Here is a 47,405-nt window from a genome sequence, read left to right as displayed (position 1 = left end):
GAAGCGGAGTGATCTAGCCATGGGCAGGTTGAAGCGGCTGTAAGAGGTCGTGGAGGACCGAACCCACCAGGGTTGAAAACCTGGGCCGAGGGCGTACGGGCCTGGCTGACGTCGGCCGTCGCCGAGGCGGCCGGGCTCGCCGAGACGGCCGTCGACCCGGAACGGCCGATCGCCGAATTCGGTCTGGGATCACGCCAGTTGGTGACGTTGACCACGGATCTCGCCGAGTGGGCCGGCCGCCCCCTCGACCCGTCACTCGTCTTCAACCACCCCACGATCGCGGAGATCGCCGAGGCGGTCCTCGACGTGCGGCCCGCCGGTGGGGTGGCGGCGGGCCGGGCTCCGGCTCCGGCGGATACGCCGCCCGTACGGGTGGACGACGAGATCGCGATCATCTCCATGGCCTGCCGCTTCCCCGGTGGCGCCGACGATCCCGAGGCGCTGTGGCGGCTGCTGGCCGCGGGCGAGGACGCCATCTCCGAGGTGCCCGCGGGCCGTTGGGACACCCAGGGACTCTACGATCCCGACCCGGAGGCCACCGGCAAGGCGTACACCCTGCGCGGCGGCTTCCTCTCCGGCATCGACCGCTTCGACGCGTCCTTCTTCGGGATCTCGCCGCGCGAGGCCGCGGCCATGGACCCGCAGCAGCGGCTGCTGCTCCAGACCACCTGGGAGGCGATCGAGCGCGCCGGCATCGTCCCGGAGACCCTGAACGGCAGCTCCACAGGCGTCTACATCGGCCTGTACGAGAGCGGATACCTGGCCGCTGCCGGACTGGGCCAGCTGGACGGGCACGTCGGTACGGGTTCGGCGTCCAGCGTGGCCTCCGGGCGCATCGCCTACACCCTGGGACTCCAAGGGCCCGCGGTGACGGTCGACACCGCCTGCTCCTCCTCCCTCGTCTCCCTGCATCTGGCGGCGCGGGCACTGGCGAACGGCGAATGCGACCTGGCACTGGCCGGCGGCGCGACGCTCCTTGTGACGCCGCGCGGGCACGTCGAGTTCAGCAGGCTGGGCGGGCTGTCGCCGTCCGGGCGGTGCAGCCCGTTCTCGGCCGACGCGGACGGCGTGGTGTGGGCCGAGGGCTGCGGTCTGGTGCTGCTCAAACGGCTCGCGGACGCCCGCCGGGACGGTGACCGGGTCCTCGCGGTCATCAAGGGATCGGCGATCAACCAGGACGGCCGCAGCCAGGGACTGAGCGCCCCGAACGGCCCCGCGCAGGAACGGGTACTGCGCGCCGCGCTCGACGCAGCCGGGCTCAGGCCGGACGACCTGGACCATGTGGAGGCGCACGGCACGGGCACGCGGCTCGGCGACCCCATCGAGGGCGGGGCGCTGGCCGCGGTGTTCGGGCCCGGCCGACCGGCGGACCGGCCGCTGGGCGTCGGCTCCCTGAAGTCCAACATCGGTCACACCCAGGCCGCGGCGGGCATCGGCGGCGTCATCAAGACGGTGCTGGCCCTCCGCCACGAACTGCTCCCGGCGTCGCTGCACGCCGAGAACCCGACCCCGAGTATCGACTGGGCGCACGGCGGCCTGTGCGTGCACAGCAGCGCCCAGCCGTGGCCGCGGGGCGGCGAGCGGGCACGGCGGGCCGGGGTGAGCGCGTTCGGGATCAGCGGCACGAACGCGCATGTGGTGCTGGAGGAGGCACCGGAGGACCTGGCACGGCCCGCCACGGAACTCCACGGCAGGGCCCTGCTGCCCGGGAAGACCCTCTTCCCGCTCTCCGCCCGCACCCTCCCCGCCCTCCAGGGCCAGGCGGGTCGGCTCCTCGAAGTACTCGAAGAACAGCCGCGGTTGGCGCTGTCCGATGTGGCCGGAACGCTGACCCATCACCGTACGCACTTCGAGCACCGAGCCGTCGTCCAGACAGGCGACCGCGAGGAACTGCTGACCGCGTTGCGCGGCCTTGCCCAGGGAGAGCCCGACGCAGACCTTGTCGTCGGCCCTCAACAGCCCTTTGCACCTGGCAAGTTGGCTTTCGTCTTCCCCGGGCAGGGCGCCCAGTGGACCGGCATGGCCCGCGATCTGCTGGACCGCTCACCGGTGTTCGCGGACGAACTCGACCGCTGTGACGCCGCCCTGCGCCCGTTCACCACCTGGTCGGTGGCGGCCGTCCTGCGGGGCGACGCGGGTGCACCCTCCCTGGACCGCGTGGACGTCGTCCAGCCGGTGCTCTTCGCCGTGATGGTGTCGCTGGCAGCCGTATGGCGGGCCCGTGGCGTACGGCCGGACGCGGTGATCGGGCACAGTCAGGGCGAGGTCGCCGCTGCCTGTGTGGCCGGGGCGCTCAGTCTCAGCGACGCGGCGGCCGTGGTCGCCCTGCGCAGCCAGGCGCTGACCGAGCTGTCCGGCACCGGCACCATGGCGGTCGTCGCCCTGCCGCACACCGAGGTCGCGGCCCGCCTCGACGGTCTCGACGGCCGGGTGTCCGTCGCCGCCGTGAACAGCGGCCGGTCGACGGTGATCGCCGGTGAGGTGGAGGAGGTGGAGACGCTGCTCGCCGACCTCGACCGACGGCAGGTGTTCGTCCGCCGCCTCGACGTCGACTACGCCTCCCACAGCGCCCAGGTCGAGCCGGTGCGCGCGACGATCCTCGACGAACTCGACGGTGTCACCACCTACCCGACGTCCGTCGCCTGGTACTCCACGGTCCTGGGCGAGCCGGTCACCGAGGAACTGGAAGCCGACTACTGGTACACCAACCTGCGCGAACCGGTCCGTTTCGGACCCACCGTGGAGCGCATGGCGGCCGACGGCTACCGGTACTTCGTCGAACTCAGCCCCCATCCGTCCCTGCTCACCGCCCTGCACACGGTCGCCGAAGACGCCGAAGACGCCAATGCCGCCCATCCCCTGGTCGCCGTCGGCTCGCTCCGCCGCGACGAGGACGGGCCCGCCTGTCTGGACCGGTCCGCCGCCGAACTCCACGTCCACGGGCGGCAGATCGACTGGCGCCGCCTGGTCGCCGACGACGGGGCCGGGGCCGTGGACCTGCCGACGTACGCCTGGGACGCGGAGCGCCACTGGATCGAGCCCGAGCCCGCGTCCGCCGCCGGTGCCGCCGGTCTCTTCGACCGTGCCGCGCATCCGCTGCTCGGCATCCAGTTGCAGTCGGCGGACGAGACCCGCTGGACCTTCCGCAACGAGTGGTCCCCGGCGACCGCCGACTGGCTGCCCGACCACGCCGTGTTCGGGCGGACCGTGGTGTCGGGCACCACCCTGATGGAGCTGTGCCGCGCCGCGCTCGCCGTGGCCCGCCCCGACGATCCGGCCGACGTCACCGACCTGCTTCTCCTCGCACCCCTGACGCTGCCGGACTCCGGCACGGTCGAGGTGTCCGTCGAGGTCGTGACCGCCGGTGACGTACCGGAGATCACCGTGCACAGCCGTCCGCGCGGCCCGGAGGCCACCGGCTGGACCCTGCACGCCACCGCGTCGGCGGCCGGGCCCGCTCCGATGCGGGCGGGGCGACCACCGGTGTGGCCCGAGGCGGCCGAGGATGCCTGGAGCGAGGAGAGGTACGAGCAACTGGCCGCGCTCGGCCTCGACTACGGTCCGGCGTTCCAGGGCGTACGGTCGGCGGTCGTGACCGGCGAAGGCGAGCTGCTGGCCCGCCTCTCACTGCCGTCGGCCGCCCGCGACGCGGACGGCCCGTATCCCGTCCACCCGGCGCTGCTGGACGCCGCGCTGCACGTGGCCGCCGCGTTCGACACGCGCGACTCGTCCGACGGCCGGGTGCTGCTGCCGGTCGCGGTGGCCCGCTGCGTTCTGCCGCCCGGCGGCGCGACCGACCTCATCGCGTCCGTACGGCGGTCGGGCGGCGCCGGCACGGACGTCACGCTGGACGTGACGCTGTGGGACGCCGACGGTCTGCCGGCAGGCCGCCTGGAGGGCGTACGGCTGCGGGCCGCCGACCCGGCAGACCTGACAGGCGGTTCGGAGAACGCCCGGCACCTGTACGAGGTCGCGTGGACGGCCGCGCCCGACGGGACCGCCGGAGCGCCGGGCACCGCGTGGACGGTCGTCGGCGACCGATCGGACCCCGAGGTCGCGGCGGCCCTGCGAGGCCTTGCGGCGGCGGGCGTCCCGGTGCGCGAGACGGGCGCCGACATCGTCGTACGGTTCTGGCCGCGCCCGGCGACGGACACCGAACCGGCCGCAGTGGCACAGGAGTTGGCGGCCACCGCCCTGGCCGAACTGCGCGCGCTGATCGCCCTCCCGCAGGACGAGACGCCTGCCCGGACCGTCTGGGTGACCCGTGGCGCGGTTGCGACCGGCGACGGGGACACGGTTCCCGGACTCGCCCAGTCGGTGCTGTGGGGCCTGGCCCGCAGCGCCCGCACCGAACATCCGGACCTCGGACTGACCCTGCTCGACCTCGACCTCGACATTGACGTCGACGTCGATGGGTCCGATCCCGCGGGCGCCCTGTCGGCCGCCGTGGCGTATGCCGACGAGCCCGAACTGGCCGCCCGCGCGGGCACGTTGCTCGTCCCGCGGCTGGTGCGAGCCCGTGCCGTGAACGAGTTGAGGATTCCGGTCGGCGACGGCTACGAGCTGGCCGGACTCCCGGCCGATCCGACTCTGCGCGTCGTGGCAGCCCAGGACTTGAGCCCGGGTCAGGTGCGGATACAGGTGCACGCGACCGCCGTGCACTCCACCGCGGGCCCCGCCCTCGCCGGTGACGCGTTGCGCGCCGGTGTGCTCACCGAAGTCGGCGCCGACGCCGACGGACTCACCCCCGGCCTGCGGGTCCTCGCCCTGGCCGACACCGCGCCCGGCTCCGAGGGGGTCGCCGACGCGCGGTTGGTCGCGGTACTCCCGGACGACCTGCCGTTCACCACGGCGGCCGCGCTGCCCCTCCCGGAGGCCGTCGACCGTGCACAGCTCGGCGAGGTCCTGCGTGCGGCGGTGGTGTCGATCGTCGCCGGGCAGACACGACCCGCCCGCCCTCAGGTCCTTCCCGTCACCGCCGCGCGCGAGGCGATACGGCGACGGGTCGCATCCGGCGGTCCCGTCGTCCTCGACCTGGTCGGCCGACCCTCCCTGGTGCCCACCGACGGCACAGTGCTGATCACCGGCGGTCTGGGCGCGGTCGGCCGGCACCTCGCCCGTCTCCTCGCCGAACACGGCGTCCCCCGCCTGCTGCTGACATCTCGTCAGGGTGACGCCGATCCGCGCACCGCCGAGGTCACCGCGGAGCTGACCGCACTCGGCGCCGAGGTCGAGGTGGCCGCGTGCGACGTGGCGGACGCGGCGGCCGTGGCCGACGTACTCGGCCGCAGCGGCGACGAGTCGCCGCTGCGCGGTGTCGTGCACTGCGCCGGCACCCTGGCGGACGGGGTGGTCGCCGAGCTGACCCCCGAACGCCTCGCGCAGGTGCTGCGCCCCAAGGTCGACGGCGCCGCCCACCTGCACCGGCTCACCGCCGACGCGCCGATCGACCTCTTCCTGCTGGTCTCCTCGGCCGCCGGAGTGATCGGCAACGCGGGCCAGAGCAACTACGCGGCGGCCAACGTCTTCCTCGACCAACTCGCCCACCATCGGCGGGCCTTGGGGCTGCCCGGCGTCTCGGTCTCCTTCGGCGCCTGGGCGGGCGAGGGCCTCGCCGCCGAACACGCCGACCTGGCGCGGATGGCCCGCCTGGGCCACCGCGCCCTCACCCCCGACCAGGGCCGCGAACTCGTCGAACTCGCCCTGCGGCGGGGAGCACCCCACCTGGTCGCCTCGGCCCTGGACCTGCCCCGCCTGCGCCAGACCGCAGCGGCCTCGGCGACAGCAGGCGGCGGTACGGCGGCCCTGTGGCGCTCGCTGCTGCCCGCGCCCCGCAACGGCCAGGCCGACAGCGATAGCGGTGGCGGTCGTGGCAATGGAGGCAGCGGCGGCCTGGCAGACCGCCTCGCCCTGCTGCCGGAGGCCGAACGCGCCGAACGAGTCCTCGCCCTGGTCCGCGACGAGGCCTCCCGCGCACTCGGCCTGCGCTCGGCGGAGTCCGTCCGCCCCGACCAGCCGCTGCGTGACCTCGGCATGGACTCGGTGACGGCGGTCGAGCTCCGCAACCGCATCGGCGCGCGCATCGATGCCAAGCTCCCCGCCACCCTGCTCTTCGACCACCCCACGCCGGCCCGGCTCGCCGACCACCTGCTGACCACCGCACTGGCGACAGGCGGCCGTCCGAGCCGCCGGACCGCGCCCGCCCCGCAGCACACGCCTGCGACGACACCAACGAGGTCGCCGGCGGCGGACGAGCCGGTGGCCGTGGTGGCCATGGCCTGCCGCCTGCCGGGCGGAGTGAATGATCCGGACGGCCTGTGGCGCCTGGTCGCGGAGGGCCGTGACGCGGTGGGCCCGTTCCCGGCGGCGCGCTGGGACGTGGAGTCGCTGTACGACCCGGACCCGGACGCCGTGGGCAAGTCGTACGCCCGCGAGGGCGGCTTCCTGGACGACGACGTCCTCGCGTCCTTCGACGCGGGCTTCTTCGGGATCACCCCGAAGGAAGCGGCGGCCATGGACCCGCAGCAGCGCCTGCTGCTGGAGACGGCCTGGGAGGCGCTGGAGCGCGCCGGGGTGGTGCCCGCCGAACTGGCGGGCAGCGGCACCGGCGTCTACGTCGGCATGTTCGGCAGCGACTACCTGGCGGGCTCCCGGCTCGACCAGCTGGACGGATACGTGGGCACGGGGTCGGCGCTGAGCGTCGCCTCGGGGCGGCTCGCGTACGCGCTGGGACTGCACGGCCCGGCGCTGACGGTGGACACGGCGTGCTCGTCGTCGCTGGTGGCCACCCACCTGGCGGTGCAGGCGCTGCGGTCGGGCGAGTGCGACCTGGCACTCGCCGGCGGGGTGACGCTGATGGTGACGCCGGGGACCTTCGTGGAGTTCAGCCGTCTGCGGGGCCTGTCTCCGAGCGGCCGCTGCCGCTCCTTCTCCGACGACGCCGACGGGGCCGGCTGGGCCGAGGGCGCGGGCATGCTCGTACTGAAGCGGCTGAGCGACGCCCGGCGTGACGGTGACGAGGTGCTGGCCGTGCTGCGCGGCACGGCCGTCAACCAGGACGGCCGCAGCCAGGGGCTGTCCGCGCCGAACGGACCGGCCCAGGAGCAGGTGATCCGGCGGGCGCTGGAGCTGTCCGGTCTTGAGCCCGCCGACATCGACTACGTGGAGGCGCACGGGACGGGCACGACACTGGGCGACCCGATCGAGGCGAACGCCCTGTCGGGGGTCTACGGCGACTCGCGCCCGCAGGACCGCCCCCTCTACCTGGGCTCGCTCAAGTCCAACATCGGGCACGCGCAGGCGGCTTCGGGCGTGGCCGGGCTGATCAAGGTGGTGCAGTCGTTGCGTCACCGGACCCTGCCGCGCACGCTGCACGCCGACCCGCCGAGCCGGCACGTCGAGTGGGACGGCAGCGGGCTGCGACTGCTCCAGGAGGCGACGGCCTGGCCGCCGTCGGGAGAGCGAATACGGCGAGCCGGCGTGAGCGCCTTCGGGATCAGCGGCACCAACGCGCATGTGATCGTGGAGGAAGCCCCGCCGGTCGAGGCGGAGCCACCGGCCCAATTCACTCCGGACAAACGGCTGTTCGTGGTGTCCGGCCGGAGTGAGGCCGCGTTGCGGGGGCAGGCCGCGCGGCTGGCCCGGTACGTGACGGAGGACGTCTCCCTGCCGGACGTCGCCCACACCCTGGCGCTGCACCGCAGCCACTTCGAGCGGCGGGCCGCGATGGTGGCGGGCGACCGGGACGAACTGCTGGCCCAGCTCGACGCGTTGGCGAGCGGACGGCGAACGCTCGCACCGCCCCGCGAGGAGCAGACGGGCAAGGTGGCCTTCGTCTTCGCCGGGCACGGTGGTCAATGGCCGGGCATGGGCGTGGAGTTGATGGCGGGGTCGGCGGCGTTCCGTGAGGAGCTGACCCGTATCGACGAGGCGATCGGCCGCCGCGTCGGCTGGTCGGTGCTCAACGTGCTACGCGCACCGGAGGAGTTCTCCCCTCTCGACCGGACCGAGTTCCTGCAGCCGGTGCTGTTCGCGGTCAACGCGGCGCTGGCCGCCGCCTGGCGTGCGCTCGGGGTCACCCCGGACGCCGTGGTCGGGCACAGCCTGGGCGAGATCGCCGCCGCCTACAGCGCGGGCGCCCTCACCCTGGACGACGCCGTGGCCGTGGTGACCGGGCGCGCCAAGGCGGTCGTACCGCTGGTCGGACAGGGCGGCATGCTGGCGGTGGAGCTGCCGCGTCCGGAGGTCGAGAAGCTGCTCGCGCCGTACGCGGACCGGCTGTTCGTCGCGGCGGTCAACAGCCCCGACTCCACAGCCGTCTCGGGTGACACCGACGCGCTGGCCGCACTGCGGCACCACCTCGACGAGCAGGAGATACCCGCCCGACGGCTGTCGACGCCGTTCGCCTCGCACACCCCGTTGATGGAACCGCTCCGCGAGGAACTGCTCGACCGGTTCTCCGGTATCCACGGCACGGGGACGCCGACCCCGCTGTACTCGACGGTGCTGGCGGAGCCCGTGCCGGGTGACGGGCTGGACGCCGACTACTGGTTCGCGAACCTGAGCAGGCCCGTCCGCTTCGCGGACACGATCCGCCGGATGCTGGACGACGGCTACCGCTACTTCGTCGAACTGAGTCCGCATCCGTCGCTCACCGCGTCGATCGAGGCGGTGGCGGCCGAGGCCGGGATCGACGCCGTCGGCGTCGGCTCGCTACGTCGGCAGCAGGACGCGCCCGACGTTCTGGTGCGCAGGCTGGGGGAGTTGTACGCGGCCGGGCACACGCCCGACTGGTCGGTGCTGTTCCCGGAGGGCCGCCGGGTCGACCTGCCCACGTACGCCTTCGACCGCGAACGCCACTGGCTCGCGCCCGCTCCCGCCGGTGCGGCAGGCGGTTCGCCGCTCCTCGGCACGCACGTCGAGGCCAGCGACGAACCCGACCGGCACACCTTCCAGAGCGAAATAGACCTGCGCGACAGCCGTTTCGCCTACCTGACCGACCACCAGGTCACCGGCGAGGTCTGGCTCCCCGGCGCCGCCTTCCTCGACATGGCTCTGGAGGCCGGGGCCGCGCTGAGCGACAGCGGCGAGGTGCGGCTGGCCGACGTCAGGTTCGTACAGCCGCTGCGGCTGGACGCGGAGAAGCCCGTACGGCTGCAACTGGTCCTGCGGCCCGCCGTGGACGGCTTCCGGGACTTCGCCATCGCGTCGGCGGCGACGGGGGAGCGGTCCGGCCGGTGGGAGCGGCATGTGAGCGGACGCGTCGCCGCCACCACCGACGAACTCGCCGCCGACGCAGGGCAGTCGCTCGACGATCTCCGTGTCCGATGCGTCGAGGAGGTCGACCTCTCAGGTGTCTACGCCGGGCTCGGCGCCCTCGGCATCGAGTACGGCCCCGCCTTCCGGAGCCTGGAGAAGGGCCACCGCACGGACTCCGCGGCGCTCGGCCGGCTGGCGGCGAAGCCCGCCGCAGGTCATCTGCTGCACCCCGCCGTCCTGGATGCCGCCTTCCACACGGCCGCCCTGCCGGGCTACGCGCCCGAGGGCCGGGCGTTCGTGCCCGCGGGGGTCGGACGGCTGCGGTTCACCGGGCTGCGCACCACGCCTGTGTGGGTGACCTGCGAGCTGCGTTCCGTGGCCGGCGACACAGCGACCCTGGACCTGCGACTGTGGGACGAGAACGATCAACTGGTCCTGGCGGCCGATGAGTTCGAGCTGACCGCCCTCTCGTCGCTGGACGGCGCGCTCTTCGAGACCCGCTGGCAGCCGCGCCCTGTCGCGCAGGAGCCGCCTGCCCAGGGCAGTTGGCTGATCCTGGCCGACGAGTCAGGTGTGGCCGCCGAACTCGGCGAGCGGCTGGGCTCCTCGGTGCCGCAGGTGATCGCCCTACGGGGCGAGTCGTTCGGCGTGGAGGGCCCCGGCCGGTACGTCCTCGATCCGGCGGATCCGCGGCAGTTGGCCCGGCTGCTCGACGAGGCCTTCGCGGACGGGCTGCCCGAGCGGGTCGTCCAGCTGGCCGCACTCGACGCACCGGCGATCACGGATGCCCGTACGGCCGAGGAGGCGGCCGGGCTCTGCTGCCTGAGCACCCTGCACCTGGTGCGGGAGTTCACCGGCCGACCGCGACGCGGCCCGGCTCCCCGCCTGTTCGTCGTCGTACGCGGCACCCAGGCCGCCGGTGACAGCACACAGGTGACGCACCCTCAGCAGGCGCTCGCCTGGGGCTTCGGTCTCACGGTGGCGCAGGAGTACCCGGAGCTGTCGACCACGCTGATCGACCTGCCGTCCAGTGGTGGACTCGACGCGCTGTGGACGCAGTTGCGGCACGCCGACGACGAACGGCTGGTCGCGCTGCGGGAGTCGGGCCGACTGGTGCCGCGGCTGGTCCGCACCCGCCCGGACGACGGCGGGCACGGCGAGATCACCCCGGACGGCGTGTATCTGATCACCGGCGGACTGGGCGGCCTCGGCCGTGTCGTCGCCGAACGACTGGTGGGCCTCGGCGCCCGCCGACTGGCCCTGATGAGCCGGGGCACGCCCGACACGGATGCGACGCGCTGGATCGGGCGACTGGAGGAGCGCGGTGTCTCCGTGCACCTCGCCCGCGCCGATGTGGCCGACCGCGACGCCCTGACGGCCGCCCTGGACGTGGTACGACGTGCAGTCGGCCCGATCGCCGGGGTCGTCCACGCGGCCGGAGTGCTCGACGATGCCACGGTGGCGAACCTGACGGACGACCGCGTCCTGCGCGTGCTCGCCCCCAAGGTGCTGGGCACCGCCCTGCTCACCGAACTCACCCCCGACGCCGAGAACTTGATCCTGTTCGCCTCGGCGGCCGGCCTCCTCGGCTCGGCCGGACAGAGCCCGTACTCGGCGGCGAACGCCTTCCTCGACGCCTGGGCGCACCACCTCTCCCGTACCGACCGTCGGGCGCTGAGCCTCGACTGGGGTGCCTGGACCGGCGTCGGCATGGTCGCCGAGTCCGGTACCCGGGCCGCCGAGACCGGCCGGTCGGGTCTGGTCGCCTTCTCCCCGCAGGAGGGCGGCGAGTTGTTCGAGCGGGTGCTGGGCACCGGCCGCCGCCAGCTCGCGCCGCTCGCCCTGGACTGGGAGATGCTGGCCCTCGACCCGGACGCGGCACGCACCCGCCCGATCCTGGGCGACCTGGTCACCGCCCCGACGGGTACGGCGGACTCGGACGGCCTTGTCAGGAAGGTGTTCGCGGCGACGACCGACCAGGACCGTCTCGCCTGGCTCGAAGCGTATGTACGGGCCAGGGTCGGCGAGGTCTCGGGCGGTGTCGTGGACGTGTCCGCGGCCACAGCTCTGAAGGAACTGGGCCTGGACTCCCTGATGTTGGTACGGCTGCGCAACGCCTTCGCCCGGGACCTGGGTGCCGAACTCCCCGCTGCCGAAGTGTTCTCGGCGGCCGACATCCGGGGCCTGACGCGGACGCTGGCCGCAGTCCTGCCCGAGCGGGACACCCTGGCACAGGGCGAGCAGCCGCGGACCGAGGTCGCCTCCGAGGTGCCCGAGACCGAACTGCGGCCCGCCACCCGCGATGTCGTACGGCTGTTGCGCAGCGCCCAGCCCGGCATGCCGGACGCGGCGCACTCCATCGGCCTGGCCGTACGGCTCACCGTGCCGACCACCCGCGAGGCGCTCACCGACATCCTCACCCGGCTCACCGGACGGCACGCGGCCCTGCGTACCGCGATCGTCACGGACACCGGCCACGACGCCGGGTCCGGCGGCGGGCGGCAGTTGAGGGTGGCGCGGGAGTTGCCGGAGCCGGTGCTGTGCTGGACAACGGTGGCCGCCGATGACGCGCTCGACGCCGCCGACCGGCTGCGGGAACTGCTGGAGCCGCCGTTCGACCTGGCGAGTGCGCCGCTGTGGCGGTTCGAGTTGCTGGACGGCGGTGCGAGGGGCCAGATCCTGGTGTTCGGCGCGCACCACGCGGTGAGCGACCTGCAGTCACTGCTGCTCGTGGCGGGGGAGATCGACGCCGAGTTGGCCGGCGGCTCGCTCGGCGACACCGTCACCAATCGCGACATCGATCTGCTGATCGAGGCTCAGCAGGGCGGTGCGGCGGCGGGCGCCGAGTGGCGCGAGTCCTTCCACGGCAGCGAACGGCTCGACCTGACACTCGCCGGGCCACGCCCGACGGCACGGTCGTACCGGTCCGGCAGTGTGACCGTGGCGATTCCCGACGGGCTCGTGGAGCGGGTGGCGGAGGACGCGAACAGGCTGGGGATCACTCCCGCCGCGTTCAGCCTCGGCACGCTGACGGTGCTGCTGGCCCGGAAGCGGAAGCGGAAGCGGGAGTGTGAGCGGGATCGGGATCGGGAGCGCTTCGTGCTCGCGGTGCCTGTGGACACCCGCATCCACGCGGACGCGTACGACGCGGTGGGCTTCTTCGGCGTACCGGTGCCGTTCCCGGCCGAGGCCCGGGCGGCCGAGCCGGTCGGCGAGGTACTGCTTCGCACGAGCCATCGCCTGAAGCGGATCCTGGCCAAGGGCGCCGTGTTCTCCGACGTCCTGCCGACGCTCGCCAAACAGGGGCTGTACCGGGCGAACGCTCCGCTCGTGGAGGTGTACTTCAACTACGTACGCTTCTCCGGCCACTTGGCCAACCTGGAGGTCCTGCCCGCCGGAACCGGCCACACCGACCTCGACCTGATGATCACCATGACCCCGGACGCGGGAACGGTCCGACTCGACCACAACCTCGACATCCTCGACGCGGCGACCGCCGCCGAACTGGGGGAGGAGTTCCTGCGGTTGCTCGGGGAGGTTGTCGAGGACGAGACAGTGCCGGTGCGTACGACCCGGAGGGCTGACGCAACTCTGGCTGCTGACACGCCTGTTCAGGTGTCCTCCTCCCTTGCCCTCGCCGCCACCTTCGCCCTCGGCAACCTCCCTCTGATGTGCGAGGCGGCACTGGACGAGGACCCTGTCGCGGTCGTGGAAGCGCCGTACCACCAGGTACTCGCGAGCCTGCGGGACCCCTCCGGCGTATTCGCCGAGCCAGCCACGGCAGTGGGTGTGGTGCTGTTGCGGGCGGCCGACCTGGCACGGTTCGGCCCGGTGGACGACGCGCTGCTCGCCGAACTGCGCACCGACTACCCGGCGGCGCTCCGGGCCCTGTCCGAGCGGACCCGCAAGCCGCTGATCGTCGGCTTCCTCCCCGCTGCCCGCCACGACGACCGTTTCGAGAGGTGGCAGCGCGAGGTCGCCGCCGAACTGGCCGAGTTGCCCGGCATCGCGGTGCTCCGCCCCGACGACTGGACCCGGCACCACGCCGTCGAGGAACGCTTCGACGAGCGGACCGAAAGGCTCGCCCACCTCCCGTTCACCCCGCACTTCCAGGCGGCGGTGGCACTGCGACTGGCCGACGTCGTACGGGCCGTGCGGCGCCCCGCGCCCAAGGTGATCGCGGTGGACGGCGACGAGACCCTGTGGGGCGGGGTGGCCGGCGAGATCGGCCCGGAGGCGGTGGATCTGACCGGCCCGCGCGCCCTGCTGGCGCGGAGGCTGCTGCGGTGGCGTGCCGCGGGCGCCCTGCTCGCGCTGGTCAGCAACAACGACGAGGACACGGTCCGGGCCGTCCTGGACCGCCCGGACAGCCTGATGAAGGCGGAGCACTTCAGCGTGCTCTCGGCCGGCTGGGGTCCGAAAGCGGGCCGTCTGGCGGAGGCGGCGCGCACGCTCGACCTCGGCCTGGACAGCTTCCTGTTCCTGGACGACAACCCGGTCGAGATCGCGGGAGTGCGGTCGGCATTGCCGCAGGTGCTGTCCGTGACCTGCCCGCCGACGGCCGAACTGGAGGAGTTCCTGGACCGGTTGTGGCCGCTGGTCCCGGCGGCGGCGACGGCCGAGGACTCGCTGCGGGCACGGTTCTACGAACAGGAGCGGGAACGCGACGCCGTCCGCGAACAGGCCGTCGACCAGGCAGGTTTCGAGGAGTTCCTCGCCCAACTGGAGCTGGAGGTCGACATACGGGCCCTGTCCGAGGCCGACGTGCCGCGAGCCGAGCAACTCGTCCGCCGTACCAACCAGTTCACCCTCCGGGCCCGGTCGGCCGACGGCGCCGATCTCGCCCGGTGGCGGGAGCACGGCGAGGTGTGGACGGCCGCCGCCCGGGACCGGTTCGGCGACTACGGCCAGATCGGCCTGCTCGCCCTCCGCCCGGACGGTGGTCAACTCGACGTACTGGCCTGGCTGATGAGCTGCCGGGCGCTCGGCCGAGGTGTCGAGGAACGCCTGTTGCGGTGGCTGGCCGACCGCGCCGAGGAACTGGGCTGCGCGAAGGTCCGGCTGACGGCGGAGCGCACCCCGCGCAACGTACCCGCCCGCCGACTGCTGGCCGCGCTGGGCGGCGGCGACCAGGACGACGAGCGCCTGGAGAGCGTGGTCACGCCGGAACACCTGCGGGCGTTCCGCTCCTGGCAGCGGTAACCGGCGGTCGGCGGTCGGGTTCGGCCTTGGAAGCAGTGCAGTGCAGTGGCAGGGAGCGAGAGACAGTGCACATCGTGAAGGGCTCTGATGCGTGACATGAACGAGGACCCGTCGGCGTACGCCGGACAGCGGGCGACCGCCGAGTCGATCGAGCGGGGCCATGGCGGTGGCGGGCTCAGCGTGGACGACTTGCTGGCCAAGGTCAGAGCGGTCGCCGCATCCACGCCGATCGACACAGGTACGGATCCGACCGGCATCGGTGCGGCGGATCCGGATGCCGGCGCCACCCCGACCAGCATCGATGCAGATCAGGGTCCCGGCAGTGCCCCGGCATCCGTGGCCCCGGATGTGGACGGCCTGGCCGCCGCCATCGCCGAGGCGGCGGGCCGGTATCTGCCCGAGGGCCACCTGTCGGCCGACGCCGATTTCTTCGATGCCGGGGGCAGCTCCGTGGGCGCCGTGGAACTCGTCGCGGAGCTGGAACGCGAACTGGGCCTGGAGATCGCCCTGGACGACGTGTTCGCCGACGCCAGGCCGCACAGCCTCGCCCGGCGCTGGCTGTCGACCACCGCCCTCGCGACCGCGCCAGCGCCCCAGGCGCCGTTGGTGACCCCGACCCCGACCCCGACCCCGACCCCGACCCCGACCCCGACTCCGACCGCGGCCTCGACTCCGACCCCGACCCCGGCCCCGGCCCCGACTCCGACCGCGGCCTCGACTCCGACCGCGGCCTCGACTCCGACCGCGGCCTCGACTCCGACCGCGGCCTCGACTCCGACCTCGACTCCGACCGCGGCCTCGACTCCGACCGCGGCCTCGACTCCGACCGCGGCCCCGACCGCGGCCTCGACTCCGACCCCGACTCCGACCGCGGCCTCGACCCCGACTCCGACCGCGGCCTCGACTCCGACCCCGGCCCTGACCCCGGCCTCGACTTCGACCCCGAGCCCGGCCCCGCCCCTGACCCCGAGCCCGGCCTCGGCTCCGGCCCCGGTCACGACGGGAACCATGCCGACCGGACCGGCTTCGGCCTCGGCGGCGGCAGGTACGCCGGCCTTGCTCCCGGCGGCGCCCCCGGCAGGCACGTCATCGTCCTCGGCGGCGACGGTGGCGGGTACGTCACCGGCCCTGCCTCCGGTGGCGACCGCGGCAGGCGCGTCACAGACCCCGGCCCCGGCGGCCACCAACACGGGCACCTCTCCCGCACCGGGCGCCCTCCCGCTCTCCGCCGCGGGCACCCGCCCGGCCCCGGCCCCGGGCGCCCTCCCCGTCCCGTCCCCCCGCACGCCACCCACGGTGGCGACCACACCACGGCCCGGGAATCACGTCACCGCCCGTCCCGAGGACCTCGACCAGATCCTGGCCGACCTCTCCCTCGCCGACCGCCTGCCCTGGACCGGCCCGCCCGAGCCGCTGCCGCCGCGCCGGATCCTGCTGACCGGTGCCACCGGCTTCCTCGGCAGCCACCTGCTCCTCGACCTGCTGCGGCACAGCGACGCGCACGTCTACTGCCTGGTCCGCGCGGTCGACGAGGAGGCGGCCGTCGCACGGCTCGGCGAGGCGCTCAAGGGCTACGAGCTGCCCTGGTCGTCGGAGATACGCCGCCGGGTGACCGTGCTTCCCGGTGACATGCGGCGCCCGCGCCTGGGCCTGTCGGAGGAGCTGTGGAACACGCTCACCCACGAGCTGGACAGTGTCGTCGGCGTGGCGGCGGCCGTGGACTTCCTGCGCGGCTACCAGTCGCTGCGGCAGAGCAACGTCCTCGGTGCGCTGACCCTGGCCGAACTGGCATCGACCGGCCGCCCCAAGCCGCTGCACCACATCTCCTCGATCGCGGTCTTCAACGAGGTCGGCATCACCGCCATGGGCGAGGATGATCCCCTCGCCCACGCCGACCGCCTCATCGCCGGCTACGACCAGACGAAGTGGGCCGCCGAAGTCGCGCTGCGGCGGGCCCGCGACCACGGTCTGGTGGTCACGGCCATGCGCCCGGGCGGCATCGGCGGCCACACCAGGACCGGCGCCTACAACCCCCAGGATCTCAGCAGCGGCCTCATATCGGCCTTCGGCCGCTTCCGTACCGTGCCCGCCTTCCGCTACCTGAACGCGTCCCCGGTGGACTGGGTGAGCCGGGTCGCGGTCGGCGTCATCTGCGAACCCGACGCCTGGGGCTACGACTACAACCTGACCGGCGTGCCCAACACCCTCGACGACGTCGTACGGGACATGGCACTCGGCGGCATGCACGTGCGCGTACAGGACTGGGACGAATGGCGCACCGACGCCCTGGCCCGCCTGGAGGCCGACCCGGTGCCCGAACTGGCCTTCCTCACCCGGGTGTTGCAGAGCCCCACCGCCCTCAAACTGTGCGAGGCGACACTCCAGGGCCCGGCGGCCACCATGGAGCGCACCGCCGCACTCGTCGAGGCGCTCGGGCTCAAGCCCGCGGAACGCTACGACGCCCAGGCGCAGTTGAAGACGTTCGAACGACTCGCCCGCGACGGTCTCGCCCGGCTGCCGCACAAGGACGACCAGCCGTATCTGTGGTTCCCGGAGACGACCGAGGGCAGCGTGGGCCCGGTCGGTGCCCCTGCGGACACTCCCTGCTCGATGGCGCTCACTCTCTCCATCGCGAGCATGTACCAGCTGGTGAACGAGCGCCGGGTGGACGTCGGCGGTGAGCTGGTGTGCGCGGCGGTGCACCCCGAGCCGCTGGTCGTCGAGCGCGGCGACGTCTGGATCCGCCCGGAGGAGGGCATCCCCGAGCAGCACGGTATGCGGCACCAACTCCTCACCTACCGACTGTCGTTGCGTGACACCGACGGCGGCCGCTGGTGGCTGGAGGGGCGCAAGTACGCCCGGGCCCGCCGCGACGTGTGGCGGCAGACCCGCGCGCTGACCGTCGAGATCGGCCGCGAGGGCGAACCGGCCCGCCTGGCGGGCGAGGTCGTCGTGCCCGCCGACAGCTACGTACGCGACCAGATCGACGGCATCGAGGTCGACCCACGCCTGAGCAGCCGGGAGAAGCGGGCCGCCAAGCTGACCTGGCTCGCCTGGTTCGGCCTGGAGATGGGCCGCGGCCTGCTCGGCCCCTTCACCCGGGCCGCCGCCGACCTGCTCGACCTGCGCCGCACCCCGACCTCCACGGAGCGCAACCGATGATGTTCAGGACGACGAACTCCACCACCAGGCCCGCACTCCGCAAGGTCAGGACCACTGCGGCCCTGCGCCCCCTCCACCACCGCCTCGACCCGGCGGCCGTCGAGGAGATCCCCTTCCGGGCCGCGGACGGCGTACGGCTCGGCCTGACCCGAATCGAAAGCGGCGAGGCGGACCGGCCCGCCGTGCTGCTCCTGCACGGGCACACCGCGTCCGCCGACATGTTCCTGCTGCCCGAGACCCGCAACCTGGTCGACGTCCTGCTCGACGACGGCTACGAGCCGTGGCTGCTCGACTGGCGGGGCAGCTGCCGGCTGCCGTACAACGAGACCGGCCAGAGGTACACGTACGACGACGTCGCCCTGTACGACATCCCCGAGGCCGTCTCCCACATCCGCCAACGCATCGGCGACCGGCCGCTGTTCGTGGTCGCGCACTGCATCGGCTCGCTCACCCTGTCGCTGAGCATGGCGGCGGGTCTTGTGCCGGGACTCGCGGGCGTGGTGTCGCAGGGCGTGTTCCTGACGCCGAAGCTCGCGGGCCGCACCTCGCTGCGGATGACGCTGGCCGGGGAGCTGTTGAAGTCCCGCATCGACCACATACCCGTCGACTTCCGCAAGGTGGGCCTGTGGTCGAAGTACACGCCGCTGTTCGCACTGGCCGGCCGGAAGGCGAGCTGCCCGGATCCGACCTGCCAGATCCTGCACAACTCGGCCTGGGGCACCGGCGCCTCGCTGTTCGTGCACGAGCACCTGTCCGAGGCCACCCACAACCGGCTCGCGGAACTGCTCGGCCCCGCGCCGCTGTGGATCCTGCCGCATCTGCGCCGGATCGAGCTGGCCCGCAGCGTGGTGCGCTGGCACGACGGCGACCACCGCTACCGGGCGCTGCCGCCCAACGCGCTGGACGCCGCCGGCCGCATCGACACCCCCGTGCTGCTGCTGGCGGGCAGCGAGAACGGGCTGTGGCTCGACTCGCAGAAGCTCTGCCACGACGTACTCGCGCGTAGGCAGCCGCAACTGGACGTGGCGTACACCGAGATTCCCGGCTACGGTCACCTCGACACTTTCCTCGGCCGGGGCGCCGCCCTCGACGTGTTCGGGCACATCCTCGACTTCCTCGGCAGGCGGCGGTGACGCCTTCCACGGCAGTCGGCGGCACGTTCCAGTCCCACCCCGACCACACTCCAGGAGGCCAGGACCCATGCCGCAGCTCGCTGTCGACGGCGCGACACTGACGTACGACGACGAGGGCCCCCGCGACGGTGACGCCGTGCCCCTGGTGTTCATCCACGGCTGGACGGCCAACCGGCACCGCTGGGACCACCAGATGGCGCACTTCGCCCCGAAGCGGCGGGTGATCCGGTTCGACCTGCGCGGGCACGGCGAGAGCGACGGGTCGGCGAAGACGATCGACGAGTTGGCCGGGGACGTCCTCGCCCTCCTCGACCACCTGGAGGTCGACCGGTTCGTCCCCGTCGGCCACTCCATGGGCGGGATGATCGCGCAGACTCTCGCCCTCACCCATCCTGAGCGGATCGAGCGCCTGGTGCTGGTGAACTCGATCAGCCGGATGGCCTTCAGCCGGGGGCGCGGCCTGCTGATGGCGGCCTCCACGCTGGTGCCGTTCAAGTTGTTCGTCGCCGCCAACATCCAGCGGGCCTTCGCCCCCGGCTATCCGCGCGAGGAGATCCGCGAGTACATCCGCGCCTCCTCGGCGACGCCGCGCGAGGTGGTCATGACGCTCTACTCCGCCATGCGGGCCTTCGACGTCCTCGACCGGGTCGGCGAGATCCGCACGCCCACCCTGCTGGTGCACGGGTACCACGACATCCAGCTGCCCGTCGCGCAGATGCTGCGGATGGCGACGGCCTACCCGGACGCGGTGATCCGGATCGTGGACGCCGGCCACGAACTGCCGGTGGAGAAGCCGGCGAAGCTGACCGAGGCGCTCGACTGGTTCGTGACCGACCGCCCCTGAAGCGGGAGGCGGGAGCCCGCCCTTGCCCGCCTCCTCACCCGGACGCGGACCGCTCCGGCTCGATCAACCCTTCCCGGTACGCGATCGCCACGGCCTCCGTACGGCCGGCGGCGCCGAGCTTGGCGAGGATGTTGGACACGTGCACGCTCGCCGTCTTGCCGCTGATGAACAGCTCCTCGCCGATCTGGCGGTTGGTGCGGCCCAGGGCCAGGAGCCGCAGCACGTCGTTCTCACGGGCGGTGAGCACCGGGATGCCGTTCCCCGCGGGCGAGGCCGCCGGGGAGGTCTCCGCGAGGCGGCCCCGGCGGATCAGGCGCTCCACGCCCTCGCGCAGCGGTACGGCGCCGAGCCGGACGGCCGTGTCGCGCGCGGCGCGCGCGTGCTCGGCGGCCTCCGTGCGCCGGTCCGCCGCCAACAGAGCCTCCGCAAGCCGCAGTTGGCAGCGGGCCTGCTCGTAGACGTCTCCGTATCCGAACGCGGCGAAGGCCTTCTCCCAGGCCTCGACATCCGGTACCGCATCCGGCCCGGCACCGGCCCGTGCCCACTCCGCCTCGGCACGCGCCAGCCACGCCAGCCCTTCGGGCCCCTGCTGCGAACCGTCCTCGCCCTTGGTGGCCGTGAGCCGGGCCAGCTCCACCAGCTCGGTCCCGGTCTCCGTCCAACGGCGTACGCCTTCTTCGTCGCCGGTCCGACGGGACTCGACGGCCGCGTCCGCGACGGCGCCCAGGGTGACCGCGGCGAGCCGTACGGCAACGTCGGGTGTGGTCCCGTTGTCGAGGACGAGAGCCGCGAGCGCCGTACGGCACTCTTCGACGGCCGCCTCGGGGTCGCGTCGCAGTACCGCCGCGTCGGTCAGGAGGACGCTCGCGACGAGCGTGGCCATCCAGTCGTACGGACCGTCCAGCAGGGCCCGGGCCTGCTCGGCGGCGCTCAGATCACCGCGCGCCAGGGCCACGGAGATCGCGGGCCCGATCGCGTACCCGCCGGTCGTGGGCAGCTGCTCGGCGTCGGCCTCGGCCGCCCGGACGCACTCGTCCCAGTGACCCAGGGTGTAGAGCACCAGAGAGCGCAGATAGCGCATTTCCAACGGGTACGGCGAGGAGAGGAGCCCGGCGTGGCCCGCGCGCTCCAGGCCGTCGGAAAGCCAGGTCAGGCACTCGTCCAGGGCACCGGACTCGTAGGAGCCGATGGAGAGGTTGAAGAGCGCGCGCATCTCGATGGTGGCGTTGCCGGCGCGCCGGGCCAGTGCGCGCGCCTCCTGGAGCCGGGCCCGCCCCCGAGGGGTACGCCGGCTGTCCCCTTCGAGCCCGACGAGGGAGATCAGCAGATCGGCCTGCGCGTCGAGCACTTCGAGTTCCTCGGCCGCTCGCAGTGCCTGGCGGGCCACTTGGCGGGCGGTCTCGAACTCGCCCACGTAGTTCGCCGCCATGACGTGGGTGGCCGCGGCCCACACCCAGGTACGGGACGGCGGGTCGGCGGGCATCATCGCGAGCGCCTCGCTGCTGTACGCGAACGCGGCCGTCAGGCTGTCGATCCGCATCAGGTTGCCCGCGAGCGTGTAGCGGACGCGCGCGGCGAGTTCGGCATCCTCGTCCGAGCCGACCCGGTCGAGCGCGGACCGGGTGAGCGAGACCGCCCGGTGGGTTTCACCGGCGTGGGCCGCGGCCGCCGAGGCGCGCAGCGTCAGCGTGACCGTGTCGAAGCCGTCGGGCCGGGCGGCAGCGGGCACCGCCGACCACAGATCGAGTACGGCCTCCAGGTGGCGCAGCTCCTCGGCGGGCGCGCGGACCCGCGCGGCGTGGTCGGCGGCCTCCAGCGACGCCGTCAGCGCGTCGGCCAGATCATGGCTCTCCCGCGAGTGGTGGGCGCGCTCCGCCGCGCTCTCGGCGTGCCGGCCCCGCCCGGCCAGCACTCCGGCGAACGCCCTGTGCAGCCGCACCCGTTCACCGGGCAGCAGATCGGCGTAGACGGCCTCGCGGATCAGGGCGTGCCGGAAGGAGTAGGTGTCGTCCTCGCCGGGGACGAGGAGCTGCCGTCCGACGGCCTCGCGCAGGGCCGACTCCAGCTCCTCCTCCGGCAGTTCGACGGCGTCACGCAGCAGCTCGTGCTCGACGCGGCGGCCGGCGACGGCGGCCGTGCGCAGCACCTGCTGGGCGGTGGCGGGCAGTTGCTCGAAGCGGATGAGGAGCAGGTCGGCCAGCCCGCTGGGCACCGCCGACGCCGCACCGGACGCGGTCTCGGCGATGGCGGCCAGCAGCTCCTCCGCGTAGAACGCGTTGCCCTCGGCGCGCTCGACGATACGGCGGACGGTGGCGTCGGGCAGCGGACCGGCCCGCAGGGCGCGGACGAGGCTCGCCACCTCTCCGTCGGGCATCGGCCGCAGATCGAGGCGCTCGACGGCGGGCAGCCGCACCAGCTCGGCGAGCAGGGGGCGCAGCGGGTGCCGGCGGTGCAGGTCGTCGGCGCGGTAGGACGCGAAGACCGCCAGGCGCTGAGTGGGCGCGCCGCCTGCGGAACGTTGCAGGATTCCACGGCTGAGGAGGAAGCGCAGCAGGTCGCGGGAGGACTGGTCCGCCCAGTGCAGGTCCTCCAGAACGAGCAGCAGCGGAGCGGTCGCGGTGAGGTCGGCCAGCAGACCGGCCATGCCCTCGAACAACTGCAGCCGGCCGCCGGCGTCTCCCGCGCCACCGCTGTCGCCGCCGTCGCCGAGCAGCCGGTCGACCACGGGATGCGAGGCCAGCGCGGCGGCGAACCGCTCGTCACCGGCGAGCACTCCGAGGATCTCGGTGAACGGCAGGTAGGGCAGACCGACGTCCCCGAGATCCACGCAGTGGCCGGTGACGACGGTCATGCCGGCCTCCGTGGCATGTCCGGCGGCCTCGGCCAGCACCCGGGTCTTGCCGACTCCGGCGTCCCCCGCGACCAGCACGGCGCGCGCCTCACCGGCCCGGGACCGGTCCAGGATCCGGGTCAGGCGGGCGAGTTCGTCCTCGCGGCCGATGAACGGCGTGGTGAATGCGGTGGTCGGCACGCATCCATCCTGGCACGCGCCACCGACACGGCCACGGATACCGCCTTCGGCCGGGCCCTCCTGCCGCCTCAGCGCAGCGTCTCGGCCCAGTTCGCCGGCACGCGCCCCGCGGGCCCGGGTACGGGCTGGTCGGCCGGGTGGCTGAGCGGCGGAGCCAGCTCGGGCCCGGACTCGTACAGCTCGGAGGTCTCGAAGTTCCAGAACCACGCCTCGCCCGGCTCGAAACTGCGGATGAAGGGATGGCCGGTGGTCCGGTGATGGGCGGTGGCGTGCTTGGCGGGGGAGTCGTCGCAGCAGCCGACGTGCCCGCACTGGGCACACCGGCGCAGATGGAACCACCAGCCACCGGCGGCATCGCATTCGACGCATCCCGCGCCGCTCGGCGGCACGCTGGGGTCGATTCCGGCCGTGGTGGTCATGACGCCTCCTGGGGGGTGTCGGTATCCGCCGCGGTGAGCGGGAGGAAGACCTGGAAACGGGTGTCACCGGGCACGGAGTGCACTTCCAGATGCCCGTGGTGCTTGTTGACGACGATGCGCCAGGAGATGTCCAGGCCGAGTCCGGTGCCCTCACCCACGGGCTTCGTGGTGAAGAACGGATCGAAGATCCGGCCACGGATGTCCTCGGGCACCCCGGGCCCCGTGTCGCGGAACTCGACGAGCAGCTGCTCCCGGTCGAGCGCGGTGCGCACGGTCAGTACGCCCTCGCCGTCCATCGCGGAGGCGGCGTTGTCGATGAGGTTCGTCCACACCTGGTTCAACTCGCCCGGATAGGCGGGGATCTTCGGCAGCGCACGGTCGTAGTCCTTGACGACCGTGACGCCGGAGCCGATCTTCCCGGCGAGCATCATCAGTGTGCTGTCGAGCAGTTCGTGCACATCGACGACCTGGTAAGGCGCGCGGTCGAGCTGGGAGTACTGCTTGGCCGCGTTCACCAGGTTCGAGACACGGGTCGTGGAGTCCTCGATCTCGTTCATCAGGAGCTCGGTCTCGACCGTGTAGTTCAGCCACCGCACGGCCCCTTCGAGGGTCTGCGCGTCGACGGCGGCAGCGACCCGGTCCAGCCAGTCGGTGTCCAGTCCGCCCTGGACGAAGGTGGGTGCGATCTCCCAGCCGCCGGCGATGCCGTGGTCGTCGAGCCAGTCGCCGAGCGCGTCCTCCCGGTCGGAGGCCTCCAGCGGGCTCAGCGGCGTGGCCTTGGCCACCTGGTCGGCGGTGCGTTCCTGGAGCTCGACGAGCGTCTCCAGGGTGTCACGGGCGTACGGGCCCGCGGCGATCGCCCCGAGCTTGTGCCGCATCCCGGCCACCCGCTCCCGTAGCGCGGACGTGGCCCGTACCGCCGCCGCGGCCGGGTTGTTGAGCTCGTGCGTCAGCCCGGCTGACAGTGAGCCGAGCGCCAGCAGCCGCTCGCGCTGCCCGATGGTCCGCTGGGCGTTCTGGCTGCCGAAGAACATCCCTTCCAGGAGGTGCACGGCCATCGGGAACCAGTCATGCAGGACCGCGGCGAACGTCTCGGCGGGCAGGATGAAGAACCGCGAGGGCTCGGTGACCCGCAGCGAGCCCTTGTAGTGCGCCTGCTCCGCCGGCGCGGTCAGATAGGCCTGCATGGCCCCCGCGTACACCCCGCGCTGGGAGCTGCGGGTGGTCTCCACGTCGTCGCTGCCGACCCGGCGCGACATCACGAGCGTGCCCTCCAGGAGTACGAAGAAGCAGGTGGCCGGCTCGCCCTCCTGGTACACGTAGCCGGGCTCGAACCTCTCGACGCGGCCCTCGCGGCACAGCCGCGCGAGCTGCTCACCGTCCAGCTTCTCGAACAGGAAGAGTGTGCTGAGTTCCGCCGCCTCGCACGGCATCGGCTGCCCGCTCACGACTGCTCCAGATACCGGTGTACGAGCATCACGGCCATGGCTCCCTCTCCGACGGCGGAGGCGACGCGCTTGGCGGACTCGTGGCGGGCGTCGCCCGCCACGAACACACCGGGCACGTTGGTCTCCAGGTGGTACGGCGGCCGGTCCAGCTCCCAGTCCGCCGGCGGACGCCCGTCGGCGGTCAGGTCGGGCCCGGCCATGATGAACCCGCGCTCGTCCCGCAGCACCGTGCCGTCCAGCCAGTCGGTGAGCGGGGCCGCGCCGATGAACACGAACACCCACTGGGCGTCGACGAGTTCGGTGTGCCCGCTTGCCAGGTCGCGCAGGGTGAGCTGCTCCAGGTGGTCGGAGCCGTGTGCCGCCTCGACGACCGTGCCCGCGCGCACGGAGATGTTGGGCGCGTCCGTGATCTGCTCGATCAGGTAGTGCGACATCGACGCCGACAGGGAGGAGCCGCGTATCAGGAGGGTGACCGATTTGGCGCCCTTGGCCAGATACATCGCGGCCTGCCCGGCGGAGTTGGCGCCGCCGACGATGTACACGTCGTGCCCCTGGCACCCGGGCGCCTCGGTCAGTGCCGACCCGTAGAACACCCCGCGTCCGGTCAGGTCGTCCGCGCCGGGCGCCGCCAGCTTCCGGTACGACACACCGGTCGCCAGGATCACGCTGTGCGCGGCGATCGCGGAGCCGTCCGAGAACCGCACGGTCCGCGCCGCGCCGTTGACCTCGAGACCGGTCACCTCGCGCGCGGTCAGGATCTCGGCGCCGAACTTGGTGGCCTGACGCCGGGCCCGGTCGGTGAGCTGCGCCCCGGAGACACCGTCCGGGAAGCCGAGGTAGTTCTCGATCCGCGAGCTCTGGCCCGCCTGCCCGCCCGTGGCGGAGCGCTCCACGAGCACGGTCCGCAAGCCCTCCGAGGCGCCGTACACGGCCGCGCCGAGACCCGCGGGTCCGCCGCCGATGACGACGAGGTCGTAGAAGTCCGCCGTCGGTGTGGTCGCCAGACCGACCTGGGCGGCCAGATCCGCGTCCTCCGGCTCGACCAGCACCGTCCCGTCCGGGGTGACCACGAGCGGCAGCCGCTGCTCGTCCTGCCCCGCGCAGGCCAGCAGGCGCCGGCCCTCGGGCTCGTCCGACGAGTACCAGCGGTACGGCACCTGGTTGCGGGCCAGGAACTCCCGTACGTCCGACGACCGCGCCGACCAGCGGTGCCCGACGACCTTGGTGATCGGCACCGCCCGGTGGTCGGTGGTCCGCCAGGCGTCCAGGAGGTCGTCCAGGACGGGGTAGAGCTTCTCCTCGGGCGGGTCCCAGGGCTTGAGGAGGTAGTGGTCGAGGTCGACCACGTTGATCGCGTCGATGGCCGCGTTCGTGTCCGCGTACGCGGTCAGCAGTACGCGCCGCGCGCTCGGGTACACGTCCAGGGCCTGCTCCAGGAACTCGATCCCGTTCATCTGGGGCATCCGGTAGTCCGCCAGGATCACCGCCACGAGATCGCCGCGCAGTTTCAGCTCGCGCAGCGCGTCGAGAGCGCTCTCCGCGGACTCCGCGCGCACGATCCGGTACGTCTCTCCGTAGCGGCGCCGCAGGTCGCGGGCCACGGCACGCGACACCCCGGGATCGTCGTCCACGGTCAGGATGACGGTCCGTGCTGCGTCGGCGCCCTGTGCCATTCGTGTCCCACCCCGTGCGTTCGATCGTCCGGCGCGGCCTCACCGTTTCGCCGTCCCAGTGCACGCCATCGTATGTTCGATCGCCCTGCTCCGCTCCCGAACGAGGAGCCGCCGCCGGCGCCGGAGGATCCGGTCCTGACGGCTTTGCCATCTCTTTACAACCCGTTCCGCCGCCGCCTCGTCTCTCTGCTCGATCCGTACCTCAGCCCGCCGAGCCGTCGGGCGGGCCGACCGACGAAAGAGAGCGATTCATGCGCCGAACTGTCCTCAGCAGCCTGGCCCTGGCGGGCACTGCCCTGCTGGCGAGCGCGGTGCCCGCGTTCGCCGACGGGACGCCGACGCCGGTTCCCTCCGCGCCGGCCTCCGACGGACCGACCCCGGTCCCCACGGAGGCCCCGAGCACCGCCCCGTCCCCGTCCGAGGCTCCGAGCGACGAACCGACGCTGGCGCCGTCCCCCGGTGACGAGGTGTCCGTCGTGCCGAGCGGAGCGCCCGACACCGGTGAGGGGCCGACGTCCACGGACTCCGGACCGGCGGGCGGGCTGATCGCCGGGGGCGCCGGCGTGGTGCTCGTCGGTGGCGGCGCCGCGGTCTATCTCGTACGTCGTCAGCGGGCGACCGGGGCATGACCCTGCTCTCCAGGCGCGCCTTCGCCACCGCGGCGATGGCCTCGCTGCTCGTGGGCTGCGGTGGTGGCCACCAGCCCGACCGGGCGGCCGATCAGGACACCGACGCGTCCTCCGGGAGCACCCCGCCGTCTCCGCGTCCCTCCGCGAAGGCGGTGCGGGCCCTCGGACGTTCGGTCCCGGTCAGCTTGCAGATCCCGTCGATCGAGGTCGACACCCCGGTCATGCGGCTGGGGCTGGCCCCGGACGGCAGCGTGGAGGTTCCCCCGATCACGGCGGACGACCAGGCCGGGTGGTACCGGCACTCGCCGACACCGGGCCAGACCGGCCCGTCGGTGATCCTCGGCCATGTCTCGGTCGGCGCCTACGGGGACGGAGTCTTCCGGCACCTCGCGCGGATGCGGCGGGGCGAGCGGATCGTGGCGCGCCTGGAGAACGGCACGGCGGCGGTGTTCGCCGTCAGCTCCGTACGGACGGTCGCCCAGGCGGACTTCCCGACGGACGCGGTCTACGGGGACGTGGGCCGTCCCGAACTGCGGCTCATCACGTGCGGCGGCCCCCGTACCGGTGACGGATACCGCGACAGCGTGATCGTCTTCGCCACGCTGAGCTCCGCGAGCCCCTGACGCGCCACCCACCCCCGGATCCCGGGCCGATGGAACCGAATGCCCACGGCCCGGGATCTTTCCCCACAAGGGCAACCGAGTGCCCTCACGACCATGGAGAGCGTTGAAACGGTCCCGCGAGAAGGCAGCGTCCGAGCTGTTCGCCGCCCTCTACCCGCGCCTCGCCGGCTGGTGCCGCCGGCTGGTCGACGACGACGAGACGGCCCACGAGATCGCCTCGGAGGCGTTCACCCGGCTCTGGGCCCGCTGGACGTCCGTGGCGGAGCCGCGAGGCTTCCTCTACGTCACGGCGGCCAACCTCGTCCGGGACCACTGGCGCAAGCTGGAGCGCGAACGCAGAGCGATGCACCGCGCCACCGCCGAAGTCGCCGTCCGCCCGCAGATCGAACAGGCCGACCCGTCGGTACGCCTGATCGTGCAGTCACTGCCGGAACGACTGCGCGTCCCGATCCTGCTGCACTACTACGCTGACATGCCGATCCGGGAGGTGTCCCTGCTGACCGGGCGCAAGGAAGGAACCATCAAGGCCGACCTCCACGCGGCCCGAGAACTGCTCCGCGCGCACCTGAGGAGAAGTCTTGATCACACACTCTGACGACGGTCCGGACTTCGAACCCGACGACCCCCTCGCCGTCATCCTGCGGCCCACCTCGGACTACCTCGGCCCGCCCGCCGGCCGATACGAGGAGATCCGCCGCGGTGCGGCCCGCCGGCGGCTGCTCCGTGCCGCGGCCGGGGTCGGCCTGGCGTGCGCCGTCGCCGCCGCCATCGCGCTGCCGCTCCACCTGGCGACACCCGACACACCTGTCTCCCCGACGGTCCCGCTCGCCCCGCCGCCCGTGAACAGCACGCCGCCCCCGAGCTCCCCTCCGGACGCGAGCCCCCCGCTGGACACGAGCAGTCCTTCGGTCGGGCCCACCCCGACGGCGCCACCTGAGCCCCTCAGTCCGCGCCCCAGCGATGGGACCGAGGGCGCCGGCTCCCACGCTCCGACCGACCCCACCCTCGGCGAGCCGTCGTCGGAGACGGAACCGACCCCGGAGTCCGTCGAGCCGTCAGCGGTTCCGAGCGGGCCTCCTGCCACACCCGAAAGCAGCACCGGACCGTAGGGCCCTCGCCCCGCTCGAAGTGTCGGGCGCCCGAGTCGGGGCACCTGGTCGGGGGAGGCCACGATGGACGCAAGCACCTTGACGCGAGGCAGGCGGGCCAGGACCCGCCGGGCGGCGGGCTCGCTGACCGAGGGAGCCGCCAGGGCGGGATTCATCGCGCGCGGGGTCATCTACCTGCTGGTCGGCATGCTGGCGCTGCAGTTCGCCCTCGGGGACGGCAAGCGGCAGGCGGATCAGGGCGGCGCGCTCGCCGAGGTCGCCGAGCAGCCCTTCGGGGCCGTCCTGCTCTGGGCCCTGGGCGTCGGACTGGTCGGCATGGCGCTCTGGCGGCTGTCCGAAGCGCTCTTCGGCGCGGCCGGTCCGGACGGCCGTACCTGGAAGAAGAGGCTGTCGTCGGCCGCGCGCGCCGTCTTCTACGGGTTCGTCGCCTACTCCGCGCTCTCCTTCGCCGCGGGCGCCCGGAAGAGTGGCGGCGGATCGAGCGACGGACGGTCGCGGGACGTGACGGCCAAGGTCCTGGAGATGCCCGCGGGGCAGTGGATCATGGGTCTGGCCGGTGGCGTGGTCGTGTGCGCGGGCGCCTGGATGGCCGTCCGGGCCGTGCTCCGCAGCTACCACAAGCACCTGAGGCGCGGTCGGATGTCCCGCAGGACACGCCAGTTGGTCGACATGGCGGGTGTCGTGGGCGGGGCGGCCCGCGGTCTGGTGTTCGCGGCCGCCGGTGTCTTCGCACTGCGGGCGGCCGTCGACTACGAGCCCGACAAGGCCAAGGGCATGGACGACACGCTGCGTTCGTTCACGGAGACGCCGATGGGACCCTGGCTGCTGGCGGGCGTCGCGGTCGGACTGGTCCTGTTCGGGCTGTTCTCGTTCGCCATGGCCAAGTGGCGCCAGGTCTGGCGAGGTTGCCCCGGACCGGGTGGCCGGACCCGGGGCAACAGCGCCGTCGCGTCAGCGGGGCAGGCCGTCGGGCGAGGTCGCCCAGTCGGTGTCGGGCTGCTCCCCGAGCCGGAAGGTGAGGGTGCCGCCGTTCCGCAGGAAGCGGGCGTCGGCCCAGGAACGGTCGTACGCACGCCCGTTGAGCCGGACACCGCCGACGTACCGGTGGGCGGTGTCGGCGGCGGGTGCGTCGATGACGATGTCGCGGCCGGGCCGGTCGACGAGGGCGTGCGGGAAGAGCGGGGCGCCCAGGAGCATCGAGGCACTGCCCGGGGTCTGCGGATAGAGGCCGAGGGCGGAGAAGACGTACCAGGCGGACATGGTCCCGAGGTCGTCGTTGCCGGGCAGTCCGGCCGGTCCGGTGCCGTAGACGGTGTCGAGGATCTGCCGCACGGTCGCCTGTGTCTTCCAGGGTTGGCCGAGCGCGTTGTAGAGCCAAGGGGCGTGGATGCCGGGCTCGTTGGTCGGGTCGTAGCGCAACGGGTCGCCGCCCTTCACGGACCAGGACCCGTCGGCCTTGTGGAAGAAGCCGTCGAGCCGCCGCGCGGCCACCTCGCGTCCGCCCATCGCCTCGGCCAGGCCCTGGACGTCCTGCGGCACCATCCAGGTGTACGTCGCGCTCGTCCCCTGGGCGAAACCCCGGTCGCTGCCGGGGCTGAACGGCGTCACCCAGGAACCGTCGAGGTTGCGGGCCTGGATGTAGCCGGTGGTGCCCGCGCCGTCGGTGGCCTGCGGGTTGAAGACGTTGCGCCACCAGCCGCCCCGCTCGGCGAACGCGGCGGCCTGCTCGTCGAGGCCCAACAGCTGTGCCCAGCGGCCGAGCGCCGCGTCGGCGACCGAGTCCTCCAGCGTCTCGGCGGCGCCGCCCCAGCAGTGGCAGACGTCCTGCGCGGCGTAGTGCGAGGTCAGGTACTGGGCCAGATTGGGCCGTTGACCCGTGCACTGGCCGGGACAGCCGGCGTCCGAGAGCCCGTCGGGGTGCGGCACGGTGGCCTGGCGGGCCAGGGAGTCGAAGGCGCCGCGGTAGTCGAAGTTCCGTACGCCCATCGCATAGAACGTGGCCAGCGTCGCCGCCGAGGGATCGCCGGTCATGACGTGGGTCGCGCCGCTGATGTGCACCCAGCGGTCCCACACATCACCGTTCTGCCGCGCGAAGTTGTGGAGCGACTGGGCGAAGTCCCCGGCGATACGGGGTTTGAGCAGGGCGAGCAACTGCACCTGGGCCCGGTACTGGTCCCAGCCGGAGAAGTTGCTGTACTGCGCCCGTTGCCCGCGCTCGACGCGATGCGCCTCGCCGTCCATGCCCGGATAGCGGCCGTCGGTGTCACTGACCAGGTTGGGCTGCAGCAGCGAGTGGTAGAGCGCGGTGTAGAAGGCGGTGCGTTGGTCCGTACTGCCGCCGCCGACGCGTACCGAACGCAGTTCGCGGTCCCAGGTGCGCGTGGCGGCCGCGGCGACCTCGTCGACGCTCGCCCTCGGCGCTATCTCCTGGCGGAGATTGGCCTCGGCGCCCGCCAGGCTCACATACGAGATCCCGAGCCGCATGCGGACATCGTTGTCAGCGCTGGTGTCGAAGCCGACCCAGCCGCCGGAGCCGCGGCCTGCCCGGTCCGCGCCCGTGGCGTACCCCTCGCCGCCCGAGCCGGTGGTGGCACCGGGAGCGAGGGTGCCGTCCTTCCAGGTGCCCGTCGTGGAGAACGCGCGGTCGAAGGAGGCGCTGAAATAGAGCCGGTAGTAGCTCTTGCGGTTGTTGACCCCTCCGTTGGCGCGCCGTCCGCAGAACGCCCCCGTCAGTACGGACCCGGTGACCTTGCGGTTTGCCCGGTCGATGTCGATCCGGGCGTCCTCGCTGCCGTTCAGGGAGTTGGAGACGCGGAAGAGCAGGTTGGCGGGCTTGTCGGCGGGGAACGAGAAGTCGGCGACACCGGCGCGCCGCGACACGGCGAGGTCGGCGCGGGCACCGGAATCGAGACCGACGGAGTAGCGGCCCGGTACGGCCCGTTCGTCGGCGTGCGAGAAGTTCGCGGCGTAGACGGCGTCCTTGGTGTCGGCCGAGGGCGACGAGGTGACGTTCCCGACGAACGGCATGATCGGTACGTCGCCGGCGGCGCCCGGGTTGCAGCCCGCGCCGTTGACGTGGGTCAGGCTCAGGCCGCGCAGCCGGGTCGCGTTGTACTCGTAGCCGTTGGCGGCGCCGGTGCTGGTCTGGTCGCCCCTGGTGCTGGTCGGCGACCAGGCGATCATGCCGTACGGGAGGGTGGCACCGGGGTAGGTGTTGCCTCCGTTCGCCGTGCCGATGAGGGGATCGACGTACGCGGTGGGGTGGGCCGGGGCGTCGGCGGACTCGGCGGCCGAGGAGACCGGGCCGGGGAGTGCGGCGGCGAGCGCGGTGGTCAGCGCGAGAGCGGCGGTTCTTCTGCCGAACCTCCGCACCAAGGGCGCGGATCTGAGGGCCATGTGACGGAGCCTTCCGGTGAGGACGGACAGCGCGGCCCTGACTCCCGTCGCGGGAGGGACCGCAAAACGCCGCCGAGCGTAGATCATCGGTGCGCGGGGTGGACCGACGACAGTGACAGGCTCGGTGAACGGCCGGTGAATCCACGGCAGTTGGGCCGCCGGCGCGGCGCCGCGGACCTCGCGCCCGGGCAGGACGGGCTCCGTCACCGGTGCGGTGACGGAGCCCGTAAGACCCGCGGTGCGGTGGGTGGGTCAGGCCGTGTGGAGGGTGAGCCCGTACCGGTTGAGGATTTCGTTGATCGGCTGGTACCAGGTCTGGCCCCCGCTGGAACAGTTGCCCGAGCCGCCGGAGGTGACACCCTGCGCCTGGTCGCCGCTGATGTAGGAGCCGCCCGAGTCACCCGGTTCCGCGCAGACGCTGGTCTTGGTCATCTGATGCACCGCGCCCTGGCTGTAGTTGACGGTCTGGTTCTTGCCGAGCACCGTGCCGCAGTGCCAGTGAGTGGTCGACCCCGAGCGGCAGATGGAAGCGCCGACGGGTGCCTCGGCGGAGCCGCGGACGAGCCGGTCGGGGACGGTTCCCCAGCCGAGCACGACGGGCACCGTCCACCAGCCGCTTCCGACGTTGACCCAGGCGTAGTCGTTCTCCGGGAACGAGGAGCCCTGGAAGTTGCCTATGTAGGACCGGTCCCAGCCGCTCACACCGGCTCCCGCCCGGCCGCAGTGCCCGGCGGTGACGAAGCCGCCGTGCACCGAGAACCCGATGGAACAGCGGACGTTCCCGGTGTAGTACGGGTCGCCGCCGACCGTCCCGGCGGCGAAGGTCCGCGGCGCCTCGGCCGACTTCTCGACGGTGACGGGACCTGCCGCACGGGCCCGCGCGAGGAACTCCTGGACATCGTTGTCAGCTCGCTGCGCGCTGACGACGCTCACGACGACGGAACCGGCCTCGGGGTCGACATGCCAGCTGCTGACGCCCTTGGGTGCGGACAGCTTGTCGATACGCGCCTTGGCCGCGTCGAGCTGTCGCGCGCTGTGTTTGACGGTACGGATGCTCGCGCCGGTCTCCCGTACGGCGTCGACGACGGCGTCGGTGGCGCCTGCCGTGACGGCGACGGTCAGTTTCCCGCTCCCGGCGTCGAACCAGGAGCCTCCGTACGAGGCTCCCGCCGCGCGGCGGGCTTTCGGCTCGACGGCCGTCGCCGCCTTTTCGGCCGCGAGCCGCGCCTCGGCCTGGGCCTTTGTCAGACCGAGATCCCGTTGCATCGCGTCGAGGAGGCCGACGGAGGCCGGGGCATCGGAGGAGCGGGCGGGGGGTTCGGGGGCATCGGCGGCCGAGGCGGGCATGGTGCCGGCGGTTGCCCAGGTGCCGAGCAGGAGCAGTGAGGCCAGACCGGTGCGCATGGCTGTGGTGCGTCTCAAGGCAGTAGCCCTTCGTTGTTCCAGCATGGTGGGGGTGGAACAGCTGAACGGTGAGAGCGCTCTCATTGCATGCGCGGCAGAGCTTAGCGGGTGACCATGGTCAGGTACATACCAATTGCAAGGCTCTTTGTGACGGGTGGCCTGTGTGGGCGACTGTCGTGAGGCTGTGGGGCTGTGGGGCCTTGGGGGTGGATCAGCGGGCGCGGGGAATGCCGTAGACGTGCTCCACATGGAGGCGCAGGACGAGCCGGTGGTCACGGACCATGGCGGCGCGGTAGTCGTCCCAGTCGGGATGTTCGCCCTGGACGTCGCGGTAGAGGCGGATGAGCTCCTCCACCGTCTCGTCGTGCGGGTCGCGGGCCACCGGTGAGAGATCGGCGGTGCCCTCGGCGACCGTGTAGGCCCAGCGGTCCTCACTGGTGACGTGGTACGAAGCCCGGGTGTCGCGGCGCAGGTTGCGCGTTTTGGCGCGGTCGTCGGTGAGGGAGACGCGCAGGACGCGTTCGTCCGGGTAGTAGGCATGGGTGACGTTCGACAGCTGGGGGCGGCCGTCGCGTTTGAGGGTGACCAGCACTCCGCCGTCGTACTCCGTGAGCAGTTTGAGCAGCGCGTCCTGGCTTGCGTTCTCAGTCATGAGTCGATCAACGCCGGGAACCTTGCGAGGCATTCCGACGGTGGGCGCGGAGACGCTCGCTGCCGATGTGGCGCGGCGACCGGGGTTCGGGTCATCGGGCGCACCGACCTGACGAGTTCCTCATACGTGTCGGTCAAGGTCGACGCATGATCACTTCCACCCACAGATCCACCCACAGATCCACCCTCGGATCGACCCACAGATCCGCACGCCGTCCCGCCGCCGTCCTGGTCGTCTCCTTCCTCCTCGCCGGTTGCGGGGGCGGAGCCACGGCGACGACGGATCCCGAGCCCGGCGGCATCGCGGCGAAAGGCGGCACGGGCTCGCCTTCCGCGCCCGCGCCCCGGGTGTCCCCGGGCGCGGCGCCCCGGCAGCTGCCGGGCCTGGGCCCGAAGACCTTGGCCAAGGTCCCGCCGGAGACCCGTCAGGCCGTCGTGGTGACGGGCCGGGACAGGAACTCGTCGAAATCCACGGTGGTGTTGTACGAGCGCACCGCGTCCGGCTGGCAGGCCGGAGTCTCCTGGCCCGCGCACAACGCCCTCAAGGGCTGGACCGACCACCACCGGGCCGGCGATCTCCGCTCGCCCATCGGCGTCTACGGGCTCACCGACACCGGGGGCCTGCTCCCTGATCCGGGTACCAGCCTTCCGTACGACCGCTCCGGCGGCTTCACCATCGGCGGTACGGGCTTCGAAGGCGAGCCGCTGGCCGGCTCGTTCGACTACGTGATCGCCATCAACTACAACCGAAAGCCCGGCACCACACCGCTGGACTGGACCCGCCCCCTCGGGGACGGCCGCGGCGGCGGCATCTGGCTCCACGTGGACCACGACGGTCCCACGCAGGGCTGCGTCAGCCTGCGCAAGGAGCATATGAAGGCCCTGCTGCGCGCGCTGGACCCCGACCGCGATCCCGTGGTCGTCATGGGCGACGCGGCCGCGCTCCGACGGTGAGTCGCCCGGCCGACCACCCGGCAAGGGCACTACCAGGTGGTTGTGAGGAAGGTGTCAGGGCGTGGGAAGCCCCTCATACCGGGCCGCGGGACGGCCCTGTGCGCTTAGCATCAGCCCCGTGTGCGCACATGTGATGGTTGCCGAGGACGACGAGAAGCAGGCCGAGTTGATACGCCGCTCACTGCTGAGCGAGGGCCACACCGCCACCGTGGTGCACGACGGCGGGGCCGCTCTCGAAGCGGTCCGGCACCGGCGGCCGGACCTCGTCGTCCTGGACCTGATGCTCCCCGTGATCGACGGCTTCGGCGTGTGCCGGGCGCTGCGCCGGGACGACGACATTCCCGTCCTCATGCTCACCGCCCGCAGCACGGAGGAAGACCTTCTGCTCGGGCTGGAACTGGGCGCGGACGACTACATGACCAAGCCGTACAGCCCGCGCGAACTGATGGCCCGCATCCGCACCGTCCTGCGCCGCAGCGGACGCCCCGCCGCCGAGCGACGCGACGACCCGGTCGTACGGGCCGCGGGGCTGGTCGTCGACCCCGTACGGCACGAGGTGTGGTGCGACGGTTCGCCCGTGGAGTGCACTCCGGCCGAGTACGAGATCCTGCTGGCCATGGTCGCCGAGCCCGAACGGGTCTTCTCCAGGCAGCAGTTGTTGCGCTGCACCCGCGGCATCGACCGGGCCTCGACCGAACGGGCCGTCGACGTGCACATCATGAACCTGCGCAGGAAGATCGAGGCGGATGCGCGCAGACCGGCCCGGCTGGTGACCGTCTTCGGAGTGGGGTACAAGCTCAGCGGGGACCGTGGGTGAGCCCCGCGATACCGCTGCGCAAGAGACTGCTCGTACGCCTGCTGATCACGTCGGTGCTGATCGCCATCTGCTCCGTGGCGGCGACGGCCTGGCTTGCGGTGGAGACCACCACCCGGGCGATCCGGGAGGAACAGGGGCAGGTACTGGCCGAGGACATGGACATCCTCCGCCGGCTGAGCGGATACGCCGCCACCCATGGTGACTGGTCAGGCGTCGGGAAGACCGTCCGTGCCCTGTCGGACAGGACCGGCAGGCGCATCGCGCTGACGACCCCGGACCGTACGCCGATCGCGGACTCCGCGGCGCGGGGCACGGCCCTGCCGCCCCGTGCCGCCGCCCCGGTGGACCCGCTGCGCACCGACACCTTCACCGAGCCCGGAGCGCAGCTCAGCGGCATCGATCCGCGCGCGGTGGGCCCGTACCGGCTGCCGCCCGCGGAGCGCGCACGTGTGCGACTGCTGGCCGACAAACGTCAGCGCTGCTTCGCGGACAACGGAGTCGACACCACTGTCACGCAGCTGCCCAGCGGCCGCTCCGCCCTCATCGACGCGGACGGCGTCATCGATGCCGGCCAGCTTCCGACGCCGTGCGCCGACGGGAAGCTCAACACCCCGACCGTGACGGAGGAGAAGGCTCTGGCCGAGCTGACGGCCCGCGCCCGGGGCTGCGCGGACCGTGGGCGGTCGGATCTCCCCCTGCCCACCGACGTCGGGGTCACCTTCGCCGTGAAGTCCCTGCACACGCGGATCCTCGGACAGGACGCCCCGATAGGTCCCCCCACCGGGACCGACCAGGGCAGGAAGGCGCAGGAGTGCGTCGACCGTGCCCGCCGTCAGCAGCTGGCGCCGTACGTCGCCCCGGCCGCCGAACTGTTCCTCGGCCACGGTGACAGCGCCGTACCGCGTTTCGACATGTCGACGGCCAACAAGGCCAAGGTCACGGGTGTCGCCGGGCTGGTCCTCGCCCTCACCGTGGCGGTGACCGCGCTGGTCGCCACCCGGCTCGTACGCCCCCTGCGCGCGCTGACCCACGCCGCCCAGCAACCGCCTGAGCAGCACGTACGGGTGCCCGTGACCACGCAGGACGAGACCGGCATCCTGGCAGTGGCGTTCAATGAACTCACCGAGCGCCGCGAGCGCATGGAGGCCCAGCGCAAGGCGATGGTCGCCGACATCGCCCACGAACTGCGCACCCCGCTCACCAACATCCGCGGCTGGCTCGAAGTGGCCCGCGACGGCGTCGTGGACCCGGATCCCGAGCTGCTCGCGTCCCTGCACGACGAGGCGCTCGTGCTCCAGCGGGTCATCGACGACCTCCAGGACCTCGCGGCGGCGGACGCGGGCACGCTCAGGCTGCACCGCGAGCCGGTGAGCGCCGGCGAGCTGCTCGACCAGGTCGTCGCGGCGCACCGCGTCGCGGCCGAGGCGGCGGGCGTTCAGCTGTGCACGGCGGTGGACGGCACACCGTGGCTCGACGCGGATCCGGTACGGATGCGGCAGGCGCTCGGCAATCTCGTCTCCAACGCGATACGTCATACCCCGGCCGATGGCACGATCACCCTCTCCGCCCGGCACCACGAGGACGAGGTCGTCTTCGAGGTGGCCGACACCGGCAGCGGCATCGCCGAGGAGGATCTGCCCCGGGTCTTCGAGCGGTTCTGGCGAGCGGAGAAGTCCCGCAGCCGGCGCACCGGCGGCAGCGGGCTCGGCCTGTCCATCGTGCGCCAGCTCGTCACCGCCCATGGCGGTACCGTCACGGTGACCAGCGAACGCGGCACCGGCTCGGCCTTCACGCTGCGGCTCCCCGCCTCTCTCTGACGGGTGGCATCGATACCAGGATCCGCGGTCCTGCTCACGAGAGGGATCTGGTTGCTCCGGGCACCTTGGCCCAGTGTGGTCCCATGAACACCACCACCAAGCAGCCGGAGGCCAGGGTCCGCGTGACGCCACTGCGTCGCCTCAGGGGAGGCACGTACGTCCCACGCGGCGCCGGAACGACACCAGCGCAGCCCGACGAGAGCCGGGGCGACACCGGAAGGCCCCGCCCCGAGCGGTCTGCCGCGTCCCGTCAGCCGTCCGAGCCATGCACGCCCGGCGTCACGATCTCGTCGAGCACTTTGCGGATCGCCTCATAGGTGTGTCCGCGCAGCTCGGCATCGTGTGAGCTGCGCGGATCGTCGGCCCGGAGCTCACCGCTCCGGGCCTTCCACGCCTCTTCCTCCCGGTGGGTCCAGGACCGGGCGCGCTGGATGCGACGCAGGATTTCGTCGGAGTCAACGACATCGGTCATGAGATACGCGTACCCGCCACAGCCCGTCCGATGAGTCGATCCGCCCGGTCCGGGAACCCGCCCGGCCGAAAGCGCCGGAGCACCGGAGCGTCGGAAGCCTCGACGGGGAGGAGAAGCGGGACGTGGGCACACTCACTCGCTGGGAACGAGCAATGGAGCGCCTCGAAGACACCTTGCTGGCGCACGTCAGGGGGAAGGGGCCGGTCGAAATAGTCGATGCGCTGCAGAGGGAGTGCGACAGCAACGCCGTGGTGTGCAGCGAAAGCCGCGTCGTCGTTCCCAACGCGTACGACATCGAGCTGGCCGAACGCGTCCACGAGGAACTCGGCCGCAACGGCGGCCGGGTGGGCCAGGTCCTCACCGACAGCCTGGCCCGCCACGGCGAACGCATGGGGTACGAGTGGGCCGGCCCGCTCGCGGTCCATGTCACGAAGTCACGCCATGTGCCGAACGGCCGGTACCGCGTGGCGAGCCGCGTCATGCCGCACGTGCGCGCCGACTGGTTCCGGCCCCCGGCGGGATAGGACGTACCCCGCCGGCCACTCCTCTGCGCGCGGCTAGCTCGACGGCAGCGGGACGGGCAGGGCGGGCAGGCCGCCGCCCAGGAGTCCCGTGATCAGTCCGACCACCGTGGACAGGAGCTTCGGCACCGCGGCCACCACTCCTCCCACGTCGAGCGAGGTCAGAGAGGAGAGCAGCCCGCCGACCGCCGCCTGAAGCGCGGCCACGACGTCCGACACCGGGTCCGCGGCCGCTGCCGCTGCCGCTGCCGCGGACGAAGGAGCGGCGCGGTCCATGGCCCGCAGCCGCTGCTGGACGGACGTGGTCGCCTCCTCCACGGCCTTCGCGTGCTCGGCGGCCTCGGCCGCGCGGAGCGGGCCGTCCCCTCGCTCGGCCAGGGCGGTCAGTGCGTGCAGGAGAGGCGCGAGCGCGTCGTCGTGGTCCGCCGCGGTCAGGGAGTCGAGCCGTTCGAGCATCATGTCCGCTTCGGAGAGCGACAGCTCCGCGACATGGCCGCCGGGCACAGCGGGCTGTACGTCCACAGCGGCGGCGGCGCTCACCGGCCCGAAGGCGAGCGCGGCGCAGACGAGGGGCGGGAGGAGCAGCCCGCGGGATACCAGGGCGCGCATACGGGTTCCTTTCGAGAACGGCTGTCTGTGCGCCCACCGTGTGAAAGCCCCTGGTTCACCGCAACCGCTCCCGCACCGCCCGCACGAGCCCGCGACACCATGGCGACAGCGCCGACCAGCGCTTTTCGTTCCCGTATCGCCCGATCCCCGGGTACGGAGGTGTACGGCCGTCGGGGTACGACGCCGGACCGGTCACACCACGTTGACCGCGTCAGCGCGACGCCCTGCGGGCCGGTCGTGGTGCGGTCCGGCGGTGGATGGGGCCGCCCGGCGCGTACCAGCCGGCCTTCTTCCGGACGGCGGGTGACGGGTCGTGGTCACGAGCCCGGACAAGGGCGTCGGCGGCTTCCTGGTGCGTGTGCACCGAGAGCCCGACGAGCTCCGCGGCGAAGTTCCGCACATGGGGGTCGGGGTCCTGGCCCAGCAACCGGATCCCACGAGGCAGCACCACGGCCTGGTCGGGGCGGCAGGAGTCACTCTTGCACCGGTCACAGGCCAGCGCGTGCACGGCGGCCACCCGAACCTGAGGGCTGGGGTCGTCGAGCATGGCGATCAGATCGTCCAGCGCCTCCGCCACGAGCAAGTGGTCCAGCAGTTTGCAGCACTGCTCCCGTACGAGGGCCTCGGGATGCGCCAGCCCCCGCCGGATGGCGGGCACGGCGGCAGGCCCGCACCTCAGCAGTTCCCGGAAGGCCGCGGGCCGCCGCGGCTCACTTCCCAGCGCGTGTACCAGAGCCTCTTCGCGTGTCCCCGTCGTGGCCGACATGGCGCCTCCTCGCCTCCCGACGAGTCTGCGCGCGCCGTTTCAACACCTGCAACGCATTTTCCTCGTGGTGGATCACCGTCGCGCGAGCCGCAGATCATCGCCGTCGAGAAGTGACCTGCGTCACTGATTTCCCCGCATTCGGCGCGCGCGTCGGGCGACGGCTGACTAGCGTGAAGAGCCAGAGCATCCGTACGTCCGACAAAGACGAGGGAGTCAGTGTCATGGCCGTACAACCCGAGGGAACGCCGTGCTGGGCCGACGCGATGTTCGGCGACACCGAAGGCGCGAAGAGCTTCTACGGTGACGTGCTGGGCTGGACGTTCGGCGAGGCCTCGACGGAGTTCGGGAACTACACGGAGGCGTACTCGGACGGCAAGGCGGTGGCCGCCGTCGTGCCGCCGATGCCCGGGGCGGAGGGACAGTCGGCCTGGTGCCTGTACTTCGCGTCACCGGACGCCGCCGCCACCGCCACGAAGATCCGTGCCAACGGCGGCGAGATCCTGATGGAACCGATGAAGGTCGGCGACTTCGGCACCATGCTGCTGGCCCGCGACCCGAGCGGTGTCGTCTTCGGCGTGTGGCAGGCGGGCGTCCACGAGGGCTTCGAGGCGACGGCCGTGCCCGGCGCGTACTGCTGGGCAGAGGTGTTCACCAGGGAGCCGGAGAAGTCCGACGCGTTCTTCACCGCTGTCTTCCCCTACCGCGCGCAGCAGATGCAGGACGACGCGATCGACTTCAGGATCTTCAACCTGGGCGAGGAGACCGTGCTGGGCCGGATGAAGATGACGGACGAGTTCCCGCCCGAGGTACCGCCCTACATCAACGTCTACTTCACCGTCGAGGACTGCGACGCCGCTGTGGCGAAGGCGACCGAACGCGGCGCGGTTCTGCGATTCGGCCCGATGAGCAGCCCGTTCGGCCGGTTCGCGGCACTGTGCGACCCGCAGGGCGCGTCGTTCTCGGTGCTCGACACCTCGAAGACCGAGGGCGAGATGCCGAAGATGTCAGACGTGTCCTGAACGGACCGGCCGGCGTTCTTACGGTTTGCGGCCCACTCCGCAGTAGGCGTCCACCACCGACACGGCGGAGTCGGGACGCCACTGGGTGACCTGGACGACACCGGGTTCGACCAGATCCAGCCCCTGGAAGAACCCGGAGATCTCGTCGACACCGCGCACGTGATACGGAACGGCTCCGCTGGAGTTGTACGCCTCCGTCGCGGCGATCATGCCCGCACTGGTGGCGGTGCTGTCGCTGATCACCAGGTAACTGCCCGACGGCAGACCGGACATGAGACGCACGACCAGGTCCCGGGCCCGGTCGTGGTCGGCCACGTGGCCGAGCGTGTTGAGGATCATCAGGGCGACGGGCCGGGAGAGGTCCAGCGTGTTCGCCGCGGCTTCGAGGAGGGTCTCGGGCTCGTACAGGTCGACGTCGACGTACGCCGTCCTGCCCTCGGGTGTGCTGGGCAGCAGAGCGCGGGCGTGGGCGAGCACCAGGGGGTCGTTGTCGACGTACACGATCCGCGCGCCCGGTGCCACGCGCTGGGCCATCTCGTGGGTGTTGTCGGCGGTCGGCAGACCCGTGCCGACATCGAGGAACTGCCGGATGCCCTGTTCGCCGGCCAGGTGCCGGACCGCGCGTCCCAGGAAGTGCCGACTCGTGCGTGCCACGTCGACCAGGCCGGGGAAGATCTCCTTGATGTGGTCCCCGATCTCGCGGTCCACCTCGTAGTGGTCCCTGCCGCCCACGAAGTAGTTCCACAAGCGTGCGGAGTGCGGCCTGTCCGTGTCGATCCGGGCACGTGTCCCGGCAGCGGCGGCGAGTTGGGGGTCCTGGTCCGTCACGCGAGCGGCTCCTGTGGATCGTTGCCCGGTCATGGTGGGTTACTTTCCACTCTCTCCGTGCTGAACGGACGACGCCTGCCAGCCGAGTGCCGGTCCGAGCCCGGTCGCGATGTCGGTGAGGATCTGGACGTAGTCGTCGTGCTCGAAGGTGAAGGGCAGTGCGAAGGCGACCTCGTCGATCTCCCGGAAAGCGGCGTGGGAGTAGAGCTGTTCGGCGATCCGGTCGGAGGTGCCGACGAGATCGGGCGCGAACATCAGGCGCGCAGGACCCTGCGGCACGGCGGTCCGCACCAACCTGGCCTCGGCGTATGCCTCGTACTTCGCGCGCTGCTCCGGTGAGGCGCTGTCGGTGGGGATGACGACGAGGCCCTGCGAGACGCGGGCGCGGTCGCCGTCGGGATGACGGGCGCGGAAGGCGCGTACGTGTGAAAGCTGGATCTCCGCGAAGTCCTCGGACTCCTCCGCCTTGACGACGCTGCTGGTCAGCAGGTTCATCGCGTGCTCACCGGCCCACCGGGCCGACCCCAGGCTGCCGCCGCCGTACCACATACGGCTGCCCAGGCCGGGCGCCTGCGGCTGAACACGGTCTGAGAAGACCTCGAACCCCTCAGCCCCGCTGAAGTCGGTGGCGGACTTGCCGCGCACGAAGTCCAGCAGCCGCTCCACACGGTCGTAACCGAAGTCCTCGACGTCCGCGGTGTCGGGGTACAGCGCCTGCTTGACCTGGTCGTAGTGCATCGGCGGGCCGACGCTGACGCCCGGATTGAGACGGCCGCCGGACAGGATGTCGACCGTCGCCAGGTCCTCGGCGAGACGCAGCGGGTTCTCCCAGCCCAGCGGCATGACCGCGGTACCGAGCTCGATGCGGCTGGTGCGCTGCGAGGCCGCGGCCAGGACGGCCACGGGGGAGGAGATGCCGTACTGGAGATGACGGTGGCGCACCCACGCGCTGTCGAAGCCCAGCCGTTCCCCGAGCTCGATGATCTCCAGGGTCGACTCGTGCCCCCGGCGCGGGTCGGCCTCGTTGAACAACCCGATGGTCAGGAAGCCCAGCTTCCGCAACGGTTGTGAGGGCAGCGGCACGGGGGTCCTCCATGGTCCGGGGCGGTTCAGCCGAACACCAGCGCTGGTCATCATTGTGGCAGGCGATCACCGTGCGCCGTCAGTCGAGGATGTGCCGCAGGTAGGCGTGCGGGTCGTCGAGATAGCGGCGCCAGTGGTCGACCAGGTCGAGCTCCTGCCAGACCACTCGGCGCATACCGTGTTCGCCGACCTCGATGATGTCCGCACCCGGCAGCGCGCTCAGCAGCGGAGAGTGGGTGGCGCAGATGACCTGGCCGCCCTGCTTCACCAACTGGTCGACGTGGCCCAGCAGTTCGAGGCAGGACGCGAAGGACAGTGCCGCCTCGGGCTCGTCCATCACGTACAGCCCCGGCTGGAGGAACTTCCCCCGGAACGCGGCGAGGAAGCCCTCGCCATGACTGACCGACTCCGGTGAGAGCCCTTCCCGGCCCAGCGCGTCCAGTGCCGTCTCGGCGCGCAGGAAGAACCCCTTGCGGGCCGACCAGCTGCCGAGCATGCGCCGTCCGCGCGGCGCCGCGTCGAAGCGGATCCGCTGCCCCAGCTCCGACTTGGCACGGGGGCTCGCGTAACGCCAGTCGTGGGAGCCACCCCAGGAGTCCAGGCCGAAACCCTCCGCGAGGGCCTCGATCAGCGTCGACTTGCCCGAGCCGTTCTCGCCGACGACGAAGGTCACCGGCGCGGTGAAACGCAGACCGTCCGCCAGGAGCCCGCGGACACAGGGCACGGACCAGGGCCACTCGCGCTCGTCGTACGAGGCCAGGTGTGCGTACGCGCGTTCGACAATCACGCGTCGAGTCTTCCATGACTCCTCGACGAGGCGGCGTCGGCCCGCCCACCGGCCGAAGGGTTCCTCCCGGTCGTCCGGCCCGCGCGCGAGGGCCTGCGGCCGCCTCTGCGGGCAACTCGGGCGAGCCGCCCGGACGTTCTCCACCTGCGCATCCGGCTGGTCACCGATCATTCGGTCGCGCCCGGATAAAGTGCCGACCATGCCCCAGCCCCCGGAGGAGAACGAGCGCACGCGGCTGCTGCGCCTGAGCGCCGATCACATCCTGGCGCACGGCATCGCCGGTCTGTCCCTGCGAGGCATCGGCAAGGCCGTCGGCAGCAACAACCGCATGCTGCTGTACTACTTCGGGTCGAAGGAGGAGCTGATCGCGGCGGCGCTCGGGGAGGCGGGCAGCCGCTTCCCGCTCCTGGAGCGGGTCTTCGAGCTGCTGGAGGACCACGACCAGCCGCTGCGCACCCGCCTGGAGGCGGCCTGGGAGCTGCTCTCCGCGGACGAGAACCTCGCCTTCCACCGCGTCTTCTTCGAAGCGCTGGGACTCGCCGGATACCAGCGCGGACGCTTCGACGCCTTCCTCGACGCCGTCGCCACGACCTGGCGAGGCCGCGTCACGACCGCGCTGCGCGCCGAGGGCGTACCGGCGGACGAGGCCGACGACCTGGCGCGCGAGTTGGTCTCGCTCTGGCGCGGACTCCAGCTGGACCTGCTCACCGCCGGGGACCGCGCGGCCACCCTGCGCGTGAACGCGGCGGCGGCCGGCTCCTTCGCCGCCAGGGCCGAGGCGGCCGCGAGCAGCCGTTCGCCCGGCTGACGCCGAGCGGCGAACCGGCCTGTCCGTGGGGTGTGGGGCGGGGGATACGCGTTATGCGCTCAGACGCATCTTCGGCGTCTTGGGCATCTTCGGCACCACGATGTCGAGCGGGCCGTCCGGGATCGCGACGGCGTCCGTGGACCAGCCCCAGATCGAGCAGACCCGCCGCGCGGGATCGCTGTGCCCGTCCCGGCCGTGCAGGACCCGGTAGTTGTCCAGGCAGATCATCTCGCCCGCGTCGACCCGGAACATCGGCCCGGTGTCGCGCGCCGCGACGACGGCCTCCTCCCACCTGCGTACGAAGTCCATGTGCTGGTCCTCCAGCGGACCCTCGACCGACGCGAGGTACGGGTGGTAGCGGCCCTGGAAGCGCCCGGACGGCACGGTCCGGGCGATCGGCGCGTACGTGTCCTGCGGGTAGTTGGGCTCGGAGTGGTCGATGTCGGTGGTGCGGCAGAACTCCGCCACGGCGGCCCACTCCGGGTCGGCGGCGAGGAGGTCGAGCAGCCGGGAGGTGTCCACGAGGAAGGAGTCGCCGCCCCGGGCCGCCGGCCGCTCGCACCACAGGAACAGGTGGTCGGGCGCGTAGTCGCCGAACGCGAAGCCGTCGTTGTGGGCGACCATGCGCTCCTCGGTCGGCGCGAAGCTGCGCTTGCGGCCACGGGAGTCGGCCGGCTGCTCGGCCACCTTCGCCGCCTCCTGCTCACCGTGCGCCTTGGTGGCCTCGAACTGTGTGCCGATGCGGACCGCCTTGTCGCCCATGACCTCGCGGCCGTACGCGATGGCGGAGCGCTCGTCGGGGAGTCCGGTCACGATGACCGCGCCCTCGGCGGCGAGCACCTCACGGGCCTCCGCGGCGTCGGCCGCCCGTCGTGGAATGAAGCTGGCGGAGCTGACGTCCATTCTTGACCCCTCGATGGTGAACCGATCGGTTCATCTCAAGGTAGGCGGGCCGTGTTTCGGCCGGGTATCCCTCGCGGAACGCGTGGACTACCCGGTTGCTCCCTGGGGTCGAGGAGGATGCGGCCGAGGAGGGTGCCGAGGTCAGGAACGCGGGTCGGACCGGTCGTCGCGCTCGGCGTTCTTCTCCTTGATGCGAACCGCTTCCTGGCGGACCTCGGCCTGCGTGGCACGCTCCTTGCGCAGCCACGCGGGAAGCTCCTTCTTCAGCTCCTCGATCTGCTCCGTGGTGAGGGGGTCGGTGACTCCGCCGCGAGCGAGTCCCGCGATGGAGACACCGAGCTTGGCCGCGACCACCGGCCGGGGGTGCGGGCCGTTGTGTCGCAGTTCCTGCAGCCACTCGGGCGGATCAGTCTGCAGAGCGGCGAGCTCGGAGCGCGAGACGACGCCCTCCTGGAACTCGGCGGGGGTGGCCTCGAGGTACACACCCAGCTTCTTCGCCGCGGTCGCGGGCTTCATTGTCTGGGTGGTCTGGTGCGACGTCATGGTGTCCAGGGTATCGAGCATGTGAACCACCGCCGACCACGGCCGGTAACCTGGCCAGGTGACAGGCTCGGAAGTTTCCCCCTCGTTCCGGCTCGCGTATGTCCCGGGAGTGACGCCCAGCAAGTGGGTGCGGATCTGGAACGAGCGGCTGCCCGACGTCCCGCTGACCCTCCTCGCGGTGTCCCCCGGCGAAGCCCTCGACGTGCTGCGGGGCGGCGGCGCCGACGCGGGATTCGTACGGTTGCCGGTCGACGGTACGGACCTCAGCGCGATCCCCCTCTACACCGAGGCGACGGTGGTCGTGGTCCCGAAGGACCACGTCGTGGCGGCGGTCGACGAGGTGACCGCCGAGGACCTGGCCGACGACGTCGTGCTGCATCCCCTCGACGACACCCTCGGCTGGGAGCGCCCGCCGGGACGGCCCGCGATCGAGCGTCCCGCCACGACGGAGGACGCGATCGAACTGGTGGCGGCCGGAGTGGGTCTGCTGGTCGTGCCCCAGTCGCTCGCGCGCCTCCACCACCGCAAGGACCTCACATACCGGCCGGTCACGGACGCCCCCGAGTCGCGCGTCGCGCTGTCGTGGCCCGAGGACAAGACCACCGAGTGGGTCGAGGACTTCATCGGGATCGTGCGGGGCCGGACCGTCAACAGCTCACGAGGCCGCTCTCCGGAGCCGGCCCAGCCGAAGAGCAAGCGCCCCGAGAAGAGCGGCGCCCAGCGGAAACCCGCCGCAGGCAAGGCGACCGGCAAGAACCCTCGCAGCGGCTCCGGCGGCCCCAAGGGCGCCAAGCGCGGGAAGCCCCGCCGCCGGTCGTAGTCTCCGACGAACGACTTCGGTGCAGGCCGGAGAGGCAGGGCGGGCCTGACATGGGCCGGACCGGGATGATAGAAGCAGGCATGAACACTGGCACCATCCCCGCCCCCTTCTCCATCCCCGCCCCCTTCTCCGTCACAGCCCCCGTCCGCTGCTCCTGCCCGGCTCGCGTCCGATGACCGCGGGCATCGACACCCCCGACAGCCGGGGCCGCACCGGACTCGACCAGGCCGGCCGCGATCTGACGGGCAACCCCCGGGTCAAGGTGCGGGACGTGACACTGCTCTCGTGCCACTGGTACGTGGAGCGCACCACGACCTTCGACATCCAGAACGCCGACGGCACCTGGAGCACCCAGGAACGCGAGACGCACGACCGTGGCAACGGAGCCACCATCCTGCTGTACGACGCGGAACGCGAAACCGTCCTCCTGACCCGGCAGTTCCGCTATCCCGTGTACGTGAACGGACACCCGGACGGCATGCTCGTCGAGACCCCGGGCGGGCTCCTGGACGACGATGACGAACACCCGGAAGTCGCCGTACGGCGCGAGGTCATCGAGGAGACCGGACACACGGTCGGCGACGTCCAGCGGGTCTTCGACGTCTACGAGGGTGCCGCGGAGCTCGGCCAGCTTCAGCAGATTCGTCTCGGCTCCGGTGGTGAGGGTCTGGGCCTC

Annotated in this window: 31 protein-coding genes and 1 pseudogene; 17 read left to right on the top strand and 15 right to left on the bottom strand. The window is 72.2% G+C overall.

Annotation, left to right across the window (positions count from 1 at the left end; genetic code table 11):
• The first annotated feature begins 72 nt into the window (after window positions 1-72).
• The 4 genes from AB0I18_RS35540 (at window position 73) to AB0I18_RS35525 (ending at window position 19,599) form a co-directional block, all read left to right on the top strand.
• Complete coding sequence (locus AB0I18_RS35540; RefSeq protein WP_363109803.1) at window positions 73-14,460, top strand: SDR family NAD(P)-dependent oxidoreductase; 14,388 nt, start codon at window positions 73-75, stop codon at window positions 14,458-14,460.
• An 87-nt stretch (window positions 14,461-14,547) separates the two neighbouring features.
• The gene (locus AB0I18_RS35535; protein ID WP_363109802.1) at window positions 14,548-17,622 is read left to right on the top strand and encodes a thioester reductase domain-containing protein; all 3,075 of its coding nucleotides are present in this window, start codon (window positions 14,548-14,550) and stop codon (window positions 17,620-17,622) included.
• Complete coding sequence (locus tag AB0I18_RS35530; protein WP_363109801.1) at window positions 17,619-18,755, top strand: alpha/beta fold hydrolase; 1,137 nt, start codon at window positions 17,619-17,621, stop codon at window positions 18,753-18,755. The genes AB0I18_RS35535 and AB0I18_RS35530 overlap by 4 nt, the downstream gene beginning before the upstream one ends.
• Window positions 18,756-18,822: 67 nt before the next feature.
• On the top strand, window positions 18,823-19,599 hold the full coding sequence (locus AB0I18_RS35525; protein WP_363109800.1) for an alpha/beta fold hydrolase: 777 nt from the start codon (window positions 18,823-18,825) through the stop codon (window positions 19,597-19,599).
• A gap of 34 nt (window positions 19,600-19,633) precedes the next feature.
• Here the strand turns inward: AB0I18_RS35525 and AB0I18_RS35520 are convergent, their stop codons facing one another.
• The 4 genes from AB0I18_RS35520 to AB0I18_RS35505 form a co-directional block, all read right to left on the bottom strand.
• Window positions 19,634-22,630: an AAA family ATPase gene (locus tag AB0I18_RS35520; RefSeq protein WP_363109799.1), complete on the bottom strand. Its 2,997-nt coding sequence runs from the start codon at window positions 22,628-22,630 to the stop codon at window positions 19,634-19,636.
• 68 nt (window positions 22,631-22,698) lie between these two features.
• Window positions 22,699-23,049 carry a UBP-type zinc finger domain-containing protein gene (locus tag AB0I18_RS35515; protein WP_363109798.1) on the bottom strand — a complete coding sequence of 117 codons (351 nt, stop codon included), beginning with the start codon at window positions 23,047-23,049 and terminating at the stop codon, window positions 22,699-22,701.
• The gene (locus AB0I18_RS35510) at window positions 23,046-24,497 is read right to left on the bottom strand and encodes an ATP-binding protein (protein ID WP_363109797.1); all 1,452 of its coding nucleotides are present in this window, start codon (window positions 24,495-24,497) and stop codon (window positions 23,046-23,048) included. Before AB0I18_RS35510 ends, AB0I18_RS35515 begins: the two co-directional genes overlap by 4 nt.
• The gene (locus AB0I18_RS35505; protein ID WP_363109796.1) at window positions 24,494-26,170 is read right to left on the bottom strand and encodes an FAD-dependent oxidoreductase; all 1,677 of its coding nucleotides are present in this window, start codon (window positions 26,168-26,170) and stop codon (window positions 24,494-24,496) included. The genes AB0I18_RS35510 and AB0I18_RS35505 overlap by 4 nt, the downstream gene beginning before the upstream one ends.
• A 251-nt stretch (window positions 26,171-26,421) precedes the next feature.
• On the opposite strand from AB0I18_RS35505, the gene AB0I18_RS35500 reads away from it, so the two are divergent.
• The 5 genes and pseudogenes from AB0I18_RS35500 to AB0I18_RS35480 form a co-directional block, all read left to right on the top strand.
• Complete coding sequence (locus AB0I18_RS35500; RefSeq protein ID WP_363109795.1) at window positions 26,422-26,799, top strand: sortase-dependent protein; 378 nt, start codon at window positions 26,422-26,424, stop codon at window positions 26,797-26,799.
• A complete protein-coding gene (locus AB0I18_RS35495) occupies window positions 26,796-27,422 on the top strand; it encodes a class F sortase (protein WP_363109794.1) in 627 nt (208 codons plus the stop codon). The genes AB0I18_RS35500 and AB0I18_RS35495 overlap by 4 nt, the downstream gene beginning before the upstream one ends.
• 103 nt (window positions 27,423-27,525) lie before the next feature.
• Window positions 27,526-28,017, top strand: coding sequence for an RNA polymerase sigma factor (locus AB0I18_RS35490; RefSeq protein ID WP_363109793.1), 492 nt, complete (start codon window positions 27,526-27,528; stop codon window positions 28,015-28,017).
• Complete coding sequence (locus AB0I18_RS35485; protein ID WP_363109792.1) at window positions 28,001-28,531, top strand: hypothetical protein; 531 nt, start codon at window positions 28,001-28,003, stop codon at window positions 28,529-28,531. Before AB0I18_RS35490 ends, AB0I18_RS35485 begins: the two co-directional genes overlap by 17 nt.
• 63 nt (window positions 28,532-28,594) lie before the next feature.
• Window positions 28,595-29,428 (top strand): annotated as a pseudogene (locus AB0I18_RS35480) (DUF1206 domain-containing protein); the annotation flags it as partial.
• Between the two features lie 54 nt (window positions 29,429-29,482).
• On the opposite strand, the gene AB0I18_RS35475 reads toward AB0I18_RS35480, so the two are convergent.
• From AB0I18_RS35475 to AB0I18_RS35465, 3 genes are all read right to left on the bottom strand, one after another.
• Window positions 29,483-31,927, bottom strand: a complete 2,445-nt coding sequence (locus AB0I18_RS35475; protein ID WP_363109791.1) for a GH92 family glycosyl hydrolase — start codon at window positions 31,925-31,927, stop codon at window positions 29,483-29,485.
• 252 nt (window positions 31,928-32,179) lie between these two features.
• Window positions 32,180-33,331: a S1 family peptidase gene (locus AB0I18_RS35470; RefSeq protein ID WP_363109804.1), complete on the bottom strand. Its 1,152-nt coding sequence runs from the start codon at window positions 33,329-33,331 to the stop codon at window positions 32,180-32,182.
• 211 nt (window positions 33,332-33,542) lie between these two features.
• Window positions 33,543-33,983, bottom strand: coding sequence for a PPOX class F420-dependent oxidoreductase (locus AB0I18_RS35465; RefSeq protein WP_363109790.1), 441 nt, complete (start codon window positions 33,981-33,983; stop codon window positions 33,543-33,545).
• A gap of 146 nt (window positions 33,984-34,129) precedes the next feature.
• Here AB0I18_RS35465 and AB0I18_RS35460 point away from each other — a divergent pair, with 146 nt between their 5' ends.
• From AB0I18_RS35460 to AB0I18_RS35450, 3 genes are all read left to right on the top strand, one after another.
• Window positions 34,130-34,936: a L,D-transpeptidase family protein gene (locus AB0I18_RS35460; RefSeq protein WP_363109789.1), complete on the top strand. Its 807-nt coding sequence runs from the start codon at window positions 34,130-34,132 to the stop codon at window positions 34,934-34,936.
• A 118-nt stretch (window positions 34,937-35,054) separates the two neighbouring features.
• Window positions 35,055-35,753 carry a response regulator transcription factor gene (locus tag AB0I18_RS35455; protein ID WP_363109788.1) on the top strand — a complete coding sequence of 233 codons (699 nt, stop codon included), beginning with the start codon at window positions 35,055-35,057 and terminating at the stop codon, window positions 35,751-35,753.
• Window positions 35,750-37,570, top strand: coding sequence for an ATP-binding protein (locus tag AB0I18_RS35450; RefSeq protein WP_363109787.1), 1,821 nt, complete (start codon window positions 35,750-35,752; stop codon window positions 37,568-37,570). The genes AB0I18_RS35455 and AB0I18_RS35450 overlap by 4 nt, the downstream gene beginning before the upstream one ends.
• A gap of 250 nt (window positions 37,571-37,820) precedes the next feature.
• Here AB0I18_RS35450 and AB0I18_RS35445 read toward each other — a convergent pair whose 3' ends face one another.
• Window positions 37,821-38,042 (bottom strand): hypothetical protein, encoded by a 222-nt coding sequence (locus AB0I18_RS35445; protein ID WP_363109786.1) that lies wholly within the window; start codon window positions 38,040-38,042, stop codon window positions 37,821-37,823.
• A gap of 122 nt (window positions 38,043-38,164) precedes the next feature.
• Between AB0I18_RS35445 and AB0I18_RS35440 the strand changes: the two genes are divergently transcribed.
• Entirely contained in the window at window positions 38,165-38,566 is a 402-nt protein-coding gene (locus tag AB0I18_RS35440) for a DUF3662 domain-containing protein (protein WP_363109785.1), read from the top strand.
• Between the two features lie 33 nt (window positions 38,567-38,599).
• On the opposite strand, the gene AB0I18_RS35435 is transcribed toward AB0I18_RS35440, so the two are convergent.
• A complete protein-coding gene (locus AB0I18_RS35435) occupies window positions 38,600-39,172 on the bottom strand; it encodes a hypothetical protein (protein WP_363109784.1) in 573 nt (190 codons plus the stop codon).
• 211 nt (window positions 39,173-39,383) lie between these two features.
• Window positions 39,384-39,938, bottom strand: coding sequence for a HEAT repeat domain-containing protein (locus AB0I18_RS35430; RefSeq protein WP_363109783.1), 555 nt, complete (start codon window positions 39,936-39,938; stop codon window positions 39,384-39,386).
• A 221-nt stretch (window positions 39,939-40,159) separates the two neighbouring features.
• Between AB0I18_RS35430 and AB0I18_RS35425 the strand changes: the two genes are divergently transcribed.
• Window positions 40,160-40,957 (top strand): VOC family protein, encoded by a 798-nt coding sequence (locus AB0I18_RS35425; RefSeq protein WP_363109782.1) that lies wholly within the window; start codon window positions 40,160-40,162, stop codon window positions 40,955-40,957.
• A gap of 18 nt (window positions 40,958-40,975) precedes the next feature.
• On the opposite strand, the gene AB0I18_RS35420 is transcribed toward AB0I18_RS35425, so the two are convergent.
• The 3 genes from AB0I18_RS35420 to AB0I18_RS35410 form a co-directional block, all read right to left on the bottom strand.
• Complete coding sequence (locus AB0I18_RS35420) at window positions 40,976-41,785, bottom strand: SAM-dependent methyltransferase (RefSeq protein WP_363109781.1); 810 nt, start codon at window positions 41,783-41,785, stop codon at window positions 40,976-40,978.
• 39 nt (window positions 41,786-41,824) lie between these two features.
• Complete coding sequence (locus AB0I18_RS35415; protein WP_363109780.1) at window positions 41,825-42,868, bottom strand: LLM class flavin-dependent oxidoreductase; 1,044 nt, start codon at window positions 42,866-42,868, stop codon at window positions 41,825-41,827.
• A gap of 79 nt (window positions 42,869-42,947) precedes the next feature.
• Complete coding sequence (locus tag AB0I18_RS35410) at window positions 42,948-43,655, bottom strand: AAA family ATPase (protein ID WP_363109779.1); 708 nt, start codon at window positions 43,653-43,655, stop codon at window positions 42,948-42,950.
• Window positions 43,656-43,854: 199 nt separating this feature from the next.
• On the opposite strand from AB0I18_RS35410, the gene AB0I18_RS35405 reads away from it, so the two are divergent.
• Window positions 43,855-44,463: a TetR/AcrR family transcriptional regulator gene (locus AB0I18_RS35405; protein ID WP_363109778.1), complete on the top strand. Its 609-nt coding sequence runs from the start codon at window positions 43,855-43,857 to the stop codon at window positions 44,461-44,463.
• A 51-nt stretch (window positions 44,464-44,514) separates the two neighbouring features.
• On the opposite strand, the gene AB0I18_RS35400 is transcribed toward AB0I18_RS35405, so the two are convergent.
• Both AB0I18_RS35400 and AB0I18_RS35395 read right to left on the bottom strand, forming a co-directional pair.
• Window positions 44,515-45,366, bottom strand: a complete 852-nt coding sequence (locus tag AB0I18_RS35400) for a TauD/TfdA family dioxygenase (RefSeq protein WP_363109777.1) — start codon at window positions 45,364-45,366, stop codon at window positions 44,515-44,517.
• A 141-nt stretch (window positions 45,367-45,507) separates the two neighbouring features.
• Window positions 45,508-45,909 (bottom strand): DUF5997 family protein, encoded by a 402-nt coding sequence (locus AB0I18_RS35395; protein ID WP_363109776.1) that lies wholly within the window; start codon window positions 45,907-45,909, stop codon window positions 45,508-45,510.
• 58 nt (window positions 45,910-45,967) lie between these two features.
• Here AB0I18_RS35395 and AB0I18_RS35390 point away from each other — a divergent pair, with 58 nt between their 5' ends.
• Window positions 45,968-46,729, top strand: coding sequence for a LysR substrate-binding domain-containing protein (locus AB0I18_RS35390; RefSeq protein ID WP_363109775.1), 762 nt, complete (start codon window positions 45,968-45,970; stop codon window positions 46,727-46,729).
• A 172-nt stretch (window positions 46,730-46,901) separates the two neighbouring features.
• The coding region (locus tag AB0I18_RS35385) for an NUDIX domain-containing protein (RefSeq protein WP_363109774.1) at window positions 46,902-47,405 on the top strand (504 nt) is incomplete at its 3' end.

Origin of the sequence: Streptomyces sp. NPDC050704 (assembly GCF_040654355.1) — a bacterium.
In the GTDB taxonomy this organism is placed as follows: Bacteria; Actinomycetota; Actinomycetes; order Streptomycetales; family Streptomycetaceae; genus Streptomyces.
The sequence above is the reverse complement of the archived record's forward strand: the minus strand, read 5'-3'. Positions and strand labels throughout refer to the sequence as shown.

Bases quoted from the DNA above. Each gene is read 5' to 3' on its own strand.
- AB0I18_RS35535 (WP_363109802.1), top strand. From the start codon at position 14,548: ATGCGTGACATGAACGAGGACCCGTCGGCGTACGCCGGACAGCGGGCG.
- AB0I18_RS35530 (WP_363109801.1), top strand. From the start codon at position 17,619: ATGATGTTCAGGACGACGAACTCCACCACCAGGCCCGCACTCCGCAAG.
- AB0I18_RS35525 (WP_363109800.1), top strand. From the start codon at position 18,823: ATGCCGCAGCTCGCTGTCGACGGCGCGACACTGACGTACGACGACGAG.
- AB0I18_RS35515 (WP_363109798.1), bottom strand. From the start codon at position 23,049: ATGACCACCACGGCCGGAATCGACCCCAGCGTGCCGCCGAGCGGCGCG.
- AB0I18_RS35505 (WP_363109796.1), bottom strand. From the start codon at position 26,170: ATGGCACAGGGCGCCGACGCAGCACGGACCGTCATCCTGACCGTGGAC.
- AB0I18_RS35500 (WP_363109795.1), top strand. From the start codon at position 26,422: ATGCGCCGAACTGTCCTCAGCAGCCTGGCCCTGGCGGGCACTGCCCTG.
- AB0I18_RS35495 (WP_363109794.1), top strand. From the start codon at position 26,796: ATGACCCTGCTCTCCAGGCGCGCCTTCGCCACCGCGGCGATGGCCTCG.
- AB0I18_RS35475 (WP_363109791.1), bottom strand. From the start codon at position 31,927: ATGGCCCTCAGATCCGCGCCCTTGGTGCGGAGGTTCGGCAGAAGAACC.
- AB0I18_RS35470 (WP_363109804.1), bottom strand. From the start codon at position 33,331: ATGCGCACCGGTCTGGCCTCACTGCTCCTGCTCGGCACCTGGGCAACC.
- AB0I18_RS35465 (WP_363109790.1), bottom strand. From the start codon at position 33,983: ATGACTGAGAACGCAAGCCAGGACGCGCTGCTCAAACTGCTCACGGAG.
- AB0I18_RS35460 (WP_363109789.1), top strand. From the start codon at position 34,130: ATGATCACTTCCACCCACAGATCCACCCACAGATCCACCCTCGGATCG.
- AB0I18_RS35445 (WP_363109786.1), bottom strand. From the start codon at position 38,042: ATGACCGATGTCGTTGACTCCGACGAAATCCTGCGTCGCATCCAGCGC.
- AB0I18_RS35435 (WP_363109784.1), bottom strand. From the start codon at position 39,172: ATGCGCGCCCTGGTATCCCGCGGGCTGCTCCTCCCGCCCCTCGTCTGC.
- AB0I18_RS35430 (WP_363109783.1), bottom strand. From the start codon at position 39,938: ATGTCGGCCACGACGGGGACACGCGAAGAGGCTCTGGTACACGCGCTG.
- AB0I18_RS35425 (WP_363109782.1), top strand. From the start codon at position 40,160: ATGGCCGTACAACCCGAGGGAACGCCGTGCTGGGCCGACGCGATGTTC.
- AB0I18_RS35405 (WP_363109778.1), top strand. From the start codon at position 43,855: ATGCCCCAGCCCCCGGAGGAGAACGAGCGCACGCGGCTGCTGCGCCTG.
- AB0I18_RS35400 (WP_363109777.1), bottom strand. From the start codon at position 45,366: ATGGACGTCAGCTCCGCCAGCTTCATTCCACGACGGGCGGCCGACGCC.
- AB0I18_RS35395 (WP_363109776.1), bottom strand. From the start codon at position 45,909: ATGACGTCGCACCAGACCACCCAGACAATGAAGCCCGCGACCGCGGCG.